Origin of the sequence: Pseudomonas sp. 14P_8.1_Bac3 (genome assembly GCF_025466085.1) — a bacterium.
In the GTDB taxonomy this organism is placed as follows: domain Bacteria; phylum Pseudomonadota; class Gammaproteobacteria; order Pseudomonadales; family Pseudomonadaceae; genus Aquipseudomonas.
Map to the genome: position 1 here is coordinate 230685 of NZ_JANLOD010000078.1, position 55180 is coordinate 285864.

Here is a 55180-nt window from a genome sequence, read left to right on the forward strand (position 1 = left end):
GGCGCGCGCCTTGTACGGTGATCAGGAAGAACACCGATTGCAGCAACAGGCTACGAATGAAGATGTCGCGGTTGACGGCCAGCAACGGTCGCCAGCTCTGCCACAACGCGAGCGCCGCCCAGGCGATGTGGCCGGGGTAGGCGCGCAGGGCTTTGCGGGTCATCAGCAGGCCGATCAGCGCGCCGGTCCATTCGGCGATCACCGAGGCCCGGGCGGCGCCGACCACACCCCATTCCAGGCCGAGGACAAACCATAGGTTCAGCGCGATGTTGACCAGGTTGGTGCTCAGCAAAATCGCCAGCGGCGCCCGTGCATTCTGCGTACCGAGAAACCAGCCGACCAAGGCATAACTGGCCAGCGCGGCGGGCAGGCCGAACAGACGCGTGTGGAAAAATTCGCGGGTCAGTTGATCCAGCTCGGCCGACGGTTGCATGAAGTGCAGGGCGACCCCGCTCAACGGGATGCCTAGCGCACCCAGGGCGATGGCCAGCCCCATGGCCAGCAACAGCCCCTGCAACAGAATTTGCCGCAGCGCCGCCCCATCGCCGCGGCCGGCGGCCTGGGCGGCGAACCCGGTGGAGCCCATGCGCAGAAAGCCCATGGCCCAGGCGAGAAAGGTATACAGGCTGGCCCCGACCGCCACGGCGCCCAGTTGATGGGCATGGGGCAAGTGGCCGATGACCGTGCTGTCGACCAGCGCCACCAGCGGCACGGAGATGTTCGAGAGAATCATGGGCGCGGCGAGCGCCCAGACCCGGCGATGGGTCGGGCGGTCGCGCCAGTCGGCAATCAGGTTGGACATGCGGGCTCCTTGAGGAGCGAGCATTGTAACGACACCGGTTGATTGTGGGAGCGGGCTGGCTCGCGAAGACGGTGTGCCTGACACATTGATGTTGGACGTGCCGGCGCTTTCGCGAGCGAGCCCGCTCCCACAGGTGTCAGTGGATGATCCAGCTCAGCAGCCACAACCCCAGCAGCAACCAGATGATCCCCATGATGATCGACGCATTCATGAACGCGCGGATCGCCGACCACAGCAGCATCAGTCCGAGAATCAAGGCGATGATGCTGATGATCGAAGTGTCCATGCCCAGCGCCCGGGACAACCCGTCGACAAAGTTGCCACCCGCGTGGCTCAACAGATTGAACAGGCCGCTGAGGGCGTCAACGATAAAACGGATGACCGAACCGAGTGCCTGCCCGAGCCATTCGAAAAAGCTTTCTACCTGCATGTCGTTAACGTCCTGATGTAAGTGGTTGAGCCTTGGGCCATGAATCGCGGTGGCGAGTTCCTTGCAGGCGTCGAGCTTGCTCGCGAAAGCGGTGGGACAGCCACCCCTAATATCGCATTTTTTACCCCTTCCACTCGAGCCAGCCCAGCCTATGCGGTCAACGCCACTTGCCATACCCGGCCATCCCCCCGAAGCTATACGCCTTCAGGAGAGCCCGATGAACCTTGTTGAACTGACCGAACGCCTGCACGCCATCCGTGACCGCAATGACTGGCGGCCATTTCACAGCCCGAAAAACCTGGCCATGGCCGCGAGCGTGGAAATGTCCGAACTGGTGGAAATTTTCCAGTGGCTGACCGAAGACCAGTCCCGCCAGCTGCCGGCCGACAAACTGGCCCACGCCGGGCAGGAGGTCGGCGACATCGTCCTGTACCTGCTGTTGCTGTGCAGCGAGTTGGGGCTGGACATGAACGAAGTGGTGCGCAGCAAGCTCGCGGACAGTGAACGGAGGTTCAGCTGATGAGCGACCGGCATTTCGATCAACTGGCGACCCGTTTCGCCGAAAAGATCTACGGCGGCGCCAAAGGCGCGATCCGCCTGGCGGTGCTGCAAGCTGACCTGGCAGAAACCCTGCCGGACCGACCGTTGCGCGTGCTCGATATCGGCGCCGGCCTGGGCCACATGTCGTTATGGCTGGCCCAGCGTGGTCATGACGTCACCCTGGCGGAACCGGCCGAGCCGATGCTCGAAGGCGCCCGCCAGCGTTTCGCCGAGGCCGGACAGCGCGCAACGTTCATTCAGGCACCGTGGCAGGAACTGCTTGGCCAACTGACCGAACCCTACGACCTGGTGCTGTGCCACGCGGTGCTGGAATGGCTGGCCGAACCCCATGCGATTCTTCCTGTCCTGCATCAGCTGACCCAGCCGGGCGGCTGGTTGTCCCTGGCTTTCTACAACCGTGATGCGTTGATCTACCGCAACCTGCTCAAAGGCCACTTCCGCAAGATGCGCAAGAACGACATGGCCGGTGAAAAGCAGAGCCTGACCCCGCAAAAGCCCCTCGACCCACGTGAATTGTCGGCGCAACTTGAAGGCTTGTGGCAGGTCGAAACCCAGAGCGGGGTGCGTGTTTTTCACGACTACATGCCGGTGGAATTCCAGGCCCGCGCCGAACTGGTGGACTTGCTCGAAATGGAACTGGCCCACCGGCGTCACCCAAGCTTTGCCGGACTTGGGCGCTACTTGCACTGGATCTGTCGGCCGGTCTGATCGGAGCGCGAAATGAAAAGTCGTTCAGGGTTACTGGTGATCTGTCTGGGATTGGCGGCCTGCCAGGGCAGCAATCCCTACGTGGCAAGCTCCAAGCCCTTGCCACCGGCGCCGCCGCAAGCGGCCAGCACCTTCGACCGCAGCGCCTACCCGGCGCCCCCTCGCGACTACGGTCGCTACCGCAGCTGGGCCTGGCTCGACGGGCGCCTGCCGCCAGGCACGGCGTGGGCGGACTCGGCGCAAGTCGCCGAAGCGGTGAGCAATGCCCTGGACCAGCGCGGCCTGCGTCCGCTGCATGACAATCGCCCGGCGGACCTGTTCGTCAGCGCCAACCTGCATCTGGAAACCCGTTTGCGTCAGGTCCAGGACGACTACGGTTACTACGGCGGGGGTTATGGCGGTTACAACCGCTACGGCAGCGGCTACGGCATGTACAACACGGTGCCGATCGTCCGCACCTATTCGGAACAGGTCGTGGTGGTGCGGGTGGACATGTTTGACGCGCAAAGCGGTCAGCCGGTCTGGAGTGCGAGCGCCGAAACCGCCAACAAGGGCAGCCAGAGCGCGCGCGCCGATGCGATTCGGGAGGCTGTGGAAAAGGCCATGTCGGCGTATCCTCCCAGTTAGCTTCTGTGGATAAGAAGCATTCCGCAGGTTCATGTCTTCAATCGGAGAATCATCATGTTCCGCCGTCTCGCTTTACTGGCCATTGCCGTGCTGCTCAGTGCCTGTGCGGGCAACCAGGTCAATCATGATTTCGACGCCAGCCGCGACTTCGCCGCCTACCGCAGCTGGAGCTGGAAAGAACCCGCGCTGCAATATCGCCCCGATGACCCACGGATCAAAAGTGACCTGACCGAGCAGCGCATCCGCCAGTCGGTGTCGGATCAGCTGGATCAACGCGGTCTGCGCCCGGCTGCGGCGGGCAGCAAGGGCAATCTGTTTGTACAAACCTACCTGATCGTCGAAGACCGCCAGCAACAAGTCACCACCAACTACGGCGGTGGTTGGGGTGGCCCATGGAATGGCTACTGGGGTGGGCCGATGTACAACGAAACCCGCAACATCACTTACAAAGTGGCAATCATCCAGATCGACCTGCTCGACGGCAAGGACGGCAAGCTGGTGTGGCGCGGCAGCGACGAACAGATCCTCAGCCGCTCACCGAACCCGTCGGATCGCAGCAATGCGATACGCGAAACGGTCGGGCGCATCCTCGCCAATTACCCACCCAGATAAAAACTCGGCACGACCCTGTGGGAGCGGGCTTGCTCGCGAAAGCGGAGTGTCAGCTGACACAGGTGTCGCCTGGCACTCCGCATTCGCGAGCAAGCCCGCTCCCACAGGGTTTTTTCTGGTTTGGGCTGGCGTGTTGCCAGCAGGCTTGCCCTGGGTTGTCTACACTGGTTTCCACCAAAGGAGGTAGCGCTCGGCAGTGCGCCGGCAAAGGAGTGCGCGATGTTTCCCCACTGGCAGTTTCGCGGCCCGTCCCGGCAACGGGGGGCGATCGGTTTGATGGCGGCGCTGACCCTGGCCCTGGCGCTGGGTTTCACCGTGCTGGTGATCGACAGTGGCCGGCTGTACCTGGAACAACGCAAATTGCAGCGGGTGGCCGACACTGCGGCACTCGAGGCCGTGACCCGCAACGGTAACTGCCTGCCCGGTCTCAGCGCCTCCACCTATGCAACGCAAAGTGCGGTGCGTAACGGTTTTACCGTCAACGCCGACGGCACGCTGGCGATCAGTTGCGGCACTTTGCAGACCGGCGCGGACAATCGCCGAGCGTTCACCGCCGACGCCACCAAATCCTCCGCCATACGCGTCATCGCTTCGCACACCGTCCCCACCAGTGTGGCGGCCGGCATCGGCGCATTGCTGTCCGGCGCGCCGGCCAGCCTGACCACCCGGCTCAGTGCTACCGCCGTGGCGGCAAGCCCGCTGCCGCCGCTGGCGCAATTGAGCATTCGCAGTACGCTGGCCGATGTCAATTTGCTGAACCCACTGTTCAGCTCGCTATTGGGCAGCTCGGTGAACCTGACCCTGGCGAGCTGGAATGCGCTGGCCGGGGCGAACATCAACCTGCTCAGCTACATGGATCAGCTGGCGATCGACCTGGGCGTCACGGCGGGCGACTACAACGCACTGCTGCAGGCTGATGCGACGGTCGGAAAGCTGATCAAGGCTGCCGCCAAGGTGGCTCAACTCAACGGTTCAACGGCCGACGTGGTGACAGGTCTCAATTCGTTGGTCACCGCCGCCGTCAGTCCGGTGACGTTGCATCTGGGCGATCTGCTAAAGCTGCAGACGGGCGGGTCGTCAGCCGGTCTGGAGGCTGATCTGAATGCGCTGCAACTGGTTCAAGCATTCGTTCAGCTCGGTAACAGCAAGAATGCGTTGGCGGCGACGTTGCCGGTCAATCTACTTGGCCTGGGCCTCGGGGCGACCGCCTCGATCAAGGTGATCGAACCGCCGCAGTTTTCAGTGGTGGGTAACCCCGCGTTGGCGAAACTCGACCCTCTGGGCGCCAACCGCATCTACGTGCGCACGGCGCAGGTCCGCGTGTTGGTCACCCTGGACTTATCGCTGGTCACCAATGTGATTGGTCTCGTGACCGGCACGTTGTCGGTGGTCACCGGGTTGTTGGGCCTCGACCTGCAGGTCTTGCCGAGCCCGAACCTGGACGTCAGCCTCGAAGCGGGCGGTGGCAACAGTTACGTCACTGACTATTCCTGTGTCAGCGACACCAACACCAGCCTGGTTGCCAGTGCGACAACCTCGCTCGCCACCTTGCGTGTCGGCAAGCTCAATTCCAACTGGGCCTCGTCGAGCGCGCCGCTGACCGTCACCCCGATCACCTTGCTCGACATCGGGCAAAAACCGTGTGGCAGTTGCGCGCGCATTCCGTTCGCTGGAGGCGGCGCGGACCTGATGATCAACAGCCCGGCCTTGCAAACCACCGCCAGTCACACGTTTATCAACCCGGCAAAAGTCGGGATGCCGCCGGTTTCGCCGTACACCCTGACGGCGAGCAATGCGATTGCCGGGCTGTCCCAGGCGGTCAACGGCATTCAACTGACGGTCCACGCACCGACATTCAATCCGGGCGCCTTGCTGCAGGTTGTTTTCAATACGCTGGTGGGACTGGTGAACGGGGTGCTGACGCTGCTGGTCAACACGTTGAGTGGCATTCTCAGTCCTTTGCTGGACAACCTGCTCAACAACGTTCTGCTCACCTTGGGGATCGATGTCGGGAAAATCCAGGTCGATGCGAACCTCACCTGCGGCCAAAAAGGCAAGGCCTACCTGGTGATCTAAGTCTCCAGGTAAATCGGCAGCTCAACACAAAACCGCGCACCCTCCACCGAGTTGTTCACGCTGAGGGTTCCGCCCATGTTTTCGATGATGCCGTAGCTCACCGACAACCCCAGCCCGGTGCCTACGCCCACCGGTTTGGTGGTGAAGAACGGTTCGAAAATCCGCTCCAGCAACCGCGGGTCGATGCCGCCGCCATTGTCCTCGACCCACAGGCGTACCGAGCGTTCATCCCGTTCGACATGCACTGAAATCCATGGGTTGAAATCGCGATTGGCTTCGCGTTTGCTGAGCAGCGCGTCCCGGGCGTTGACCATCAGGTTGATCAGTACCTGTTCCAGCTGATCGACATAACCGCGCACCTGCACCGTACACCCCGTCTCGCTGACCCGCAGTTCGACGCCTTTGCCGCGCATGCCTTCGGCCAGCAGCGACAGCGTGCCCTCGATGGCGTCGGCCGGGTTGAACGGATGCTGCTCGATCTCCGAGCGGCGGCCGAACACCCGCATGTGATCCACCACCCGCGCCGCCCGCTGAACCTGGGCATCGATACGGTTCAACTTGTCGGTGAGGTAATCGATCTGCACATCGCCGTTGCTCAAACGCTTGAGCACATTGACGATGGCCATGCGCATCACGTTCAGCGGCTGATTGATCTCGTGGGCCAGGCCCGTGGCCATTTCGCCGAGGGTGGCCATTTTCGCGCTCTGGGCCAGCTGCAACTGGGAGCGCCGAACCTCGGTGTTGTCGCGACCGACAGCCTGGATTTCCAGCAAACGACCCTGCTCATCGAACACCCCGCGATCCGACCAGACCCACCAGGCGTGCTCCCGTCCCGGCAGTTGCAGGTTGATTTCCGCCGTGCTGACCGGAAGCTCCGGGCTCAGTCGGCTCAGGCGCTCGAGGAACGTTTCGCGCTGTTCCTGCGACATCCACTCCCCCAGATTGACCCCCGGCAATTGTTCGGGCTGGCACTCCAGGTAGGTCGCCAGTGGCCGGTTACCGAAGGTCAGGATCAGGTCCGGACGGTAGCGGCAGATCATCGCTGGCGAATCCTCGACCAGAATCCGATAGCGTTCTTCGCTCTGTTTGACCTGCTCGGCGGCCAGGGTCGCCTCGGTGACGTCGAGCCACAGGCCGACCGCTTCGACCGGCAGGCCAAGGTCATCACGCAGCAGTTTGGCTTCGTCGAGCAGCCAGTGGTAATCGCCGCGATGGTCACGCAGCCGATAACGCGCGCTCACCGAGCCTTCGCGCAGCAGTTGCCGGGTTCGCTCGAAATAGCGGTCACGGTCCTCGGGATGAACCCGTTCCACCAGCGCGACCGCGGCGCAATCGGCGAGTGACCAACCCAACAGCGGCAACAGGCTGTCACTGAAAAAAGTCGGTTGCAGGCTGCCTTCGACATAGCGCTGCACGTAAATCACTGCCGGTGAACTGGCGATCAGATTGTCCAGGCGCGCATGGGCCGCTGCGGCGCTTTGCTCCTGGTTCTTGATGTCGCTGATATCGAGCATGAAACCCACCAGCCGGCGGTTTCTGCCGATGCCCAGGGCCTGGCCCTGGACGCGATACCAGACCGGCGCGTCGCCGTGATGCCGGCGCACGCAGAGCAACAAAGGCGTGCCGTCATCCTGCAAGTCGCGCAGGCGACTGCGCAGCTCTTCGCGGTCGGCGGGGTGGATCTGTTCGAGCCAGTCGTGCACCGGCAGGCGCGTGTCGGCCAGGTTCAGAGTGCTGGCCAGTGAAGGCGCGATTTGCACCTCGGCCGTGTCGCCGAAGAACTCCCACCAGCCGGTGCCGAGCAAGGCCTGCAGCGATTCCAGGCGTTCAAGTTGCAGATGATGCCGATGCTCGCGCAGGCGCTCCAGCAGCGGCCCGGCCAGCGCGGCGGCGAGCTGCAGCCAGTCGCGTTCGCCGACATCGGGTGCCCGTTGTTGCACGGGGTAAAAACCGCAGAGCAACCACGCGACAACGCCTTGGGCGTCTTGATACGGGACTGCAAAACCTTCGGCATTGCCGAAGAAACCGTGCAGGCGCGGGTGCTCGCCGACAATCAGTGGCTGCGGGGCGGAGCCATTCAGGCTGTCGAGCCCGGTGCCCAGACGCTGACCGTTTCGCCACAACTGCGGCGCATCGAAGGCTGCGTAATGCTGATGAATCTGCCAGCCATCTTCCTGTTCATCCAGCAACGCCACAGCGACACAAGGAATCTGGAAACGCTGCGCCAGCTGTTGCAGTTGCTCCGCCAGAACGTCGGGCAGGCGGGCCAGGCTGCACAGGCGCAACTGCTCGCCAATCTGCGTCGCGAGCACCTGGCACTGTTCGCGAGTGCGCGCTTGCCGGCGTTCGTGCAGCAAGTCACCGATGTCCAGCAGCTGCAACAGCCAAGTGTCGGCCAACGGCTGCACCCAGCCGCGCAAGTGCAGCGGTTGCCCGCTCAGGCTGTAGAAATCCAGGTCCAGGCTTTGCCCTTGCCAGTCGCCCGGCGCGCCTTCGACGGCGAGACTGCTATGGGGGACGAGGAAGTCGAGCAAATGCGGTGCTTGCGCGGTGGGCAGCTGCTGGGCCAGGGCATGGCGCAGTGGACCGGTCAGGTGAAGGACTCGGCCTTCGGCATCCAGGTGCATTTGCAGACCGACACCGGGTACGGTGAGCGGACTGGTCGTTTCCTGCGGAGTGGGCGGGTGTCGGTTGAGCAGACGCCCGAAGAGCTTGTCCCCGGAACTCAAAATTGCAGGCTCGAACGGGCGGTGAGGGTCGCTGGCAAATTGGGCACCTGGCCTATCCCGGGCAGATTCAGAAACGGGATGACCTGCCGCAGTTTGCTGGTGGGGTAGTTGATCTCGACCTTTAACAAGCCGCCCGCGTAAGTGGCGGTGGCGTCGGTGGCGACATTGAAATTCAGCGCGGTGGGAATCCAGGCCAGTTGCCGACTCAGCTCGGTGGTGGCCAGGGTCTTTATCGCGGTGTCGTAACCGGGCGTGTTCGGATCCAGTGCCACGCTGCGGCGCACCGCCTCGGCGGTCGACTGGTTGAACGATTGCATCAGCAACAGCGGCAGGCTGTACGTGACGATGCCGTAGAACACGGCGAAAAAGATGACGAACACCAAGGCAAATTCTATGGCGGCGGCGCCTTTTTGCTTGCGGGGGAGGTGAGTTTTCATGAGTGCGTCTACCCTGACCATCACTACGTAATGTCAGCATAGAATCATTCAGCCAAAACGGACGTTTTTTACCGGATGCAGAGCTTTGTCCTACTGATCTGGCTGACGCTATGCGCAGCGCAGGATATTCGAGAGCGGCACATCGCCAATGGCCTGACCCTCGGCGCGGGGGCGTCGGCGCTGGCGTATCTCAGCTGGACCGGCTCCACCTGGCTCGGTGCCGAAGGCGCGCAAGGGGGCTGGGCTTTTCTGCTGGCGCTGGCGTTCACTTTACCCGGCTATGCCTTGCGCCGTTTGGGTGCGGGCGATGTGAAATTAATGACAGCTTTGGCCCTTGCGACGGACGGTGCTCATTTGCTTGGTACGTTTATCGGTGCCGGATTGGCCAGCGTGCTTTGGCAACTTCTCGCGCCAAAACTCTGGCTTTATATGAGTCAAGGACTTAGAGGCTACCTTCGGCATTTATCGCCAGGAACGTCAAACAAGCGGCCATTTGCGCCCTTTGTGTGGGTGGGATTTGTCCTTGCGCTGGTTTGGATCCATTAGTCGCGCGTTCATGTACAGATTTGGAAAGTACGTCTATTTTCAAGCCATGCAGTTGTACAGCCAGTCGCTGTCGGTACAGGAATGGTCAGTCTTTGACCTGGCAAGGAGTGGGGTGTGAACAAAGCTACGTCGGTAAAAATCTTGGTGGTCGATGATCAACCGTTGATCGTTGAGGAGCTTTGCGAATTTCTCGAGAGCAGCGGTTACCGCTGCGTCCCTTGTGAATCCAGCCAACAGGCGATCGAGCGTTTCAGCGAAGACACGGAGATCGGTCTGGTGCTCTGTGATTTGCACATGCCTGGCCTGGACGGGATTCAGCTGGTGCAGGAACTGCAGAGGTTGTCCGGCAAGCATCGCGCTTTCGAGGCGATCATGCTCACCGGCCGCGCTGACAAGCAGGATGTGATCAAGGCGTTGCGTGCCGGAATTGCCGACTACTACCAGAAGCCGATTGATCTGGATGAAATGCTCGAAGGGGTTCAGCGCCAGGAAGTGGCGTTGCAGGAACGGCAGAAAAGCTTGCAGCTGGGGCATTTGAATCAGAAGCTGCAATTTCTCTCGGCGTCGATCGATGACCTGTATCAGGATCTGGACAAGGTTCGGCGCAGTCCGCAGGTGTCGGATGTTTCTGATAGCGATGTCAGTGATCTGGATCGGGTGGAGATTCCGGCAATTTTCAATCAGCTGTCGCCGCGGCAGCTGGATGTGGCGCGGTTGGTGGGCAAAGGGCAGACCAATTATCAGATTGCCTGTGAATTGGGGATTACCGAGAACACGGTGAAGTTGTATGTGTCGCAGGTGTTGCGGTTGACGCACATGCATAACCGGACGCAGTTGGCGCTGGCGTTGTCGCCGAGTAACTCGGGGTTGCGCCAGCGGGTGACGGCTCACTAGGGTTCTCGGTTGCACCGCGATCCAACTGCAAGCCGGCTTGCTGGCGATGGCAGCCTCACACTCCTGCTCTCATGAACGTAGCTAACCCCTTGTGGGAGCGGGCTTGCTCGCGAAGGCGGCCTGTTTGCCGACCTATTTGTCTTGATCGAGTACATATCCATTTCTCCGGTAACGGCCACTGACGGTTTCGCCCTCCGGTATTTATCCGGGGACACTGCGATGACGTGGGCTGTCTGGATGCACGCGTTGGCTGGGCGTTCATCGCGAGCAAGCTCGCTCCTACCGGGGGATCGGGGGTGGATGGGATCTGATTTCACAGATGAACTTCGATCGCTGTGGGAGCGGCCTGCCAGCGATGGCGGTGTCATGGGTGATGTCGTTTATTGACTGGCAGAAACACCGGAACCTTCCCACAGGGTTTTCAGGTTGCCGGTCGGAAGTGGTGGCTCTAGCCTTTGTCCGTCACTGCAAATTCAGTGATCGGGTTTGGTCGCCCGGGTTTAGAATGGCGCACAGTGCCGCGACAGCGGCTTTTTTGTGCTTGCTTATGGCGAGCTGTGCGTGGGAGGGCCTAGGCCCTGCCGGGTTTCCATTCCCTGGTCGACCAACCTGCGTACAGTTCGCCACCCTTCTGCTTGGTCGCAGTCATGGCGAACTCCAAACCTAGAATGGAGCTTCACAATGATCAAACCAACCCCCAATCCCCCAACACCCGAAAACGATTCTCCCCCCGAATCTCGCAGCAACATCCCACCTCACACATCCATCGAAATGTTCACCGTCAACCCCGCTATCGACACCGAATCCTTACTGGCCTACGCCTGCGAATCCCTGGCGTCAGCGAGCGTCCTGGCCTCTGATTTCGCGGTGTTTCTGGACGAGTCGCGACGCCCTATGTTGTTGGGTATCCAGCAGGTCATCATGCTGGCCGAGCTGACCGTGAATCGGGCGCTGGATAACATCGAGCCACCGCCGAGAGCGTAACCGGCAGTCCGCGTCAGGGTTTCGCGAGCGGGCTCGCTCCCACAGTTCTAACGCTTGGGAGCGAGCGCGAAAGCATCCTGGCCGTCGCCCAAAGTCCGGGGCTACCCGCCCGACCCACTGTCCACCTTGCCCCCTTCATCCTGATCGAAAAACTGCGGGATCTCATGCTGATAACTTTTCAGCCAGCGTTGCATGCTCAACTCGCGCTCGGTCGCGGTGGATGTCTGGAGTTTGGTGGACGCCGCCGTATTGCGACTTTGCAATTGCAGCCAACCCTCGGTTTCCTGTTGTTGGGGGGACGACGGCCCGCCGTCGATAGCGTGCGCCGTGACAGGCAGGGTCAGCAGGGCGAGGTAGCAGAGAAGGCTCGGTTTCATCTAAGACGTCCCTTATGGAATGGTCGGTGCGGCGACGGCGGCGACCTGGTCGACGGCAGTCGCGACCGGTTTGCCCGATGCCTTGAGTTTCTCCGCCCGGGCCTGGGCTTCGGTGACCTGAGCGGGGCTGAGGCCGAGGCGGCTGACGAGTTCGGCGGCGCGGCTCCAGTCGTCCTGGTAGATCAGCAACGTGACCAGATTCAACGCGGCCAATTGATCGCTTTGCTTGAGTTCCATGGCGGTCAGGAACTCGAAGCGGGCGTCTTCCACACGATGTTGATTGAGGTACACCACGCCAAGGTCGTTGCGAATTTTTTCGTCGGTGGGCGCCAGTCGTGCGGCTCGCTGCAAGTGGGCTTGTGCCTGGCCGTTGTCGCCCTTCGCTGCAGCGAGCTGGCCCAGCCCGTGTTCGGCTTCGGCGGCGAGGCAACTGCCGAGCAGGCTGCGGTACAACGGTTCGGCTTCGCTGCGGCCCAGCAAGCGATAGACCTTGGCCTTGCGCAGACGCACGTCGGCCAGGTTGTCGGGCAGGCTTTGCAGGTTGGCCAGGCTGGCGTGCAGTTTGCCGTCGTTGGCCATGTCGTCGGCCAGGTTCAGCGACAGCTGTTCATCGGAGCTCAATTTGCCGCAACTGGCGGTGCCGCTCAGGGCGCTCCACGGCGTTTGGCCGTTGCTTGCACAACCGCTCAACAGCAGCAGACTCAAACCGGCAATCATCGCTTTCATCAGCTTCCCTCTAAGAAACAAAGGCACGGGCCAGGGCGGTGAAGCCGGGGCCGGCCAGCACGATCAATAACGCCGGGAAGAGAAACAGCATCATCACGACGGACATTTTCGCGGACATTTTCGAGATGTATTCCTGCAGGCGCGTCAGGCGCCTGTCGTCCAGCAACTGCTTGAGGGCGAGCAAGGATTTCATCGCGCCGCCGCCCTGGTGGAGCAGCTGCTGGAGGATCACGCAGGTGTCGGTGAACTCTTCAACGGCCAGCAAGCGACTGGCCTTGTTCAGCTCCTCGCCCAGTTCCAGACCGGAATCGACACGGGCCAGCACCAGACGCAGTTCGTGAGTCAGCGCCGGCAATATCTGCTGGCCTTCGTGGCTCAGGACACGCAGCGATTGCTCCACGGCCATCCCCGATTCGAACAGGATGCGCAGCAGCGGGATGAAGGTGGAAATCTCGATCGACAGCTGTTTTTGCCGACGCTGGGCGGCGGCGGCGAGCAGGCGTTTGGGCAGCAGGTAACCGATACCGGTGGCGAACGCCGGGCCGATCCAGTGGTTTTCCACATGGGGGAAGAACAGGCCCTGGATCAGCAAGCTCAGCGCCAGCGCGAGCACCGGCGCACCCACCTGGAATGCCGCGAACAGCGAACGCCGCCGCGCGCTGCGCCAGCCCAGGCGGTTGAGCAGGGTCTGCGTTTCATTGTCGAGGTTGACCGAACGCTGACCGATCCGGCTGCTGCCCAGTGCTTGCAGCCAATGACCTACGCGATTGTCACTCAGCGGTTTGCCGTCCAGCCGTTGCGCCACTTGCCGAACCCGCCGCCGCTGTTCCAGCAAAGCGCTAAGCAGCAGAAGCCCGGCCCCCAGGAAGAGCAATGCGCTGATCAGCAGTGGAATTTTCATACGCTGCGCAACATGCGCCAGAGCGCCAGGCTGCCCACCACCTGCAGGCCGAACGCGGTAGCGAGCATCGTTCGCCCCGACGAGTCCTGCCACATGGCGAGCAAGTAGTGCGGGTTGGCCAGCAGAAAGTAGCCGGCCAGGCCAATCGGCAAACAACCCAGCACCCACGCCGTCACCCGGGTTTCACCGGTCATGGCGCTAAGTTGCCGCGCCCCCTGTTCCCGTTCGCGAATCAGCTTGATCAGGTTCTCCAGCAGCTCGCTGGCGTTGCCGCCGTAGCGGTGATTGACCTTCAAACCGAGGGCGAACAGACGCAGCTCGTCTTTCTCGTACAGCTCGGCGAGGTCGGACGCGGCATCCGGCAGGCTGACCCCCAATTGCACGTTGCGCTGCACCCGGCCCATGGCGTCTTTCAGCGGGTCTTCGGCGCTCTCGATCGCACCCAGGACCGCATCGGCCAGGGTCCGCCCGGACTTCAGGCTGCGCACGGTGTGATCAAGCAGCAGCGGCAGTTGTTCGATCATGCGCTTGAGCCGACGTTGGTAGCGCCAACTGACGTAAAGCCTCACGAGCAACGGTGGCATCAGCAGCAACAGCAGCGCGCCGATCCAGCTGCCGATGGCGAACCCGAGCACGATGCCGAACAGCCAGAGTGTCAGCCACAGACCGATGCGCTCGGTGGGCCGCCCGAGACCCGCGCGTAAGAAGGCCCGTTCGAGGCCCGCCCACGACGACTTTTCGACCGTCAGTTGCGGTTGCCCCTGCGTCAGGCGCCCCAGCACCCGATCGTTCCCGGACTGGCGCAGCCCGCGATAGAACAGGCGCACCGACAACCCCAGCAACGCGAGGCAAACAAGGATCAGCAGCACCGGTTTAAGCATGCCCGTGGCCTTCAGTACGCGGAAGGAGAAAGCGCCGAACCTCGGCGCAACTTGTCGCCGGCGGGGTTGACCGCCTCGCGCATAAAACCGAAACCGCTGCGCCGGTCGAGCCGGAACAGCGTGCTGGTGACATAGGTGTCATCGCGGATGCCGACCACCTCTACCACCTCGCTGACGCAACGGCGGCCGTCAGGCATGCGGGTCAACTGGATCACCACGTCCAGCGCCGCGCAGATCATTTGCCGCAGGGTCCGCTCGGCGATGGTGCGACCGGTCAGGCCGACCAGCGTCTCCAGGCGCAACAGCGCATCCTGGGCGTTGTTGGCGTGCACCGTGCTCATCGAACCGTCGTGACCGGTGTTCATCGCGGTGAGCACGTCGAGCACTTCGACGCCACGAATCTCGCCGAGGATGATCCGGTCGGGGCGCATCCGCAGGGCGTTGCGGATCAGATCGCTGGCCTTCACTTCGCCATGGCCTTCGGCGTTTGGTGGACGGGTTTCCAGACGCACGACGTGAGGATGACCGAGTTGCAATTCGGCCACGTCCTCGATGGTGACCAGTCGTTCATGCGGGTTGATCAACTGGCTCAAAATGTTCAGCAGCGTGGTCTTGCCAGTGCCGGTGCCGCCGCTGATCAGGATGTTGCAGCGCTTGCTCACGGCTTCCTGGATGAAATCGAAGATCGCCTGATCGATGGTTTGCATCGCCATCAGGTCGGTGCTCTTGAGCATGTCCTTGCGGAATTTACGGATCGACAGGCACGGGCCGTCGAGGGCTATCGGCGGGATGATCGCGTTGACCCGGCTGCCATCCGGCAGGCGCGCATCGACCATCGGCGATGACTCATCAAGGCGCCGGCCCAGCGGCGCGAGGATCCGCTGCATCACGCGTTCGACGTGATGGGCGTCGATAAACCGCAGGTCACTCTGATGCAGCACGCCGTCACGCTCGATGAACACCCGGTGCGGGCCGTTGACCAGAATCTCGGTCACCGCCGGGTCGCGCAGCAGCACTTCCAGTGGACCGAAACCGGTGAGCTCGTCGACGATTTCTTCGGCCAGGCGCTCCATCTCGTAACGGGAAATCGCCAGGTGCAAACGGGCGATGTATTCAGCGACCTTGTCGATCACGAACTGCGACAGCACTTGCCGCGACCCTTCCAGCAGGTTTTTCCCGGACTCTTCGATGGCGTCGATGATGTAGCGGTGCAGCACCAGTTTCAGGCCTTCGTGGTCCGAGTTGCCAGAGGTGGTACGCACCGGCGCGCCGAACAGTTTTTCACCGTTCATTGCGCGCCCCTCAATCGGTCAAACCAGCCGGTCCTGGGTTTGGCCAGGCCTTCGGAGCGTTTGGCCAGGCGTTCACCGAGGCTGCGCAAGCTTTGGGTGAGGCCTTCCCGGGGGGCCAGTTCGAACAGGGTGATGCCTTGGTTTTTCGCATTGAGGCGCACTTCCGGGCTGTAGGCGAGGGTGGCGATGACCTCCATGCCGAAGGTTTTGCCCAGGGTTTCCGAGTCCGGCGCGACATTGCGCAGGTAGCGGTCCACGAGCAGTTTGGCGTGATCGAGTTTCATGGCTTTTTCGCGCCAGAAGTTGAGCACTGCCAGGTTGCGTCGGCAGTCGAGCACGTTCTGATCGGTGTACCAGAGCAACTTGTCGCAATGGCTGACGAAGGTGCGCAAGGCCTCGCTGTCGGGCTGACCGGTGAGGTTCACGACGATGTGCTGGAAGTGCTGGCGCAGCGCGCTGAGCAGCATGTACAGCTCGGCGGCGCTGGTCTGTTCCAGCGGTTCATCGTTGCTGGCGTAAGCGAGAATGCGCAGCCCGGCCGCGCACACGGTAAACGCGCTATCGATCAGCGTCGCATCGAGGCGCCGCAAGTGGCGCAAGGCATCGCCGAAGTGAAACGAACTTTCCAGCCCGAGCAAGGCCAGGCTGTCGCCGCGGGGCAGGCCCAGGTCGAGCAGCAAGGTCTGCTGCCCGCTCTTCTGCACCACTTGCGCCATGTGCGTGGCCAGCAGCGCGCCGTCGGCATTGCTCTGCACGCCGTAAAGCACGGTCAGACCGCCGAGCTGCGTATTCGGCGCCACCGGCGGCAGGCGTTTGCTCAACCGGCGCACCAGGCCGGCGACTTCGCTGGAGCGCGAGCCATAGGCGACGAAATCCCGGGCGCCGGCGCGCATGGCGTTGAGCACTAACTGGTTGTCCATGCCGTCGCCCAGCGCGACGATGGCGAGCATCGGTTTGGCTTCGAGGGCGCCTTCGATCAATGCGCTTTGACTCACCACGTGTTCACGGTCGAGGCCGACGAACACCAGGCTGGCGAAGGTGACGTCCACCAGCGCCAGCAATTCATCAAGGCTGCCGCCACCGGCGCTGACCACCTGGCCCAACGGCGCGAGGGCGCCTTGCAGCCACTCCAGGTCAGTGTTGTTGCGCGTGATCGCGAGGAAGGTCTGACTCAGGTTCTGACTCTGGCTCATTGCGATAACCCGCTGCGTTTATCGAAATCGCCGTTTTCAAGGAAGTACAGGCGATACCAGTTCGGGTCGTAGTTGCGCAGTTTTTCACCGGGCAACGACGGCAGTTGCGCGTTGGCGGCCAGCGGCTGGACCAGATGCGGCGTGACGATCATCAGCAGCTCGCGCTCTTCGCGGTTGACGGACGAGTTGCGGAAGAACGCGCCGAGAATCGGGATGTCGCCCAGCCCTGGAAACTTGCTGACTTGCGAGGCGTTCTGGGTGCTGATCAAACCGCTGATGACGAAGCTTTCGCCATCGGCCAGGGAGATGCTGGTGTCGGTGCGGCGGATGGTGAACGCCGGCACGGTGGTGCCGCCGATGGTCACGCCATTGTTGTAATCCAGCTCGCTGACTTCCGGTGCCACTTTGAGAGCGATGCGGTCGTGGCTGACCACGGTCGGCGTCAGAGTCAGGCGGATGCCGAATTCCTTGTATTCGATGGAGTAGCTGTTGCTGTTGGCGCTGGGCACCGGGATCGGGATTTCACCGCCCGCGAGGAAACTTGCGCTCTGCCCGCTGAGGGCCACCAGGCTCGGCCGCGCCAGGGTGTAGGCGAAGCCGCTGCCTTCCAGCGCATTGACGATGCCGAGGAAATTGCCGCCGCCAAAGACGATGTTGAAGCTGTCGTTGAGCAGGGGGATGCTCGGCACGGCGATGCGCGGGTCGATGTTGAACAGCGGCAACACGCCCGGCGTGACCGCCGTGTTGGGCACCGTGCCGGGAGAGCCAAACAGGAAGTTGTTCGAACCCTTGCCGTAGATCGAGGTGCTGGCTTCCTTGAGTTTGGTCCGGCTGACTTCGACGAAGCGGATGTCGGTCTGCACTTGCGACGGCAGTAGCGAATCGTCCGACGGCAGGCGCGTGGAACTGGTCATCGCCGCCGTCGCCCGGCCCTGCACGAACACCATGCTCTGGCGCGGTGCGCTGGCGCAGGCGGTCCAGACCATCAGGCTGGTAGCCCCGGGCGCCATGCCGGTGAGCAGCAGCGCCTGATTGCCGTTGACCCGCACGTCAGCGACTTTCGGATCGCCCACGGCCACCCGGGTGATCGCCACGGGTGACTGCAGTTCCTGCTGCAGTCCTTCACCGACCTCCAGCGTCGCCGGTAACGGCCCGAGTGCGCTGCAATTGCCGACGGCGGCGACCGTCGCCGTGAGTGGCAGCCCGCTCAACAATGAGACCCAGAACAGGCCTTGGAACAGGGGCATGGAACGTCTGCGCATTGAATGCGTCCTTGCTCGACTCAGGGAGTTTGTTGTGTGATTTCGTTGCCGCGGATGATTTCCACATTCGACTTGCGCGGCGCCGCGCCTCCACCGGTGCCGACCGGTTTGGGTGGCGCCGTCATGGCCAACTGGTTGAACTGGATCAATTCGCGATTGGCACTGGCGAGGTTGGCCGATGAATCGGCTTCACCAGCCCAGTAGCGAGCCAAGCGTTTCTCGTCGGCGCTGCGCACGGCCAGGCGCAACACCCCGGCCTGGGTCGCGAGCATCAGGCGACTCAAGAGCGCTTCGGGTACTGCGAGCAATACGGTCCGGGCGCTGGCGCGGGATTGGTCCTGCTTGAGTTTTTCATCGTTGCTGTGCGCCGGGCTGGCGGGCTGACCGTCGTTGGTCAGGCCCAACTGTTCGCCCACGCCGAGTACCCGCAAGGCCGGGACCACCAACTGCGCCGACGACTGCGGGGTGTTGGCATCCATGCGCAGAAACAACAGCACATCGACATAGTCGCCCGGCGTCAGTTGCCCTCCGGCGTTGATCACTTCATCCACCGCCACGGCGAGGGCGCGTTCGTCGGGGCGGATCATCCGCGCGAGTTTGCTGCCGGCCTCGAAGCTTTCATCGTTGAGCCAACTGCCGGCGGAAAGCGCGCGCCAGGGCGTGCGTCCCACGGCCTGATCGACACGGGTGAGGCTGCCGGCCGGGACGATGGCGAGTTTTTCCAGGGTGACGTCGGCGGCCGTGATCTGTTCAAACGGCGCGATGTCCCGCCGCAACACCACCACCGGATGACGGGTGGGGTCCTCGACCGGCGCAGCTGTGGGGGCGGTCGTTACGGAGGTGACGCTGACTGGCGCGACAGGTTCGGCCACCGGCTGGCGGCTCAAGGTGAGGCCCCAGTAACCGGCAATGAGGGCGCCTACCAGAAACAGACCGGCAAGGCCCAGGGTGACACGACTGTTCATGACGGCTCTCCCTTTCCCGCTGCGTAAACAACCCCGTCGTACCGACGAGACAACTCATCCATCAGGCAGCTATGAACATCGAACTATTTCGCTATTTGACGGTAGCGCAGCTAGAGCGAAACGCCATTACTGCCACCGAAAATAACTGGCTCAACCCGCAGTAGAGCGCAGTTTTTTGGCGTCAACGAAAGGCCTAATACTTTAGTGATAATTCTTTTTTACAGTTGTTGGCATGAGGAATGACGGCAATGCTGGTGCTGGCATAGAGGAATCATGTTGCGGTCGTGCAACACCCGTCGTCGCCAAGGAGAAATGCCATGTCCTTTACCGAGGTTGTTCAGAAGATCAAATCCGAAGTCGTTTTTTATATCGATCTGGCGAAAGACACCGAAGGTGCGTCGGGTATCGAGTACGCGATTATCGCGGGGATGGCAGCGGTTGCCCTGGCAGCGTTCATGACGCCAATTTCGGGGGCGATCACCACGATTTTCACTACGATCAAAGGTGCACTGGTTCCCACTTCTTGATCGATGCCGTTTGCCAACTTGCCTGAGTGGTTCTAACGTCAGCGCTTAGTCCATTGCAGGAAATCCCTATGAACGCTCCCGCACTCCCACGCCAACAGCTGCTTCTGGTCGACGACGAAGAGGACGCATTGCTTGAGTTGGCGGAGTTGCTGGAGGGCGAGGGTTTTCATTGCCTGACCGCCACCTCGGTGAAAGCCGCCCTGCAGCACCTGACCCGCCACCCCGATATCGCCCTGGTGATCACTGATCTGCGCATGCCGGAGGAAAGCGGCATGTCGCTGATCAAACGCCTGCGTGAACACACGTCCCGGCAACATTTGCCGGTGATCGTGACCTCGGGGCATGCGGACATGGAGGACGTCAGCGACATGCTGCGTCTGCAGGTACTGGATCTTTTTCGCAAACCGATCTATCACGTCCGGTTGCTGGAAACGCTGAACAACCTGTTCCCGCAGCCGCGGCTGAATAGGGTGGGCGGATAAGGGTACGCGCCCGAGTGCAGGAGTGATGATGCTCCGGGAGGCGTGCCGACGATGGTCGTCAACGATAACGCTGGCGGTCTGAATGTCCGTGCTGCCCAGCCATTCATCGCGAGCGTGCTCGCTCCTACAAGGACCCCGCCAGCCACTGTCGACCTCTCTACAACTGGTAGCTGAAACTGATGCTGTACCTCGGTTTGCGGTTGAACGTGTCCAGTGCTTCATCCGACATCGGCTTGGCCGCTTCCAGCGCGATGTTGTAGTACTTCGCATCGCCAAAGCGCAGCCCGACCGCCGCCGAGGACAGGTTGTTGCCCTTCACCGGCAACTCGTTGAACCAGGTCCTGGAGCGGTCCAGCACCACGTACGGTTGCAGGATCCTGACCCAGTTCCCGGCACGGTTGAAGCTGTAGTTCAGCTCATACGCCACGCCCCAGCCCTTGTCGCCCGACGCCTGATCGTCGGGGTAGCCGCGGCCGAAGTTCTGCCCGCCGAACACCGCGCGTTCGCTGTCGGGCAAGGTGTCGTCACTCCAGTACAACGCGGCGGAAATCACCCCCTGCCAATTGTCGAAAAACTTGTCGCTCTGCACCCCTGACAAACGCAGGCGGAAGAAATCCAGGTCGACATCGGTGTTGTTGGTTTTCGCCCCCATGCCGTCGATGCCCTGGTACAGACCGCCACTGAGAATGCGCAGTTGCCGTGCATCGGCCTTGCGCCAGTCGCTTTCGAAGGCGAGTGCGCGCAGGTCGGTGCGTTCCTCGAGGCTCAGCGGGAAACCGACGACCTGATAGCGGGTCTTGTCATTGACCGCATACACCCTTGCACCGGCGCTGAGCAGCTCGTTCGGCGCGGCAATCAGTGGATGGCTGAAGCCGATGGAATAGCGATCGTTTTCCCGGTGCGGTTTGAGCTGGAGGCCGTTGTCCAGTTGCACGTTGGTGCCAGGGTCGGCGCGATACCGCGAGGCAGACAATGCCAGTTGCGTCCCCTCGGCATTGAGGAACTGGTTGTAGTCGAGACGGTAGTAATGCTCGTCGTCATCACCTGGCGGAAACAGGCCGCTGAGGCTCAATTGCTCGCCCATGGAGGTCTGCGCATTGCTGCTGAAACCGAGCAAGGCCTGGGTGCCGTTGCGGTTGTCCTCGGTGGCGCTGAGGCTGCTGGTGAAAGGCTTGCGGCTGGCCTGGGCGATGAGGATCGACGCGCCGTCGGTGGTACCCGGTGGCGGCACTTGCGCCTGCAATGTCACGCCGGGGATGCGGCTCATCAGCGTGGTGTAGCGTTCGAAAGTCTTGCGCGTCAACGGGCGTTCGGCCTGGAGCTTGGCCACCAGTTTATCGAGCAGGCCTTTGACCCGTCCGACGTCGCCTTGCAACTGGTAATCCTTGATGTAGCCCTCGACCAGCACCACGCGCACCGCGCCCTTGTCGAAAGTCTGTTGCGGCAGGAAGGCGTAAGACAGCAGGTAGCCATCCTGCTGATAGCGACGGGTGATGCTGCGGGTGGCTTCGATCAGTTCGGCGAGGTTGCTTTCGCGACCCAGCAGCGGTTGGTAGAGCGCGGCCAATTCGTTCAGCGGGTAAATTGTCCCGCCTTCGATCTGCACGGTTTTGACGGTGACCTTGGTGCCCATCATGAGTGGCTGGGCCTCGGCGGCACCCGGTTCGGGCACCTGCAACGGTGCGGCGGTCGGGCGGTAAGCGTCGGCGGGCAGGTTGGGCACGGGCAGGTTGCGGATCGTGTCGTTACTGTTGAGGAAGCTGGGAAGGGTGTCTGCCAGGGTGCAGGAACTGACGGTAAGCAACAGCAGGGACGCCATGACGCGCATAGGACACTCCATGTTCAATTCGCTACTTCGCGTGGACTTACATGTCCAAAGAAAAAGACGGAAGACTCGTGGGAATCTTCCGTCTCCAACCAAGCGTAGGCGCTGTAGGTGAGGCCGTCGAATCGGCCGGGTGCAATATCAGCGTTTGTTGCCGGTCAAGCCACCGAGGAGGCCGCCGATTCCGCCACCCGTGCCGCCGTTGACCAGCCCGCCAGCCGCGGTGACGGTGTTGCCCAATGAGGTCACGGTATTGCCGAGCGCCGCGGTGACCGGGTTGCCGTTGCTGGCGGCAATCGCGCCGCCGAGGTTGGCGACTGCGCCGCCGGCCTGGCCGGTCAGGCTGGCAACCGGAGCACCGAGACCGGTGGCGGCGCCAACGTTTTGGGTGATGCCGCTGACGGCAGTGACTGCAGGAGTGAGCGCAGTGTTGAGGTTGGTGCCGACGTTGGCCAGTGCCGCAGTCGGGCCGAGATTGGCGACCCCGCTGCCGCCGAGCGCACCACCGACGGTGGCGACCAGATTGCCGCCGGCCACCGCATTATTGCCCGCGGCATTGACCACGGCGTTGCCACCGCCCAGACCCTGGCCGAGATTGACCACGGCGCCGCCGACGGTCTCCAGCAAACCGTTGCTGCCCAGCCCGCCGCCCGTTCCGGAGCCCGTGCCATTGGACACCAGGCCGCCTGCTTTGCCGACGGCGGAGCCAGTGTTGCTCAGTGCATTGCCGAGGGTGTCGGTTACCGGATTGCCGTTACCGGCATCGGTGACTTTGTCGCCCACACCGTCAACGGTGTCGCCGACTTTCTTGATCACGCCTTTGAGCGGATCACCCAGGCCGGTGGCGTCGCCCACCTTGTCGGTGGTGCTTTCCACCATGGCGATTACCGGCACCAGTCTGTCACCAACTTCCTTGGTCACCGAGCCCAGCGGGCCGGTTGTCGTGGCGGTGCTCAGGGTGTCGCCGAGCATGGTGACTTTTTCACCGACGCCATCCAGCACCGGCGCGACTTTCGTCACTACGCCGCCGACCAGGGGAATGCTGTTGGTGGCGGTGGCGAGTTTGCCGCTGACGTCGGAAACGCCGTTGCCGACATCCTGCACCACGCCACCGACTGCCGACGCGGTGACGCCGAGACCGTTCGGGTCGGTGGCGAGTTTGCCCACGCCGTTGCCCAGGCCATCACCCAATGTAGTCACCACGTTGCCGGCGGTGTGGGCCACGCTTTGCACCACGCCGCCGACGACCGGAACCGAGTTCAGTGAGTTGCCGATCTGACCGACGCCATCGCCGAGACCGCTGACGGTGGTGCCGAGATCCTGGACCAGGGTGGTGGTCACCAACGGGTTCACGGTTGGCGTCGTGGTGCCACCGCCGCCGTTTCCACCGGTTCCCCCGCCAGCTCCCCCCGTACCGCCTGTTCCGCCGCCCGTTCCGCCAGTGCCGCCGTCTGTACCACCCGCGCCACCGGTACCGCCACCGCCCGCCCCCCCGGCACCTGCCGTGGTCGTGCTGTCAGGGGAGGAGCTGTCGGAGCTGCTGTGATGACCGCCACCACCGCTGCTGCAACCGGCCAGGCCGAGAGACAGGATGAGCGCCAGGGCTGTTGCCGATTTGCACCACATTTGATTTTGATTTTTCATGATGAGATTCCTTGCACCTGTAACAACGTCGCTGTTTTCGATAGCTCGCCGATTCTGTCGTCGGCGATGCCTTCGTCCGTTGTCTACATAACAATCGCAAGGGCTCTGGGGCGCCATTCTCAAGTTGGTATTAACCCGATATATACGGGTGCGCGGCTGCTGCCTAAGCACTAATACCTAAGGTGTGATTTTTGGTGGGGGTTGGAAATAAATTCGTTGTAAATCAACGGTGGGAGTTTTTGTCGGGGGCGGGGAGCAAGGCGGTAAAACTTAAGTTATATACACACAATTAACCATGTATCACGCCCGATTTTCCTGATCGCAGATGAACGTTGCAGGGGCTGGCTTGCTGGCGATGGCGTCATCAGGAACAGCGTCCCGTCCGAAATTTCTCGCCAGCAGGCTGCTCCTGCAGGTGTTCTCAAGCGACTGGTCGCCAATGTCCGACCATGTGCTCAAGATCCCCAGCCCCCACCAGTTGAAAATCGCCACTGGAGCCCGCCGCGCTGGCGAGCAGCGTCACTTCGCTGGGCAGGCGTACCGGTTTGCGGAACTGGACGGCGATCTCGACATTCGCCGTCGGCAGATAATCGGCCAGGGCCGCGAGCGTGCGCGCCTTGTTCCACAGCCCATGGGCTATCGCGGTGGGGAAGCCGAACAGCTTGGCGCTCGCGGCGCTGAGGTGGATCGGGTTGTAGTCGCCGGACACTTTGGCGTACTGCCGGCCAATGTCCGCCGGGGCCTTCCAGCGCGTGACTTCGGTCAGCGCCAGGGTCGATGCCAGCACTTCCTCGACCGGCTCACCCTCAAGTTTCACGCCACGACAGAGCATCTGGCTTTCCGCTTCCCACAGCGGTCCCAATTGATCATCGAGCGTCGTCACCAGATCAAACGTCGCACCCTTGGCGTGCGGTTGCAGATTCTGCACCTGCACGCTGACCCGCGCGCGATTCACACCGCCCAGGGGCCGCAAGACGCGAATCCGGTTGCTCAGGTGAATCAGCCCCAACAGCGGAAACGGAAAATCCTTCGCCGTGAGCAATTGCATCTGTAATGCAAACGCCAAGACGTGCGGGTATGTCGGCGGCAACAGACCATTGTCGGCAAAGCCGCAGACAGTTCGGTAGGCCGCCAGGCGTTTCGGATCGACATCGACCCAGCAACGCAACCCGGTGTCGGGCAGGGTGGTGCCGGTGATCTTGCGCCGCGTCGCGGCCTGCAGATACAACCCGGGCAAGCTCGGTTCGCGGTTGAGTACGTGCCAGTCGGTGATCATCACTAAGCCCCCAAAACACTTTGCCCACACACCCGCAACGCTTGCCCGGTAAACGCGCCGCTGCCCGGTTGTGCCAGCCAGGCCACCGCTTCGGCGACGTCTTGTGGCAGGCCGCCCTGGCCCAGCGAACTCATGCGCCGGCCGGCTTCGCGCAAAGCGAAGGGGATGTGCGCGGTCATCTGCGTTTCGATAAACCCGGGCGCGACGGCGTTGATGCTGATCCCGCGCGCATTCAGCAACGGTGCCCAGGCTTCGGCCAGGCCGATCAACCCGGCCTTGCTCGCGGCGTAATTGGTTTGCCCGCGATTGCCGGCGATGCCGCTTATGGACGCCAGCAGAATCACCCGACTGTTGTCGCGCAAGGTGCCGCTGTCGAGCAGTGCCTTGGTCAACACTTGCGGGGCATTGAGATTGACCGCAAGCACCGCGTCCCAGAATTCCGGGGTCATGTTGGCCAGGGTTTTATCCCGGGTGATGCCGGCGTTGTGCACCACGATGTCGACCCCGTCCGGCAACTGTTCGATCAACTGCGCGGCGGCGTCTGCAGCGCAGATGTCGAGGGTGATGCTGCGTCCCCCGAGGCGGGCGGCCAGGGCTTCAAGATCGGTTTTGGCCGGTGGCACGTCGAGCAGAATCACCTCGGCGCCGTCCCGGGCCAGGGTTTCGGCAATCGAGGCACCGATGCCGCGCGCCGCGCCGGTCACCAGCGCCTTGCGACCCGCCAGCGGCCGTGTCCAGTCGGTGACCGGGGTGTCGCAGGCGTTCAGGCGAATCACTTGCCCGGAGACGAAGGCACTTTTTGGCGAGAGGAAAAACCGCAACGGACCTTCCAGTTGATCCTCGGCACCTTCGCCGATATGGATCAGCTGCAACGTGCCGCCGCTGCGCAGTTCCTTGGCCAGCGAGCGACTGAAGCCTTCGATGGCCCGTTGTGCACTGGCGGCGAAGGGGTCACTCAGGGTCTGCGGTGCACGACCGAGAATCACCAGGTGTGCGCTGTGATCGAGGTTTTTCATCAATGGCTGAAAAAACTCGCGCAGCTGTTTGAGTTGATCGGTGTGCACCAGGTCGCTGGCGTCGAACACCACGGCTTTCAGTTGGGGACCGTGGCCGGGAATCCATGCTGTGGCCATGGAGGGCTCGGTGCCGTAGCTGTAGATCGCGTCGGTCAGGCGATTGGCGAAGGCGCTGACTTTTTCCACCAGCGGCCCGCCGCCGATCAGCAGCGCCCCTTCGACCGGACGCAGCCGGCCTGCTTGCCAGCGCTCCAGGCGCACCGGCGAAGGCAGACCCAGGGCCCCGACCAGACGATGGCCGACGGATGAATTGGCGAAGTCGATATAGCGGTCAGACATGGAACGCGCTCCAGCAGCTGGGGTTCCAAGTGTGGACCACGAATGGCAATCAGTCGTTCGATTCGCGAGATAAGGCCTACGCTTGAGCCATTGTGGAGCGGTTTTGGAATGCAATCCCGTGTGGGAGCGGGCTTGCTCGCGAAAGCGGTGTATCAGCCAATACAGATGTTGAAGGTGCCGGCCTCTTCGCGAGCAAGCCCGCTCCCACAGGGAATTGGTTTGATTTTCAGACATTTTATCAGGAGCTTTTCATGACTCAGCTGCGCCGCGTCGCGATCATCGGTGGTAACCGTATTCCTTTCGCTCGCTCCAACGGGCCATACGCCACCGCGAGCAATCAGGCGATGCTCACGGCAGCGCTCGAAGGCCTGATCGAGCGTTTCAACCTGCACGGCCTGCGCATGGGCGAGGTCGCGGCCGGGGCAGTGCTCAAGCATTCCCGGGATTTCAACCTGACCCGCGAATGCGTGCTCGGCTCGCGGCTGTCGCCGACCACCCCGGCCTATGACATTCAGCAAGCGTGCGGCACCGGGCTGGAAGCGGCGTTGCTGGTGGCCAATAAAATCGCCCTCGGTCAGATCGAGTGCGGCATTGCCGGTGGCGTCGACACCACGTCCGACGCACCGATCGGTATCAACGAAGGCCTGCGCAGAATCCTCCTGCAAGCCAATCGCGCCAAGACCACGGGCGACAAACTGAAAACCTTCCTGCAACTGCGCCCCGGCCATCTCATCCCGGAATTTCCCCGCAATGGCGAGCCGCGTACCGGCCTGTCGATGGGCGAGCACTGCGAATTAATGGCGCAGACCTGGCACATTCCCCGCGCCGAGCAGGATCAGCTGGCGCTGGAGAGTCACCAGAAACTGGCGGCGTCGTACACCGAGGGCTGGCACAGCGACCTGATGACGCCGTTCCTCGGCTTGACCCGCGACAACAACCTGCGTCCGGACCTGACCCTGGAAAAGCTGGCCTCGCTCAAACCCGCCTTCGAAAAAAGCGCCAAAGGCACATTGACCGCCGGCAACTCGACCCCGCTCACTGATGGCGCGTCGCTGGTGCTGCTGGGCAGTGAAGAATGGGCGAGGGCGCGCGGTTTGCCAGTCCTCGCCTATTTGCGCGATGGCGAGGCGGCGGCAGTGGATTTCGTCAACGGTGCCGAAGGGCTATTGATGGCGCCGGTGTACGCGGTGCCCCGTTTGCTGGCGCGCAACGGCCTGACCTTGCAGGATTTCGATTACTACGAAATCCACGAAGCCTTCGCGGCGCAGGTGCTGTGTACGTTGAAGGCCTGGGAAGATCCGGAGTACTGCAAAACCCGCCTCGGCCTTGATGCACCGCTGGGCGCCATCGATCGCGCCCGGCTTAACGTCAAAGGCAGTTCGCTGGCGGCGGGGCATCCGTTTGCCGCCACGGGGGGAAGGATTGTGGCGAATCTGGCCAAGCTGCTTGATGCGGCGGGCAAGGGCCGGGGGCTGATCTCGATTTGTGCGGCGGGTGGGCAGGGCGTCACGGCCATCATCGAGCGCTGATGTCTGACATCTTCGAGAAACCTGTGGGAGCGGGCTTGCTCGCGAAGGCGGTGCGTCAGTCGACATTTTCCCTGACTGACACCCCGCCTTCGCGAGCAAGCCCGCTCCCACAGGGGATCTGCGTCGTTGTTGAATATGTGGGCGACTTGGCCTAACGTCGGCCAACCGCCATCCTGCGACATAAGACCAGTCAATGCCGAACAACGGACAACAATCCCTCGAACGCGCAATTCCTGCATTAACCGTGCTGCCGCGCCCGCTTTATGCGCGCGCCGAAAGCCTGAATGCCGGTTCATGGACCCCGTCCCACCGACACGACTGGGTGCAGTTTTCCTACGCCATCAGCGGCGTTCTCGGTGTACACACCGCCGAGGGCAGTTTCTTCGCACCGCCGCAGTGGGGCATCTGGATTCCGGCGGATTTCGAGCATCAGGTGGTGACCTCGATGCGCGCCGAGATGCGCAGCCTGTACGTGCGCCGCGAGGACTGCCCATGGGCCGACGATCGCTGTCGGGTGCTGGAGGTGACGCCGCTGGCTCGGGAGTTGATCAAGAGTTTTTGCCTGCTGCCCGTGGAGTATCCACAGGGCGACACGCCGCAAGCCCGGCTGGTGAGTGTATTGCTGGATCAGTTGGCGAACCTGCCCGAAGTCGGTTTTTCGCTGCCTTTGCCGCGGAATGAGCGGCTGCTGGGGTTGTGCAATGAGCTGATCGAAAACCCGGAGCAGAACGTGACGTTGCAGGCCTGGGCGCAGCGCTTGGGGACGTCGGAGAAAACCCTGATGCGTCTGTTCCAGCGTGAAACCGGGTTGAGTTTTCGCGGCTGGCGACAGCGGATGCGGCTGCTGTCGTCGTTGAGTCTGCTGGAGGAGGGGAACAGCGTGACCAATGCCGCGCTGGCGTGTGGGTATGACTCGACGTCGGCGTTTATCGCTGCGTTCAGAGGGTTGTTCGGGTTCACGCCAGGGGAATTGTTCAAGCAGTAACACCGCAGGTCCAATGTGGGAGCGGGCTTGCTCGCGAAACGGTGTGTCAGTCAATAAAGATATCGGCTGTCATACCGCTTTCGCGAGCAAGCCTGCTCCCACATTGGGCCTGCGGCGTTTCGGGAATCAGGTCCTGAACCGACGAACCAACCCGTCCAGCTCATTCGACAGCCCCGCCAGGCTCTGGGAATCCAGGCGCGCCGAGTTCGCCAGTTCCGCCACCAACTGCGCATCGCCATGGATCTGGCTGATGTGCCGATTGATGTCTTCCGCCACCTGGTGCTGTTGTTCCGCCGCGGTGGCGATCTGGGTGTTCATGTCGCGGATCACGTCCACCGACTCACGAATCTGTCCGAAGCTGCTGCGCGCTTCGCCGATGCGGCTCACCGACTGCTGGGACACTTCCAGGCTGGCGTGCATTTGTTGCGTGACCTGGCTGGTGCGCTTGGCGAGGTTGCCGAGCAAGCCGTCGATTTCCGCCGTCGAATCGGCGGTGCGTTTGGCCAATGCCCGCACTTCGTCCGCCACCACCGCAAAGCCGCGACCCTGTTCACCGGCGCGAGCCGCTTCAATCGCGGCGTTCAGCGCCAGCAGGTTGGTCTGTTCAGCGATCGAACGGATGGTCCCGAGAATCGACTGAATGTCGTTGCTGTCACGCTCGAGTTGTTGCATCGACTGCGCCGACTGCTCGATCTCCTGGCTCAGGCGATCGACGCTGGTCACCGCTGCATCAATCTGCTGCTGACCTTCACGGGCCTGGCGCTGGCCGCTGTCGGCCGATTCGGCGGCCTGACTGCAGGAGCGCGCCACTTCGTTGGCGGTGGCGACCATTTCGTGGAACGCAGTGGAGACCATGTCCACGGCTTCCCGCTGACGACCTGCCGCTTCGGCCATGTCGCTGGAGACCTGGGTCGAGCTCTTGGACGTCGCGAGAATGCTGGTCGCGGCGCCGCCGATGCTTTGAATCAAGTTGCGAATCGCCGCCAGGAACTGGTTGAACCAGTTGGCCAGTTGCGCGGTTTCGTCGCTGCCACGAATTTGCAGGTTCTGGGTCAGGTCGCCTTCGCCCTGGGCGATGCCTTCCAGGCCGCTGGCCACACTGCGGATCGGCCGCACGATGACACTGGCGAAACTGGCGCCGACCACGGCGAAGAGCACGGCCAGCACGGCGGCGATGATCGCGATCAGCCAGGTCAGCTGGGTGGCCGAGCTCATCACGTCGTTCTGTTTGATCAGGCCGATAAAGGTCCAGCCCAGTTGCTCCGACGGCCAGACGTTGGCCATGTAGCGCTCGCCGTTGAGCTCGACTTCGACCAGGCCTTTACCGGCCTTGGCCAGTTGCGCATAACCTTCGCCGAGGCTGCTCAAGGCCTTGAAGTTGTGTTCCGGTTGCTTCGGATCGACCAGCACGGTGCCGGTGTTTTCCAGCAGCATCAGGTAGCCGGTTTCCCCGAGCTTGATCTGTTTGACGATTTCGGTGAGCTGCTTGAGCGTCACGTCGATGCTGACCACGCCGCCGTTGGTGCCGAGCTTGTTATCGATGGTGCGCACCGTGCTGACGTAGGTCGCGTCGTCCTGGGCCCAGTAATAAGCCTCGGTGCGGAAAGGCTTGCCCGGTTTGGCCTGGGCCGCCTTGTACCAAGGGCGCTGGCGCGGGTCGTAGTTGTTCAGCTTGGCATCGTCGGGCCAGGAGACGTAGCCGCCAGCGGCGGTGCCGAGGATGGCGTAGGCGTAGGACGGGTGACTGTTGCCCAGGCTCTGCAGGAGCGCGAAGACCTTTTTATCCGCCTCGCCCTGCGGGATGGTTTCCGCGTTGGCGCTCATGTAAGTCTTGAGGCCGGCGTCGGATTCCTTGATCAGTGGCTGGTTCGCCAGGTAATCGACGTTCTGGCTGATGCCGTCGAAGAACAGCTGCATGGCGTTGCTGACCTGACGGATCTCGCGGCCACTGCCGTCGATGAAATTATCCTTGGCATCACTGCGCAAGTTCAGCACAACGAGGGTGGCGACCAGCACCACGGGCACGCAGGCGATGATTGCAAACGCCCACGTCAACTTCTGTTTGATGTTCATCCGCGCTCCAGATTTTCTTGTAGGCCCACGCAGTGCAGATGACTCGCGGAATTATTGGCAGCCGTAAATGGTTTTTTGATCCCGATTCCTTGGGCGCGCCATCGTCTTCTGTAGGAACGATCGTCGGACAAATCACTTTGTTAATGATGACTTCGGCTGCCGGAGGAGGAAATTGAGGGCAATCGTGAAAAATCCTACGAAGGGTATGTGCCGGTATGTCGGATTCTGTCGCAAATCCCCTCTTATCCCTTCTCCGACAAGTCCTGCCGGCTCGGCTATGATCCTTGTCGGTCGATGAACCTGGCGGGATTTGCCGGTTTTTTTCGGCACATTGTGTGCATCCACACGGTTCATAGGTCGGCAACCCCTCCCCCGAATGAGTGGATTGCCGTATAACGAATGACTTTCGCGTGTTTGGTAATAAAGGACCCACAATAAAAGCTGATGAAGACTCCAAAACGCATTGAACCCCTGATCGAGGACGGTCTGGTCGACGAGGTGCTGCGCCCACTCATGAGTGGTAAAGAAGCAGCTGTTTATGTGGTGCGCTGCGGCAACGAGTTACGTTGCGCGAAGGTCTACAAGGAGGCGAATAAACGCAGTTTCCGCCAGGCGGCCGAGTATCAGGAAGGCCGCAAGGTGCGCAACAGTCGGCAGGCCCGAGCCATGGCCAAGGGCTCCAAGTTCGGCAAGAAAGAAACCGAGGACGCCTGGCAGAACGCCGAAGTGGCGGCACTGTTTCGTCTGGCTGGCGCGGGTGTGCGGGTTCCTCAGCCCTATGACTTCCTCGAAGGCGTGCTGCTGATGGAACTGGTGGCGGACGAATACGGCGATGCCGCGCCACGCCTCAACGACGTGGTGCTCGAGCCGGACCAGGCGCGCGAGTATCACGCGTTCCTGATTTCGCAGATCGTGCTGATGCTGTGTACCGGTCTGGTGCACGGTGACCTGTCGGAGTTCAATGTGCTGTTGACGCCGACCGGCCCGGTCATCATCGACCTGCCGCAAGCGGTCGACGCGGCGGGCAACAACCACGCGTTCAGCATGCTGGAGCGGGACGTGGGCAACATGGCCTCGTACTTCGGGCGGTTTGCGCCGGAGTTGAAGAAGACCAAGTACGCCAAGGAAATGTGGGCCTTGTACGAGGCCGGTACCTTGCACCCGTCCAGTGCCCTGACCGGTGAGTTCGACGAACCGGAGGAATTGGCCGACGTTGGCGGGATCATGCGCGAAATCGAGGCGGCTCGCCTGGACGAAGAGCGCAAGCAAGCGGTCCGCGCGGCAGATGACGCGCCACCGAACAAGACCGAAGAGCCGCCACCCCCGTGGATGCAGTGATCGGTCAATAAAAAACCCGGCTTCGGCCGGGTTTTTTGTCGGTCTCTCAGGCACGAACCGATTCAGCGCAGCCACCCGACTCAAGATTCTTCAGAATCGGGCAGTCCGGGCGGTGATCGCCGTGGCAGTGCTCGACCAGGTCTTGCAGCGTGTCGCGCAACTCGCCGAGTTCGCGAATCTTCTGGTTGAGCTCGTCGATGTGTTGACGCGCCAAGGCCTTCACATCGGCGCTGGCCCGCTGGCGGTCCTGCCAGAGGGTCAGCAGTTTGCCGACCTCTTCCAGGGAAAAGCCCAGGTCCCGCGAGCGCTTGATAAACGCCAGCGTGTGCAAGTCGGCGTCGCTATAGAGCCGATAGCCGCTGTCCGTACGATGGGCCGCCTTGAGCAAACCAATGGACTCGTAATAACGGATCATCTTCGCGCTCAGGCCACTGCGCCGGGCTGCTTGGCCGATGTTCATCGGTTGTCCTCCAGATCCTTGGGTTGCCAGGTTTTCAACAGTAGCGCATTGCTCACCACGCTGACGCTCGACAACGCCATCGCCGCACCGGCCAGCACCGGGTTGAGGAAGCCGAACGCCGCCAGCGGAATACCGATCAGGTTATAGACAAAGGCCCAGAACAGGTTCTGCCGGATCTTCGCGTAGGTCTTGCGACTGATCTCCAGCGCTGCGGGAACCAGTCGTGGATCGCCGCGCATCAGGGTGATCCCGGCCGCCTGCATGGCGACGTCGGTGCCACCGCCCATGGCGATGCCGATGTCAGCGGCGGCCAGGGCCGGGGCGTCGTTGATACCGTCGCCGACCATCGCCACCACGCCGGTTTTTTTCAATTGCGCCACAGTGGCCGCCTTGTCGGCCGGCAGCACCTCGGCATGGACATCACTGATGCCGAGCGCCTCGGCGACCACTTTGGCGCTGCCGCGATTGTCACCGGTCAGCAGGTGGCTGCTGATGTGGCGCGCGTTGAGCTGTTGCACGGCTTGCAGTGCACCGGGCTTGAGGGTGTCGCCGAACGCGAACAGGCCCAGCACGCCCGGCTGCGGACCTTGCGCGATCAGCCAGGACAGGGTCCGGCCTTCGGTTTCCCACGCGGCGGCGGAGTCAGCCAATGGGCCTGCGCTCAAACCGCTCTCTTCCAGCAAGCGCCGATTGCCCAGCGCCAACCGCCGGCCGTCGAGGGTGCCAGCGATACCGCGGCCGGTCAGCGACTGACTGTCGCTGACATCCGCCACGCTCAAGCCGCGTTCGGCACACGCCTGCAGAACCGCTTTCGCCAGGGGGTGCTCACTGCCGCGTTGCAGGGCGCCGGCCATTTGCAGCAGGGCCGCTTCGTTGCCGTCGATGGCGCTCAAATGGGCGATGCGCGGCGCGCCAGAGGTCAGGGTGCCGGTCTTGTCGAATACGACAGCGCTGACTTGATGGGCTCGTTCCAGGGCTTCGGCGTCCTTGATCAGAATCCCATGGCGCGCCGCCACACCGGTGCCGGCCATGATGGCGGTGGGCGTCGCCAGGCCTAGGGCGCAAGGGCAGGCAATCACCAGCACGGCGACGGCGTTGATCAATGCGGTTTCCAGCGGCGCGCCGTACAGCCACCAACCGATCAGGGTCGCCAGGGCAATCAGCAACACCGTCGGCACGAACACTTGGCTGACTTTATCCACCAGTTTCTGGATCGGCGCCTTCGCAGCTTGGGCGTCTTCCACCAGGCGGATGATTCGCGCCAGCACGGTTTCCGCGCCCAAGGCCTGGGTGCGCACCAGCAGCCGGCCTTCACCATTGATGGCGCCGCCGGTGACCTTGTCGCCGGGTTGTTTCGGCACCGGCAGGCTTTCGCCGCTGATCAGCGCTTCATCGGCATGGCTCTGGCCTTCGACCACTTCGCCGTCCACCGGGAAGCGTTCGCCGGGTTTGATCAGCACCAGGTCATTCAGGCGCAAGGCGCTGATGGCGACGTCCTGTTCGCGGCCGTCGATCACTTGAATCGCCCGTTCCGGACGCAGTGCTTCGAGGGCGCGGATGGCGCTGGTCGTCTGGCGTTTGGCGCGGCTTTCGAGGTATTTGCCCAGCAGCACCAGCGCGATCACCACCGCCGACGCTTCGAAATACAGGTGCGGCATGCGCCCGGTGGCGGTGGCCCATTCATAGAGGCTCAAGCCGTAACCGGCGCTGGTGCCGAGGGCGACCAGCAGGTCCATGTTACCGGCCCCGGCGCGCACGGCTTTCCACGCGGCAACATAAAAGCGTGCGCCGAAAATGAATTGCACCGGGGTGGCCAAGGCGAATTGCACCCACGCCGGGAGCATCCAGTGCACGCCGAATGGTTGCAGCAGCATCGGTAATACCAACGGCAAGGCGAGGGCGATGGCCAGGATCAAGGCCCAGCGCTCACGGTGCAGGCGCTGTTGTTGAGTATCGGTTTGTGGGTGCTCGACCTCCCAGACGCTGGCGTTGTAGCCGGCCTTGGTCACGGCGGCGATCAGGGTTTGCGGATCGATCTGCCCCAGCAGTTCAAGATGGGCACGTTCGTTGGCCAGGTTGACGCTGACGCTTTTGACCCCAGGCACGTTGCCCAGCGCCCGTTCGACCCGGCCGACGCAGGACGCGCAGGTCATGCCGTCGATGCTCAGTTCCAGGCTCTGCTGCGGCACGCTATAACCGGCCTGCTGTACGGCCTCCATCAACGCCGGCAAGCTGTCGCTGGGCGCCTGGACCCGCGCCTGCTCGGTGGCCAGGTTGACGCTGACGGCTGAGGCGCCGATGACTTTGCTCAAGGCACGCTCGACACGCCCGGCGCAACTGGCGCAGGTCATGCCGGCAATCGGCAGATCAAACGTGGTGGATTCGGACATCGGTCGCGCTCCCTGTAGTAGATGACTACAGGATCAACCTTGCCATGCTGGCAAGGTCAAGCGCCAATATTCAATCCGTCAACGACCACTGTGGGAGCGAGTCTCAATATTCCAAGGCTGCCGGCTTCAGATACATCCCTTCCTGCGTCATCGCAATCCGGAACTTCAATACATCCCCGGCCTTGAGCGTGATGATCTGCGAGCCCGGTGCCAGCATCCCCGGATTGCAGCCCTGCGCCTGGCCCGGCAGCAGTTTCAGGCGCAGCGAAACATTGCCCGGCGGCAGGTTGAACGACGTGCTTTGCTCCTGAAACAGCCGCGCTGACAGCTGATCCTGGATGTACACACCGATTTCGCAGTTGGTCGACACTTCCAGGCGCTCGCGGGAAATGATCAGGACGCCATAATCCTCCCCCGCAGCATGGACCGAGGGCACGGCGGCGATAAGGCTGAGTAAGCCAAACAGGCTGAAAGCTGACCAGCGCATGGCTGAATCTCCTGAGATCGAGTCATTGATGCACGCAGCTTGGCCGAGCGCGGCGCCGATTGCCAGCCCGGCAGATTATTCAGGAACTTGACCTTGCCATCATGGCAAGCTTGAGACTGCTCGCCACCTCAATCAAGGAGTCATCCCATGCAAGTATTCAACGTTCAGGGCATGTCCTGTGGTCACTGCGTCAGAGCCATCACCCAGGCGGTGCAAGCCCAGGATCCGGCAGCCAGCGTGCGGGTCGATCTGGCCGCCAGGGAAGTGGGCGTCGAGAGTACGTTGACGGCGGAGCAAGTGATCGCAGCAATCCGCGAGGAAGGTTACGAAGTGCACGTCGCCTGAGGCCCCTTGTGGGAGCGAGCCTGCTCGCGATAGCTGCGTCTCAGTCAGATGTGATGTGGCTGAAACACCGCTATCGCGAGCAGGCTCGCTCCCACAGGGTATTGCGTTTATCCAGCAGGTTTCTGTTAGTTAGCGAGCTATCAGAATGTTCATCGGGTTCATGCGCGGCTAAACTGTGGGGCTGCCGCCCTCAGTCCCACATGGATGCCTGATGAATTTCCGTACCGTTTTGATACTTGGCGCCCTGAGTGCTTTTGGGCCGCTTGCAATCGACTTCTATCTGCCGGCATTCCCCGCCATCGCGCTGACGTTCGGCACCGATGAGCAACATGTCCAACTCACACTGGCGGCCTATTTTCTCGGATTATCCATTGGCCAACTGATGTACGGCCCGGTGGCGGATCGGTTTGGCCGGCGGGTGCCGTTGCTGACGGGCGTCGGTTTGTTCACCGTCGCATCGCTGGCGTGCGCCTATGCGCCGAATCTGGAATGGCTGCTCGGTGCGCGTTTCGTCCAGGCGTTGGGTGGCTGCGCGGGGATGGTGATTTCCCGGGCGATCGTCAGTGACAAGTGCGATGCGGTAGGGTCGGCCAAGGTCTTTTCGCAACTGATGCTGGTCATGGGGCTGGCGCCGATTCTCGCGCCAATGCTCGGCGGCCTGTTGGTCAACACCACGGGCTGGCAGTCGATTTTCCTGGCACTGACCGGTTTCAGTGCCCTGGCCGCGCTGGCCGTGGCGCTCGGCTTGCCGGAAAGCATGCCTGCGCATGTGCCACGTCAACCGCTGTCCGGGGCGCTGCGCCAATACGGTCGGCTGTTGTCGAACCCGATCTACCTCGGCCACGCCCTGACCGGCGGCATCGCCATCGCCGGGATGTTTGCCTACATCGCCGGTTCGCCGTTTGTCTTCATCAAGCTCTACGGCGTGCCGGCCGAGCACTTCGGCTGGTTGTTCGGCACCAACGCGGCGGGCTTCATCCTGGTCGCGCAGGTCAACGCGCGGTTGCTGGCCAAGCGTGGCCCGGCTTTCCTGCTGGCGCGTGCGGTGTGGGTTTACGTGGCGGCGGGGCTGACATTGCTGGCCGTGAGCTCGCTACACACCGAGCAACTGTGGCCGCTGCTGATCCCGCTGTTCATCTGCATCGCCAGCCTCGGTTGTATCCTGCCCAACGCCTCGGCCTGTGCCATGAACGGCCAGGGCGCCCGTGCCGGCAGTGCGTCGGCAATGCTCGGTTGCCTGCAATTCAGTGTCGCCGCCGGGGCGGCTTCGCTGGTGGGAATCTTGTACGACGGCAGCGCAATGCCGATGGCCATGGTCATCAGTCTGTGCGGAATTCTGGTGGTGAGCGTGGCGATGCTCACCCGGCGTTTGCAAAATGCCCGGGCGCTGGCGCAAGCCCAGGTGTGAGGATGGCCTCAGCCGACAGCGCGTTGCTGTTGGACGGGAATCTGATGAGGGGCGTGCAATCGTGCTTCGAGGGTTTGGGTGAAGGCACGAGCTTCGGCTTCGCTACGGAACGTCACCGCGTGTTGGTCCAGGCGGACTTGCCACTGGGATTTTGCCAATTCTTTTATCAGGATCTTCATTGCTGACCTCCTCGGTTAAAAGATTGCGTCGCAGAGAGCACGATTGTAGACCCGAATACGATCGCAATTATGACAATGGTCAACGTTCGGACTGACGGTGTCGTCCTTTCGGACGACACTTGTATCAACGTGTTTCAGAAGCCTTCGAGGACAATCTTGCCCTTGGATTTGCCGCTTTCCAGCAGCTCATGGGCGCGACGCAGATTCGCCGCGTTGATCGTTCCGAAGTGCTCGCCCACCGTGGTTTTCAAAGTTCCGGCGTCGATTAGCGCGGCGACCCGGTTGAGCAGTTTGTGCTGCTCGATCATGTCCGGCGTTTCGAACAGTGAGCGGGTGTACATGAACTCCCAATGCAGAGACAGGCTCTTGCGCTTGAGCTTGGTCACGTCCAGCGCCTTCGGATCATCGATCAACGCGAGCTTGCCTTGCGGCGCCAATGCCTCGACCAGTTGATCCAGGTGATGATCGGTCTGGGTCAGGCTGGCGACGTGGGTCACCTGCGCGACGCCCGCGCGTTTCAGCGCTTCGCTCAACGGCTGGCTGTGGTCGATCACCCGATCGGCGCCCAGGTCACGCACCCAGGTCTGGGTCTGCTCGCGGGACGCGGTGCCGATGACTTGCAGGCCGGTGAGCTGACTCGCCAGTTGCGTCAGGATCGAACCGACACCGCCGGCCGCGCCGACGATCAGCAGGCTCTGGCCTTCATCGGTTTTACCTTCGCGCACTTGCAGGCGTTCGAAGAGCAATTCCCAGGCCGTGATGGCCGTCAGCGGCAAGGCGGCGGCTTCGGCGAAACCGATGGTTTTCGGCATATGGCCGACAATGCGCTCGTCCACCACGTGCAACTCGCTGTTGCCGCCGGCGCGGGCGATAGAGCCGGCGTAGAACACATTGTCGCCAGCCTTGAACAATGTCACTTCACTGCCGACCGCCCTGACCACACCGGCGACGTCCCAACCCAGCACTTTGGCCGCGCCGTTTTCCGGCTGGACGTTCTGCCGGATCTTGGTGTCCACCGGGTTGACCGAAATGGCTTTGACTTCCACCAGCAGGTCGCGCGGCCCGGCGACCGGTTCTGGCAGCTCGATGTCTTGCAGGGATTTGGCGTCGCTGATCGGCAACGAGTGGTAATAGGCGATGGCTTTCATAACGGATTCCTGAACGGTAATAGAAGAAGGGCTCAAGCCACGGCACGCAGGCGCTTGAGGTCGAAGTGTTCGATCAGCTCCCCGGCCTTGGCGCGAAAGTTCTGGATGTGTGCGCTGGCGTCATGGGCCTGCAGCGCTTCATCGCTGCTCCACTGTTCGATCATGTAGAAGGCCTGCGGATTGGCGAGGTCCTGGTGCAGATCGTATTGGCCGCAACCGGCCTCCGCGCGTGTTGGTTCGAGCAGCGCACGCAGGTGCTGCTCAAGGGCATCTTGCTGCCCAGGTTTGGCGATCAGCGTGGCAATGGCAGTGAAAGGCTGGGACATGGTCGACTCCGGGAGCGGGATGATTTCGATGGGACAAATGATTGGCTATTTCTTCGCAAGATAAAACCCGCTAAAAGAGCAGTCTCTTTCAATATTATTTTGATAATCGAGGCTTTGATGCTGCGTTTCGATGACTTGCAGTTGTTTGTCCGGGCGGCCGACCTGGGCAGTCTGTCGGCGGCAGCCCGGGGCATGGACATGTCGGCGGCGGTGGCCAGTGCGGCGTTGAAGCGCATCGAACAACAACTCGGCGCCCGGCTGCTTGCCCGCTCCACCCGCAGCTTGCGCCTGACGGCCGAGGGTGAAGGGTTCCTCGAATACGCCCGGGCCGCACTGAGCAATCTCGACGAGGGCCGCCGGTTATTGGCCAGCGGTCAGGACCAGGTCAGTGGTGTCCTGCAGCTGTCGGCGCCCTCGGACTTTGGCCGCAACCTGTTATTGCCGTGGCTGGACGAGTTCCAGCGTGAACACCCGAAACTCACGGTACGCCTGCTGTTGGGCGACCGCATCGCCGACCTGTTCCGCCAACCGGTGGATATCGCCCTGCGCTACGGGGAACCGGAAGACTCGAGCCTGGTGGCGCTGCCCATCGCGCCGGACAACCGACGCGTGCTGTGTGCGGCGCCGAGCTACCTGGCCCGGCATGGCGAACCACGGCAACTGGAACAGCTGGCGCAACACAATTGCCTGCTGTTCATGCTCGGCAGCCGGGTTCACGACCACTGGAGTTTTCACGATGGCAAACGCGACGTCAGCCTGACCGTCAGCGGTGACCGCTTCAGCGACGATGCCGACGTGGTTCGCCTGTGGGCGGTGGCGGGCGCCGGTATCGCCTACAAATCCTGGCTCGATGTGGCCGCTGACGTGTTGGCCGGTCGCTTGAAGGTGTTGATGCCGGAACTGCTCTGTGAGCGCGCACCGCTGAATCTGCTGTGCGCACATCGCGCACAATTGAGTAAGCCGGTGAACCTTTTGCGGGAAATGCTTGCCAGCCGATGTACTCATTTAGGCAGCCAATTTCCCGCGTTGCCGGGGACCGATCATTAGTCGCAGGCAAATAGCGAAATTTCCCTCAGGATCAATCACCACCAATGGTTTCCGGGGGGCAGGAACCGGCGATCAACCCGCTTATACTAGCGCCCGCCTCATGTGCGCACCGTCGGGCTCGCCCATGGCGAGTCCGCGTTCGAGCCGGCCAGGCTCCTCGGTCAATTCCCGACCTTTGCGGGTCTTCGAAGCATCGGTTGGGGGCGTGGAAGGCCTGGCCCGGTTCATGGCGGTTTCCACGTCTTGGCCGACGACACATTACTGGTCAAGATGTCTCTGAGCAGTAGACGAAACGATTCAACAGGGAGTGAATACATGGAACATGCACCTTGCATCAGCCAGATCGCCACGTTGCTGGCTGACCCAAAGCGCAGCGCAATGATGTGGGCCTTGATGGACGGCGCGGCACGACAGACCGAAGAGCTGGCATTGCTGGCCCGGCTGTCGCCGTCATCGGCCAGTGCACACTTGGGGCGGTTGTCCGCCGGAGGTCTGTTGAAAGTCGAAACCCGCGGCCGCAAGCGCTTCTTCCGCCTCGCCGCACCCGAAGTCGGGGCCGCGATAGAGGCGCTGGCCAGTGCGACGATTGCCAGCACGCCTCGGGACATCCCCGAGATTTTCAAACGCACCACCCCTGTCCCGAAACGTCAGGCCGCGCCTTCGTCCTTGTTGCGCGCCCGGCTGTGCGACGATCATCTGGGCGGTACGCTGGCAGCCGATCTGTATCAGCGCTTGCTGGAGGCGGGATGGATCGAGCAGTTCGATCATCGCGTGTCGATCACGCATAAGGGCGCCACGGAACTGGCATCGCGCGGGGTGTTCGTCCAGGCGTTGGCGAACAGCACCAGCAGAGCCGCCTGTGCCTGTCCCGACTGGAGTGAAAGACGCCCGCACATGGGTGGTTCACTGGGGGCGGCATTGTTGCAGCTGTTCATGCAGTCTGGCTGGCTGAGCCTGCCGAACGATTCGCGCGCGTTGCACGTCACGGCGCTGGGGCAGCGTGAAATCCATCGATTCGCCAAGGAGGCCGAGTTGGAAATGGCGCTGTAAATACCCATCGATGGGAGCGGGCAGGCCCGCTCCCACAGGACTTACGGTTTGACTAACCGCGCATCCAGGCTGTTTTGCGCCAGGCGTTTGGCCTGATCCTGGGTCATGCCCAGATCGGTGTACAACGCGTGGAAGTTCTCGGTCACGTAACCGCCGAAGTAGGCCGGGTCATCCGAGTTCACGGTGACTTTCAAGCCGCGTTCCAGCATGTCGAGGATGTTGTGCTGGGACATGTGATCGAACACGCAAAGCTTGGTGTTGGACAACGGGCAGACGGTCAGCGGGATTTGCTCGTCGATGATCCGCTGCATCAATCGCTCGTCCTCGATAGCCCGCACGCCATGGTCGATCCGCTGGATTTTCAGCAGGTCGAGTGCTTCCCAGATGTATTCGGGCGGGCCTTCCTCGCCGGCGTGGGCGACGGTCAGGAAGCCTTCGTGACGGGCGCGATCAAACACCCGCTGGAACTTGCTCGGTGGGTGGCCCATCTCCGAACTGTCCAGGCCGACGGCAACAAACGCATCACGGAACGGCAGCGCCCGGTCGAGGGTTTTCTCGGCTTGTTCTTCGCTCAAGTGGCGCAGGAAACTCAGGATCAAGCCGCTGGTGATGCCCAGTTGCTGCTCGCCATCTTTCAACGCGGCGGCGATGCCGTTGAGCACCACTTCAAACGGCACGCCACGATCGGTGTGGGTCTGTGGGTCGAAGAACGGTTCGGTGTGAATGACATTCTGCGCCTTGCAGCGCAGGAGGTAGGCCCAGGTCAGGTCGTAAAAATCCTGGGAGGTGCGCAGCACGTCGGCACCCTGGTAGTACAGGTCGAGGAATTCTTGCAGGTTGTTGAAGGCGTACGCCTTGCGCAGGGTTTCGACGTCGCTCCACGGCAGGGCGATCTTGTTGCGTTCGGCCAGGGCGAACAGCAGCTCGGGCTCCAGCGAGCCCTCAAGGTGCAGGTGCAGTTCTGCCTTGGGCAGGGCGTTCAGCCAATCGTACATTGTCGACATCTCATCAGGTGCAATGGCGGCATTCTACAGATGCTCGCTGCAACAATTGGTAAAAACTGACCCAGCGGTTCATTCAGCCGCTTCCTGCTCCCGCCGATAAGCGTAGGTGTCGGCGAAGCGCGAGAGCAGGAACTCGGCGCAGGTGGTGGCCGGGTATTTCGCCGGGTGTCGGGCATCCTGACAACCGGGCAGGCATTCGATGCGCGTGTCCGGATGCGGCTCGGCGAAGAACGGCATCGAGTAACGATCCACCCCCAGCGGGCTGATCACCCGGTGCGGCGTCGACAAATAACGGTCGTTGCTCCAGCGCGCCATCATGTCGCCGAGGTTGACCACGAACGTGCCTTCGATGGGCGGCGCATCGATCCATTTGCCGTTGACGTTGCGCACTTGCAGGCCGCCCGCGCCATCCTGATACAGCAAGGTGATGCAGCCGTAATCGGTGTGCGCGCCTGCGCCCTGCTGCTCGGCGGAACTGGCGGTGTGACGCGGCGGGTAGTGGATCATCCGCAGCACGCTGACCGGATCTTTGAAGCGCTGGTCAAAGAAGTCGCGCTCGATGTTCAGCGACAGCGTCATCGCGCGCAGCAGGGTTTGCGCGAGGGCCTGCATGTCGAGGTAATGCTGCTCCATCAGCGCCTCCCAACCGGGCATCGCCGGGTGGCGGTTGGGGCCACGCAACGGTTTTTCCGCGAGCACGTCCGGGTGACTGGCCGGCAGGTGCAGGCCCATGTCGAAAGTTTCTTTCAGGTCGCTGGGTTTGGACGGGTCGAGTTGTTCGGTGGCGATGGCGCCGTAGCCACGGTGATGGCGGGTCTGGGTGATGTCGATCTTGAGCTTTTCGGCGACGGGCCGGGCGAAGAAACGCCGGGCGTGATCGAGCACCGACTCGATGCGCGAAGTGCCGATCGGGTGACCCTTGATGTAGAAAAAGCCCCACTCGCGGCAGGCGCGGTCGATCTGCGTGGCGACCGATTGCCAGGCGATTGGGTCGTCGCTGTAGAGCGCAGTGATGTCGATGATGGGAAGGCTGTTCATGCGCAGTCCTTGAAGACGCTGAAGATCCATTGTAGGAGCGAGCCTGCTCGCGATCACGACGTGTGTCGGCATCAGTGCTGTCTGACGCACCGCAATCGCCAGCAGGCTGGCTCCTACAGGGCTTGGTGTTGGGTTGGGGAGTTACTTCGGAATGTCGGCCTTCATGCCTTCCACGTAGTAATTCATCGAAGCCAGTTCCGCATTGCTCGCCGTCACACCCGCCGCAATTTTCTCGACGCCCGCCTGATCCTTGATCGGCCCGGTAAACGGATGCAGCGCGCCGCTCTTGATGTCGGCGATGATCTGCTCGGCCTCGGCTTTCACCGGCGCCGGCACCAGGTCACTGATCGGCAACTCCACGGTGCCTTCCTTCAAACCGCCCCAGTAATCCTGGGATTTCCACGCGTGATCGATGACGCTCTGGGTGGCCTCGATGTAGTGCGGCGCCCAGTCGTTGACGATCGAGGTCAGCACCGCTTTCGGCCCGAAGTGCGCCATGTCCGACGCGTAGCCCACCGCGTAGACGCCGCGACGCTCGGCGGCCTGAATCGGCGCCGGGCTGTCGGTGTGCTGGAATACCACGTCCACGCCCTGGTCGATCAGCGCGTTGGCGGCATCGGCTTCCTTGCCCGGATCGAACCAGGAATTGACCCACACCACCTTAATCTCGGTGCCCGGGTTGTATTTGTTCAGGGCCAGTTGGATGGCGTTGATGTCGCGGATCACTTCCGGAATGGGGAACGAGGCGACGTAGCCGACCTTCTTGGTTTTGGTCATTTTCGCCGCGAGGAAACCGCCGACGTAGCGACCTTCATAGGTGCGCGCCAGGTAGGTGCCGAGGTTCTTGTCCTGCTTGTAGCCGGTGGCGTGTTCGAAGGTCACTTTGGGGAATTGTCTGGCGACTTTGAGGGTCGGGTTCATGTAGCCAAACGAGGTGGTGAAGATCAGGTCGTAGTTGTCCTTGGCCATGTTGCGGATCACCCGTTCGGCGTCGGCGCCTTCGGCGACATTCTCCACGTAATTGGTGGTGATCTGCGTGCCGAATTTTTCCGCCAGCGCCTTGCGTCCCTGTTCATGCTGATACGTCCAGCCGTGGTCGCCGATCGGGCCGATGTAGACGAAGCCGACTTTCAGCGGGTCGGCGGCACTGGCGCTCAGGACAGTGCTGAGGCCGATGGCCGCGGCGATGGCACACAGCAGTTGCTTCAACGGACGTTTATGCATGAATCCCACTCCCTATTGTTTTGAGGTTGGAAGGGGTAATGCAAATTGCTGACCAACAGGACAACAAATATCCGAAACCGTGTGATGGCCTTCGCGAGCAGGCTTGCTCCCACAGGAGAACGCATTCCAATGTGGGAGCGAGCCTGCTCCCCAGGCGGCAGCTAAGGCCAATAAAGTGCACGGGCTGGCACGGCTGCATGCCACTGGTGCGCTAAGGTGTAACGAAACGTTAGCGCCGCTCCGCAGTCAGTAGCTCATCGCACTGATTTCGCTCCACTCGGCAAATAGGCCCGCAATGCTCACATTCCTCAGGCAAGAAACGTTTCTGCTGCTGGCCCTCATCGCCGCGTTCATCGCTTATCCGCTGGAACACTGGATGCTGCACAGCGGCCAGGTCCTCGCGCTGATCTCCGGTCTGGTCCTGATCGCCTTCATCGTCGCCGCGTCCATGCGCGTCGCTCATCACGCCGAACTGCTGGCGGAAAAAGTCGGCGACCCCTACGGCACGATGATCCTGACGCTGGCGGCGGTGCTGGTGGAGGTGGTGATCCTGGCGATCATGATGAGCAACGAAGCGTCGCCGACGCTGGTGCGCGACACCATCTATTCAGCGGTGATGCTCGACATCAACGGCATCCTTGGCCTCGCGGCGTTGATGGGTGGGATCAAGCATGGTGAACAGTCCTACAACGACGATTCGGCGCGCAGCTACAGCGTGATGATCCTCACGGCCATGGGTGTTTCCATGGTGGTGCCGGAGTTTATTCCGCAGGCGGACTGGAAGATTTATTCGGCGTTCACGATTGGTGCGATGGTCGTGCTCTACACCTTGTTCCTGCGCATGCAGGTCGGGCCACACAGTTATTTTTTCAGCTACAGCTACCCGGAAAAACGCCGCAAGAAAGTCCCGGACGAGGAGCCTGAACCGATCAACCTGGGGCTGAGCATCGGCACGCTGGTGTTTGGCGTGGTGGTGATTGGCGCGTTGGCCGAGGTCATGTCCAAGACCCTCGATCTGGGCCTGAAAGGCACGGGCGCACCGCCGGTGATCACGGCGATTCTGGTGGCGGCGATTTCCGCGGCGCCGGAGATCCTCACCGCGTTGCGCGCGGCGCTGGCCAACCGCATGCAGTCGGTGGTCAACATCGCCATGGGCGCATCGCTGTCGACGGTGATCCTGACGGTGCCGGTGATGGAGGCGATGGCGCTGTATACCGGCCAGCCGTTTCAGATGGCGATGACGCCAGTGCAGACAGTGATGATTTTCCTGACGCTGATCGTCAGCGCGATCAACCTCAACGACGGGGAAACCAATGCCATCGAAGGCATGACGCACTTTGTGCTGTTTGCGACGTTCATCATGTTGTCGGTGCTCGGCCTTTAAGCCACCGAAAAATCAATGTGGGAGCGGGCTTGCTCGCGAAAGCGGTGTATCAGCCAGATCCTTTTCGACTGACATTCCGTCTTCGCGAGCAAGCCCGCTCCCACACTGGTGTGGTGTCAGACGCCCGCGATCAGTTGCCGGGCTGCCTGGCTGTGATCGGCGATCAAGCCTTGCAGATCCAACCCTTCAACCTGCCCGTCAATCACCCGCCACTTCCCGCCGATCATCACCCGATCCGCCCGGTCCGCGCCGCACAGCAGCAATGCCGACACCGGATCATGGCTGCCGGAGAACCGCAGTTCATCCAGCTTGAACAACGCCAGATCCGCCTGCTTGCCGACCGCCAGTTCACCGATATCGCTGCGCCCCAACAAGCTCGCCGAGCCTTTGGTCGCCCAGCCCAGCACCCGTTCCGGGGTAATTTTCTCCGCGCCATAGCGCAAGCGCTGGATGTAAAGCGCCTGACGGGTTTCCAGCATCATGTTCGACGCATCGTTGGACGCCGAGCCGTCCACACCCAGGCCCAACAATGCGCCCGCGGCGGTCAGGTCGAGTGTCGGGCAGATGCCGGAGGCCAGGCGCATGTTCGAACTCGGGCAATGGCAAATGCCGGTGCGGGCGGCGCCGAGGCGGGCGATTTCATCCGGGTTGAAATGGATGCCGTGGGCCAGCCAGGTGCGCGGCCCGAGCCAACCGACGCTGTCCAGGTAATCCACGGTGCGCAGGCCGAAGCGCTGCAGGCAGAAGTCTTCTTCGTCGAGGGTTTCCGCGAGGTGGGTGTGCAAGCGCACGTCGAGTTTGTTGGCCAGTTCGGCGCTGGCCGTCATGATTTCCGGAGTCACCGAGAACGGCGAGCAGGGCGCGAGGGCGATCTGGATTTGCGCGCCGTCACCGCGCTCGTGGTAGGCGGCGATCAGGCGCTGACTGTCGTCGAGAATCACTTCACCTTCCTGCACGGTCTGCTGCGGTGGCAGGCCGCCGTCCTTCTCGCCGAGGCTCATGGAGCCGCGGGTCAGCATGGCGCGCATGCCCAGTTCGCGGACGCTCTCGACTTGCACGTCGATCGCATTTTCCAGGCCTTCAGGAAACAGATAGTGGTGATCGGCGGCGGTGGTGCAACCGGACAGCAGCAGTTCGGCCAGCGCAACTTTGCTGGCGAGGGCGAGTTTTTCCGGAGTCAGTCGCGCCCAGACCGGGTACAGGGTTTTCAGCCACGGAAACAGCGGCTGATTGACCACCGGCGCCCAGGCGCGGGTCAGGGTTTGATAGAAGTGGTGATGGGTGTTGATCAGGCCCGGCAGGATGACATGCTCGCGAGCGTCAAACACGTGTCCACAGGGCGCGGACGGTTGCTGGCCGACGCCGAGCACTTCGACGATCACACCGTCTTGCACAACCAGGCCGCCACGGGCATCGAGGTCATTGGCAGTGAAGATCGCGAGGGGATTTTTTAACCAGGTACGGGTCGCAGGCATGTTGGCCGGCTCCTCTGAAAGTGGGTTCAGGTTAGCCAGCTCAGTGATTACCCTGTCTGCTGATCCAGGGTCGCCGCGGGGCGAGGTGCGGAGTTTCAAACAAAATCGCTTGGCGGGCAAGCCTCGCCCGACCAGGCGACACAAAACCATCGGTGGAATAGGACCTTTGTGGGAGCGGGCTTGCTCGCGAAGGCGGTGTGTCATGCAACGCTTTGTCAACTGACACTTCGCCTTCGCGAGCATGCCCGCTCCCACCAGTCGTTACCAGGGAATGGTTTCACCCTTGTAGTTCACGAAGTGATGGCCACCCTTGCCGGTGTAGGCATTCACCTGATCCACCAATCCACGGGTACTGGTTTCCACATCGATGTCCGCGTCTTCGCCGCCCATGTCGGTTTTCACCCAACCCGGATGCAGCGACAGCACGGTCAGTTGCTGATCGCCCAACTGCGTCACGAAGCTGTTGGTCATCGAGTTCAGGGCCGCCTTGCTCGCCTTGTACAGTGCCAATTCCGGCGCGTCCGGCATGGTCACGCTGCCGAGCACCGAACTCATGAACGCCAGCACGCCGGTCTGTGGACGAATCTGCCCGACGAAGCGCTGCGCCAGATTGATCGGCGCCACCGCGTTGGTGAAAAACAACTGGCCGACTTCCGCCAGCGTCGCGCCGCCCGGTGTCTGGACGTCAGGCCCCTTGACCCCGGCATTCACGAACAGCAGATCGAACACTTCGCCCCTGAGCTGCTGGCTCAACGCGATGACGGCTTGCTGATCGTCCATGTCGAGTTTTTCGATCCGTACCTTGCCCAGCGCCTGCAAAGCGTCGGCCTTTTGCGGATTACGCACGGTGGCGGTCACTTGCCAGCCGTCGGCCAGCAGGGTTTTCACCAGCCCGAGGCCCAGGCCGCGGGAGGCGCCGATGATGAGTGCGGTTTTTGCCGTAGACATGAGTGGCTTCCTTGATAAGTGAGGATCACGGATTCAATGGACAACGCTGACCCAGCCGTTGCTGCAACTCGCTGCGCAAAGCCCCGAGTTCGTCCATTCGCGTTTCTATCAGTTTGAGTTTGTCTTGCAGCAATTGCGTGACGGCGCTGTCCGGATCGGGCGACTGCCATAACGCAGCGACGCTGTTGCCGATCTCGCCGAGGGTGAACCCGAGCCGTTGAGCGGTCTTGATGTACAGCACCAGTTGCACCATCTCCGCCGGGTAGTCGCGATAGCCGTTGGCGCTGCGTTGCGCGGCGATCAATCCGCGCTGCTCGTAGAAGCGCAGCGTGTCACGGCTGACGGCGCTGGCCTGGGCTAATTCACCGATGCGCATCCTGACGTCTCGAGAGGGGCTTGACCCTGGAGCATACTCCAGGCTTTAGCCTTGTTGCTCCCTGAATTGATGGAGCGCGACGGATGTGGACTTCAACGCAATATCGCCGGTTGGTGCGCGGCAGCGCCTGGTACGACTTGATCGTGACGGTGGCGTTTGCCACGCCGTGGAGTTTTGCTTTGCTGCATGGCGCGCTGTCGGGCTTGAGCCAGGCGCTGGATCTGCCCGGCGAGCTGCCGGCGTTTGAGCCCATGCACCTGTTGATGGCGAATCTGTTGGGATCAATTGTGTGCGTGTGGGCGGTGCTGCGGATTCGTGATCCGCAGCAGGTATTCGGGCGGTATGACGCGGTGGGGCGGTTTCTGTTTGCGGCTTGGCAACTCTATGCCTTGGTCCACGGCGCCAGTTCGTTGCTGGTGATTTTCCTGTTCTTTGAATTGGCGTGGGGGGTGGTTCAGGTGTTGCCTGTCACGTTGTCTTCGCGAGCAAGCCCGCTGCCACATTAGATTCATGTCGGGCACAGAAACACGCGTCAATCGATCAACTGTGGGAGCGGGCTTGCCCGCGAAGGGGCCAATGCCGACAACCACTAATGCCCCGCCCGCCACGGCTGCCCCAACGACACCGGCGCATATAACCGCGTGCGCAACCCGTCCCGTGACAACAGCACCAACACCACAATCGTCGCGACATACGGCAGCATCGCCAGCAGGCTCGACGGAATCGCCAAGCCCAACCCCTGCGCCACCAGGTGCAGGATGCTGGCCAGTCCAAACAGGTACGCCCCGAGCAGCAAACGCCAGACCCGCCAACTGGCAAACACCACCAGCGCCAGGGCAATCCAGCCACGGCCGGCGCTCATGTTTTCCGCCCACATCGGCGTGTAGGCCAGTGACAGATAGGCCCCGGCCAAGCCCGCCATCGCGCCGCCGAACAACACCGCCAGCGTGCGCACGCCCAGCACTGGCAACCCCATCGCGCTGGCCGCGTCCGGGTTTTCGCCGACGGCCTGAATGATCAAGCCGACACGGCTTTTCACAATCACCCACGCCACCAGCGCAAACAGCGCGAACGACAGATACACCAGCAGATCCTGGGCAAACAGCATCCGTCCAATCAGCGGAATCTCGCTCAAGTACGGAATCGCCACCGGCTCAAAACCCGCCAGCGGTTTCCCGACCCATGCGGCGCCGACAAACGTCGACAGGCCGACGCCGAAGATCGTCAACGCCAGGCCGGTGGCCACCTGATTGGCGTTGAACACCAGCGCCACCCATGCAAACAGCGACGACAGCAGCATCCCGGCGAACATCGCCAGCAACACGCCGAGCCACAGGTTGCCGCTGTTCAGCGCGACGATAAAACCGATCACCGCGCCAAACAGCATCATGCCTTCCTGGCCCAGATTGAGGACGCCGCTTTTCTCGCAGATCAATTCACCCAGCGCCACCAACAGCAGCGGCGTGCCGCAACGGACCATGGCATAGAAAATATTGCTCAGCAGATCGATATCCATCACAGCGCTCCTGCGTGTACGGCGGTGGCGGGCGCGCGGCGGGTCCAGCGCAGGTTCAGACGTGGTCGATAAAGAATCAGCACGTCACTGGCCAGCAGGAAAAACAGCATCATCCCCTGGAACAATTGCGTGATCGCTTGCGGCAGATTGAGGCTCATTTGCGCGTTCTCGCCGCCGATGTACAACAGCGCCATCAACAGGCTGGAAAACAGAATGCCAATCGGATTGAGCCGCCCGAGGAACGCCACCGTGATCGCGGCATAGCCATACCCCGGCGAAACTTGCGGCACCAACTGGCCGATCGGCCCGGTGACTTCACACACGCCGGCCAGCCCTGCCAATCCACCGCTGATCAGCAACGCCAGCCAGATCAACCGCTTCTCGCGAAAGCCGACGAAGCCCGCCGCACGCTTGTCCAGCCCGAGCACTTTGATCTGGAAGCCGACAAAACTTTTCTGCAGCAACACCCACACCGCCACCAGGGCGAGCAGGGCGAAATACACCCCGGCGTGAACCCGACCGTCCTCCATCAGCAGCGGCAAACGGCTGGCCTCGCCGAACATCGCCGACTCTGGAAAATTGAACCCGGCCGGGTCTTTCAGCGGTCCGTGCACGCAGAACAGCAGCAGGTTCAGGGCGATGTAATTCAGCATGATGCTGGTGAGGATTTCGTTGGCATTGAAGCGCGTGCGCAGCCACGCGGTCAGCCCGGCCCACGCCGCGCCGGCCAAGGTGCCGACGACCAGGATCAACGCCAGGGCCCAGCGACTTTGCAGGTCGATGATATTTACCGCCAACGCACTGCCGGCCAGCGCGCCGAGCAGCAGTTGACCTTCGGCGCCGATGTTCCAGATCCGTGCCTGATACGCCACGGCCAGCCCCAACGCGCACAGCAGGATCGGCAATGCTTTGACCAACAGTTCCGAGACACCATAGAGATCGCTGACCGGTGCGATCAGTAGTGTGTGTAAAGTCAGCAACGGGTCATGACCCAGCGCGATGAACAACAGCGAGCCGCAGCCCAGGGTCAGGACTGCCGCCAGCAACGGCGAGCACCACAACATCAAACGCGATTGCTGGCCACGGGGTTCGAGAGAAAGCAGCATGTGAAACTCCGTTAAACCGGTACGGTGGCTGGTAATTGAGGGGCGTCGAACTGGCCGGCCATCCAGCCGCCAACATCGCTCAGGCGGGTGTCGGCGGTGGCTTTGAGCGGTGACAATCGACCGCTGCACAAGGCGCCGAGCCGGTCGCTGATCTGGAACAGTTCGTCGAGGTCTTCGGAGATCACCAGGATCGCTGCGCCGGCGTCGCGCAAGGCAATCAGCGCGCGGTGAATGGTTGCGGCGGCGCCGACGTCCACGCCCCATGTCGGGTGCGCGGCCACCAGTAATTTCGGCTGCTGGAGGATCTCCCGACCGAGAATGAATTTCTGCAAATTACCGCCGGACAGGGCGCGAGCCGGCGTTTGCGCATCGGGTGCCTTGACGCCGAAGCGGCGGATGATCTCATCGGCCAGTGCAGCAACTTTGCCGCGCTGAATCAGCCGGTTACTCACCAACCCTTGATGAAAGGCCGTCAGCAGCGCGTTGTCCGCCAAGCTCAACTCCGGCACCGCGCCATGACCCAAGCGTTCGGCGGGCACGAACGCCAGGCCGAGTTTGCGTCGCGCATCCGGCCGTAAATGAGCGACCGCTTGCCCGTCGAAAAGGACGGTTGGGCCGTCGTTGCGAGGCAGGCATTCTTCGCCGCTGAGCAACGCCAGCAACTCGTCCTGGCCATTGCCCGCCACCCCGGCGATGCCGACGATTTCGCCACGACGCACCTCGAGATCGATGTCTTTCAGCGAGCAACCGAACGGGTCAGGGTTGTGCCACGACAATCTGCTCACGCTCAAAAAGGCCTCCCCGCCCGTGACCTTCGGATAGTCAGTGATCAACGTGGCGGCTTCGCCGACCATCAGCTTCGCCAGTTGCTGGTCCGAGCATTCGGCCGGCACGCAATGCCCGGCCACCCGTCCGCTGCGCAGCACGGTGGCGCTGTGACACAGGGCGCGCACTTCACCGAGCTTGTGGCTGATGAACAGGATGCTGCAGCCTTCGGCCGCGAGTCGGCGCAGGGTAACGAAGAGTTCGTCGGCCTCCTGCGGTGTCAGCACCGAGGTCGGTTCATCGAGAATCAACAGACGAATGTCCTGCATCAGGCAGCGAATGATTTCCACCCGTTGCCGCTCGCCAATCGACAGGCTGTGGACAAGTCGCTCCGGCTCCAGCGTCATGCCGTAGCGCCGCGACACTTCACGGATTTTCGGTTCAAGCTGTTTCGGCGTCCCGGCTGCCGCCCCCATGGCCAAAGCAATGTTCTGCGCCACGCTGAGTGTTTCAAACAGTGAGAAGTGCTGGAACACCATGCCGATCCCAAGGCTGCGAGCCTGAGCCGGGTTGCGCAGGCTGACGCGCTGGCCTTGCCAGATCATCTCCCCGGCATCGGCGTGGGTGACGCCGTAGATGATTTTCATCAGCGTGCTTTTGCCCGCACCGTTTTCGCCGAGCAGTGCATGGATTTCCCCAGGGGCAATGCTCAGGTCAATGGCATCGTTGGCCAGGCAGCCGGGGTAGCGCTTGCTGATTCCGCGCAGTTGCAAGCGGGGTGTTTGATCGGCGATCGGCACGGGGTTGGGCATGACAGGCTCGGGTCGATTGAAGTGATGCCTGTGGATAAAGCAATTTCCTGGCCATTGAGTCAGGAAAATTTCAAAACCTTGCCGACCCAGGCGTTAAGCACGGAGCCTCGGCAGGCAGCCAGCCAATATTGGGCACCACTACAGGGCGAAGCCGTTGATCTGGCTCTATTTTTGCCCATTGGATTTTGGTCAAAAAACGAGCAGCACCACGCAAGCCATGCCGGATATGGGGCGGCGGCAGACATGAACGGGTTATCCACAGATTGCTCCACAGTATTTGTGCGCAAGCGCAAAGCGCGGGCATAAGCATTGCGCGGCTATCTCCTAAAGGTGATAAACCAACCTAACTGATTGTTTTTAATTGAATTTGATCTTTTTTACATCGAGTTGGACGAAAAATGAGCAATGCCCGCAAACCCGCATGACAGAAGGGTTACAGCGGTATGTGCTCAGGTTATCCACAGCCGGGTGCACAGCAGATGTGGGCAAGTGGGCCGGTGCGATGAAAGGGCTGTGAACAAGGTTGGTGCGATCAGCGTTGCAGCAGAATTCGCCCCCGGCTCAAATCAGCCAGCTGCGTTTGCAACGTAGCGATCTGCGCCTCACCCATCGCCAACTGTAACTCCACGCCGTTGGCGGTAAACGTTTCCTCCAGCACCAATCCGCCCAGTTCCGCCACCCGGAGTTTCACCAGCGTCAACTCAGCAAAGCCGCACGCGCAACTCACCGGTACGCGGCTGATCAGCTCGATCTTCGGTGCCGCTTGCAGGCACTTGTTGGCACCACCGCCGTACGCTCGGGCGAGGCCGCCGGTGCCGAGTTGAATACCGCCGTACCAACGGATCACCAGCACCGCAACCTGATCGCAATCCTGCGCGTCGATGGCTGCCAGAATCGGTCGCCCGGCAGTGCCGCCCGGTTCCCCGTCATCGGTGCTGCGGTATTGATCGCCGAGCTTCCAGGCCCAGCAATTGTGCGTGGCATTCAGATCGCTGTGCTGTTCGATGAACGCCTGGGCTTCAGCCGGACTGCCGATTGGCGCGGCAAAGGTGATGAAACGGCTTTTGCGAATCTCTTCGCGGTATTCGCAAAGGCCGCTGAGGGTAAAAGGCATAAGTGTCTTAAATCGCTGGAGTCAGGCCGCAGCCCTTGAGAATGATGCGGATCAGGTTGTCGCCGGCCTCTTCCATGTCTTGCTTGGTCAACTTGCTGCGACCGCTGACCCGGCAGATCTGCGTGGCGAAATCCGCGTAATGCTGGGTGCTGCCCCACAGCAGGAAGATCAGGTTTACCGGATCCACCGGGTCCATTTTGCCGGCATCGATCCACGCCTGAAACACCGCCGCCCGACCCTGGAACCAGGTGCGGTAATCCTGGTTGAAATACTCGGTCAAACACTCGCCGCCGCTGATGACTTCCATGGCGAAGATGCGCGAGGCTTGAGGCTGGCGTCGGGAGAACTCCATTTTCGCGCGGATGTAGCGTGTCAGCGCCTCGGCCGGATCATCCTCGGCGGTGAGGGTGTTGAACGTGCTGTCCCACAATTGCAGGATGTTGCTCAGCACCGCCACGTACAACCCCAGTTTATTGGTGAAGTAATAATGCAGGTTGGCTTTGGGCAACCCGGCATTCAGGGCGATGGTGTTCATGCTGGTGCCTTTGAAACCGTGACGGGCGAACTCGTCCTCGGCGGCTTTGATGATGGTCTCTTCGTTCTTTTGACGAATGCGGCTGGCGGGTCTGCCGCCGTGAGCGGGGACTTCAAAGGTCATAGGCACTTCCAGACAGGTGGGTGGGTGCAACCAGTGCGTTGATAGCGCACCCATACAGATCCGACAAGTCCTGACGCAATAAAACCCGAACGCCCGTTTTTCCCCGTAGGAGCGAGCTTGGTCGCGAAAAACGTCAGGATCACGCGTTAATTCAGAAAGCCTGCGTCATCGTTGACGTCCATCGCGAGCGAGCGAGCGCCTACAGGAAGGCATCGATTCAGCGCGTCGCGGCCAGGCTTTCGAGGAAGCTTTCCAGCACCAGATGCGGACGACGGCCCTTGCGCGTCACCGAGGCCAGGCTCAGGTCGTAGAAACGCGCTTTCGGTTTCAATGCGCGCAAGCGACCTTGCTGGACCCAAAGGCCGGCGTAATGGTCTGGCAGGTAACCGATGTAGCGTCCGGTCAGAATCAGGAAGGCCATGCCTTCGCGGTCGGAGGCGCTGGCCGTGCAATTGAGTGCCTGGTAATGCGCCTGGATGTCTGCCGGCAGACGGAAGGTCGGAGCGATGGCGTCCTGACTGTTGAGGCGGTCGTCGTCCAGTTGTTTGTCATCGACGTAGAACAACGGATGACCGACCGCGCAATACAGCAGCGAACGTTCACTGTAGAGCGGCTGGTATTCCAGCCCCGACAGCGCGCTGGCCTGCGGTACGACGCCGACATGCAGGCGCCCGTCGAGCACGCCTTGTTCGACCTCGTTGGGCGCGATCATGCGGATCTGGATCTGCACGTCCGGACCGCGTTCCTTCAATTGCGCCAAGGCGTGGGTGATGCGCATGTGGGGGAGGGTGACGAGGTTGTCGGTCAGGCCGATGGTCAATTCGCCGCGCAAGTGCTGATGCAGACCGTTGACCTCGGTACGGAAACTTTCCAGCGCACTCAG

General features: G+C 62.0%; 55 protein-coding genes and 1 pseudogene (2 of these 56 only partly in view). 20 read left to right on the forward strand and 36 right to left on the reverse strand.

Annotated elements, in window-relative coordinates:
* Positions 1 to 802 carry the 5' portion of an MATE family efflux transporter gene (locus NTD84_RS29580; RefSeq protein ID WP_262172594.1) on the reverse strand. The gene continues 548 nt to the left of window position 1, outside the view, so only the first 802 of its 1350 coding nucleotides appear in the window; it begins with the start codon at positions 800 to 802; its stop codon lies off the left edge, out of view.
* A 136-nt stretch (positions 803 to 938) separates the two neighbouring features.
* Positions 939 to 1232 carry a hypothetical protein gene (locus NTD84_RS29585; protein WP_262172595.1) on the reverse strand — a complete coding sequence of 98 codons (294 nt, stop codon included), beginning with the start codon at positions 1230 to 1232 and terminating at the stop codon, positions 939 to 941.
* Between the two features lie 217 nt (positions 1233 to 1449).
* Here NTD84_RS29585 and NTD84_RS29590 point away from each other — a divergent pair, with 217 nt between their 5' ends.
* The 5 genes from NTD84_RS29590 to NTD84_RS29610 all read left to right on the forward strand — a co-directional run bounded on the left by NTD84_RS29590 (position 1450) and on the right by NTD84_RS29610 (position 5816).
* Positions 1450 to 1752: a MazG-like family protein gene (locus NTD84_RS29590; protein ID WP_130206432.1), complete on the forward strand. Its 303-nt coding sequence runs from the start codon at positions 1450 to 1452 to the stop codon at positions 1750 to 1752.
* A complete protein-coding gene (locus NTD84_RS29595; protein WP_262172596.1) occupies positions 1752 to 2501 on the forward strand; it encodes a methyltransferase domain-containing protein in 750 nt (249 codons plus the stop codon). The genes NTD84_RS29590 and NTD84_RS29595 overlap by 1 nt, the downstream gene beginning before the upstream one ends.
* 12 nt (positions 2502 to 2513) lie before the next feature.
* Positions 2514 to 3128 carry a DUF4136 domain-containing protein gene (locus tag NTD84_RS29600; RefSeq protein ID WP_262172597.1) on the forward strand — a complete coding sequence of 205 codons (615 nt, stop codon included), beginning with the start codon at positions 2514 to 2516 and terminating at the stop codon, positions 3126 to 3128.
* A gap of 54 nt (positions 3129 to 3182) precedes the next feature.
* On the forward strand, positions 3183 to 3740 hold the full coding sequence (locus NTD84_RS29605) for a DUF4136 domain-containing protein (protein ID WP_262172598.1): 558 nt from the start codon (positions 3183 to 3185) through the stop codon (positions 3738 to 3740).
* A 219-nt stretch (positions 3741 to 3959) separates the two neighbouring features.
* On the forward strand, positions 3960 to 5816 hold the full coding sequence (locus NTD84_RS29610; RefSeq protein WP_262172599.1) for a pilus assembly protein TadG-related protein: 1857 nt from the start codon (positions 3960 to 3962) through the stop codon (positions 5814 to 5816).
* Here the strand turns inward: NTD84_RS29610 and NTD84_RS29615 are convergent.
* Both NTD84_RS29615 and NTD84_RS29620 read right to left on the reverse strand, forming a co-directional pair.
* Positions 5813 to 8545 carry an ATP-binding protein gene (locus NTD84_RS29615; RefSeq protein WP_262172600.1) on the reverse strand — a complete coding sequence of 911 codons (2733 nt, stop codon included), beginning with the start codon at positions 8543 to 8545 and terminating at the stop codon, positions 5813 to 5815. The genes NTD84_RS29610 and NTD84_RS29615 overlap by 4 nt on opposite strands.
* A complete protein-coding gene (locus NTD84_RS29620; protein ID WP_262172601.1) occupies positions 8542 to 8982 on the reverse strand; it encodes a TadE/TadG family type IV pilus assembly protein in 441 nt (146 codons plus the stop codon). The genes NTD84_RS29615 and NTD84_RS29620 overlap by 4 nt, the downstream gene beginning before the upstream one ends.
* Positions 8983 to 9057: 75 nt before the next feature.
* On the opposite strand from NTD84_RS29620, the gene NTD84_RS29625 reads away from it, so the two are divergent.
* The 3 genes from NTD84_RS29625 to NTD84_RS29635 all read left to right on the forward strand — a co-directional run bounded on the left by NTD84_RS29625 (position 9058) and on the right by NTD84_RS29635 (position 11406).
* Entirely contained in the window at positions 9058 to 9528 is a 471-nt protein-coding gene (locus tag NTD84_RS29625) for a prepilin peptidase (RefSeq protein ID WP_262172602.1), read from the forward strand.
* Positions 9529 to 9642: 114 nt separating this feature from the next.
* Positions 9643 to 10422: a response regulator transcription factor gene (locus NTD84_RS29630; protein WP_262172603.1), complete on the forward strand. Its 780-nt coding sequence runs from the start codon at positions 9643 to 9645 to the stop codon at positions 10420 to 10422.
* Positions 10423 to 11103: 681 nt separating this feature from the next.
* Positions 11104 to 11406: a DUF6124 family protein gene (locus NTD84_RS29635; protein ID WP_262172604.1), complete on the forward strand. Its 303-nt coding sequence runs from the start codon at positions 11104 to 11106 to the stop codon at positions 11404 to 11406.
* Between the two features lie 101 nt (positions 11407 to 11507).
* Here NTD84_RS29635 and NTD84_RS29640 read toward each other — a convergent pair whose 3' ends face one another.
* From NTD84_RS29640 to cpaB, 8 genes are read right to left on the reverse strand one after another with little or no spacing between them, the layout of a single operon-like run.
* A complete protein-coding gene (locus tag NTD84_RS29640) occupies positions 11508 to 11783 on the reverse strand; it encodes a DUF3613 domain-containing protein (RefSeq protein ID WP_262172605.1) in 276 nt (91 codons plus the stop codon).
* Between the two features lie 12 nt (positions 11784 to 11795).
* Complete coding sequence (locus NTD84_RS29645) at positions 11796 to 12509, reverse strand: tetratricopeptide repeat protein (RefSeq protein ID WP_262172606.1); 714 nt, start codon at positions 12507 to 12509, stop codon at positions 11796 to 11798.
* Between the two features lie 10 nt (positions 12510 to 12519).
* Positions 12520 to 13410 (reverse strand): type II secretion system F family protein, encoded by an 891-nt coding sequence (locus NTD84_RS29650; RefSeq protein WP_262172607.1) that lies wholly within the window; start codon positions 13408 to 13410, stop codon positions 12520 to 12522.
* Positions 13407 to 14291 (reverse strand): type II secretion system F family protein, encoded by an 885-nt coding sequence (locus NTD84_RS29655; protein WP_262172608.1) that lies wholly within the window; start codon positions 14289 to 14291, stop codon positions 13407 to 13409. The genes NTD84_RS29650 and NTD84_RS29655 overlap by 4 nt, the downstream gene beginning before the upstream one ends.
* 11 nt (positions 14292 to 14302) lie before the next feature.
* Positions 14303 to 15583: a CpaF family protein gene (locus NTD84_RS29660; protein ID WP_262172609.1), complete on the reverse strand. Its 1281-nt coding sequence runs from the start codon at positions 15581 to 15583 to the stop codon at positions 14303 to 14305.
* Complete coding sequence (locus NTD84_RS29665) at positions 15580 to 16776, reverse strand: CpaE family protein (RefSeq protein WP_262172610.1); 1197 nt, start codon at positions 16774 to 16776, stop codon at positions 15580 to 15582. Before NTD84_RS29665 ends, NTD84_RS29660 begins: the two co-directional genes overlap by 4 nt.
* Positions 16773 to 18038, reverse strand: a complete 1266-nt coding sequence (locus NTD84_RS29670; RefSeq protein ID WP_262172613.1) for a type II and III secretion system protein family protein — start codon at positions 18036 to 18038, stop codon at positions 16773 to 16775. Before NTD84_RS29670 ends, NTD84_RS29665 begins: the two co-directional genes overlap by 4 nt.
* A 20-nt stretch (positions 18039 to 18058) precedes the next feature.
* Entirely contained in the window at positions 18059 to 19003 is a 945-nt protein-coding gene (cpaB, locus tag NTD84_RS29675; protein WP_262172615.1) for a Flp pilus assembly protein CpaB, read from the reverse strand.
* Positions 19004 to 19320: 317 nt separating this feature from the next.
* Here cpaB and NTD84_RS29680 point away from each other — a divergent pair, with 317 nt between their 5' ends.
* On the forward strand, positions 19321 to 19530 hold the full coding sequence (locus tag NTD84_RS29680) for a Flp family type IVb pilin (protein ID WP_262172618.1): 210 nt from the start codon (positions 19321 to 19323) through the stop codon (positions 19528 to 19530).
* Positions 19531 to 19598: 68 nt separating this feature from the next.
* Complete coding sequence (locus NTD84_RS29685; RefSeq protein ID WP_262172619.1) at positions 19599 to 20012, forward strand: response regulator; 414 nt, start codon at positions 19599 to 19601, stop codon at positions 20010 to 20012.
* Between the two features lie 157 nt (positions 20013 to 20169).
* On the opposite strand, the gene NTD84_RS29690 is transcribed toward NTD84_RS29685, so the two are convergent.
* The 4 genes from NTD84_RS29690 to NTD84_RS29705 form a co-directional block, all read right to left on the reverse strand.
* Positions 20170 to 21840, reverse strand: coding sequence for a ShlB/FhaC/HecB family hemolysin secretion/activation protein (locus NTD84_RS29690; RefSeq protein ID WP_262172620.1), 1671 nt, complete (start codon positions 21838 to 21840; stop codon positions 20170 to 20172).
* A gap of 138 nt (positions 21841 to 21978) precedes the next feature.
* A complete protein-coding gene (locus tag NTD84_RS29695; RefSeq protein WP_262172621.1) occupies positions 21979 to 23481 on the reverse strand; it encodes a collagen-like triple helix repeat-containing protein in 1503 nt (500 codons plus the stop codon).
* Positions 23482 to 23902: 421 nt separating this feature from the next.
* On the reverse strand, positions 23903 to 24757 hold the full coding sequence (locus NTD84_RS29700) for a MaoC family dehydratase (RefSeq protein ID WP_262172622.1): 855 nt from the start codon (positions 24755 to 24757) through the stop codon (positions 23903 to 23905).
* A 2-nt stretch (positions 24758 to 24759) separates the two neighbouring features.
* Entirely contained in the window at positions 24760 to 26112 is a 1353-nt protein-coding gene (locus tag NTD84_RS29705; RefSeq protein ID WP_262172624.1) for a 3-oxoacyl-ACP reductase, read from the reverse strand.
* Positions 26113 to 26363: 251 nt separating this feature from the next.
* On the opposite strand from NTD84_RS29705, the gene NTD84_RS29710 reads away from it, so the two are divergent.
* Together NTD84_RS29710 and NTD84_RS29715 are read left to right on the forward strand one after the other, a co-directional pair.
* Positions 26364 to 27641, forward strand: a complete 1278-nt coding sequence (locus NTD84_RS29710; protein ID WP_262172625.1) for an acetyl-CoA C-acetyltransferase — start codon at positions 26364 to 26366, stop codon at positions 27639 to 27641.
* A 193-nt stretch (positions 27642 to 27834) separates the two neighbouring features.
* Positions 27835 to 28626, forward strand: coding sequence for an AraC family transcriptional regulator (locus NTD84_RS29715; protein ID WP_262172626.1), 792 nt, complete (start codon positions 27835 to 27837; stop codon positions 28624 to 28626).
* A 126-nt stretch (positions 28627 to 28752) separates the two neighbouring features.
* Here NTD84_RS29715 and NTD84_RS30200 read toward each other — a convergent pair whose 3' ends face one another.
* A complete protein-coding gene (locus tag NTD84_RS30200; protein WP_410017389.1) occupies positions 28753 to 29520 on the reverse strand; it encodes a methyl-accepting chemotaxis protein in 768 nt (255 codons plus the stop codon).
* 90 nt (positions 29521 to 29610) lie between these two features.
* Positions 29611 to 30699, reverse strand: a pseudogene (locus NTD84_RS30205) (cache domain-containing protein); the annotation flags it as partial.
* 444 nt (positions 30700 to 31143) lie between these two features.
* Here NTD84_RS30205 and NTD84_RS29725 point away from each other — a divergent pair.
* Positions 31144 to 32037 (forward strand): PA4780 family RIO1-like protein kinase, encoded by an 894-nt coding sequence (locus tag NTD84_RS29725; RefSeq protein WP_262172628.1) that lies wholly within the window; start codon positions 31144 to 31146, stop codon positions 32035 to 32037.
* A 46-nt stretch (positions 32038 to 32083) separates the two neighbouring features.
* Here the strand turns inward: NTD84_RS29725 and cueR are convergent, their stop codons facing one another.
* From cueR to NTD84_RS29740, 3 genes are all read right to left on the reverse strand, one after another.
* Complete coding sequence (gene cueR, locus NTD84_RS29730; protein ID WP_262172629.1) at positions 32084 to 32497, reverse strand: Cu(I)-responsive transcriptional regulator; 414 nt, start codon at positions 32495 to 32497, stop codon at positions 32084 to 32086.
* Positions 32494 to 34887 (reverse strand): heavy metal translocating P-type ATPase, encoded by a 2394-nt coding sequence (locus tag NTD84_RS29735; protein WP_262172630.1) that lies wholly within the window; start codon positions 34885 to 34887, stop codon positions 32494 to 32496. Before NTD84_RS29735 ends, cueR begins: the two co-directional genes overlap by 4 nt.
* A gap of 103 nt (positions 34888 to 34990) precedes the next feature.
* The gene (locus NTD84_RS29740) at positions 34991 to 35374 is read right to left on the reverse strand and encodes a hypothetical protein (RefSeq protein WP_262172631.1); all 384 of its coding nucleotides are present in this window, start codon (positions 35372 to 35374) and stop codon (positions 34991 to 34993) included.
* A gap of 147 nt (positions 35375 to 35521) precedes the next feature.
* Here NTD84_RS29740 and NTD84_RS29745 point away from each other — a divergent pair, with 147 nt between their 5' ends.
* Both NTD84_RS29745 and NTD84_RS29750 read left to right on the forward strand, forming a co-directional pair.
* Complete coding sequence (locus NTD84_RS29745) at positions 35522 to 35719, forward strand: heavy-metal-associated domain-containing protein (RefSeq protein WP_262172632.1); 198 nt, start codon at positions 35522 to 35524, stop codon at positions 35717 to 35719.
* A gap of 211 nt (positions 35720 to 35930) precedes the next feature.
* Positions 35931 to 37127 (forward strand): multidrug effflux MFS transporter, encoded by a 1197-nt coding sequence (locus tag NTD84_RS29750; protein ID WP_262172633.1) that lies wholly within the window; start codon positions 35931 to 35933, stop codon positions 37125 to 37127.
* 8 nt (positions 37128 to 37135) lie between these two features.
* Here NTD84_RS29750 and NTD84_RS29755 read toward each other — a convergent pair whose 3' ends face one another.
* The 3 genes from NTD84_RS29755 to NTD84_RS29765 all read right to left on the reverse strand — a co-directional run bounded on the left by NTD84_RS29755 (position 37136) and on the right by NTD84_RS29765 (position 38780).
* Positions 37136 to 37306 carry a hypothetical protein gene (locus tag NTD84_RS29755; RefSeq protein ID WP_262172634.1) on the reverse strand — a complete coding sequence of 57 codons (171 nt, stop codon included), beginning with the start codon at positions 37304 to 37306 and terminating at the stop codon, positions 37136 to 37138.
* Between the two features lie 134 nt (positions 37307 to 37440).
* Positions 37441 to 38454 carry a zinc-binding alcohol dehydrogenase family protein gene (locus NTD84_RS29760; RefSeq protein WP_262172635.1) on the reverse strand — a complete coding sequence of 338 codons (1014 nt, stop codon included), beginning with the start codon at positions 38452 to 38454 and terminating at the stop codon, positions 37441 to 37443.
* Between the two features lie 32 nt (positions 38455 to 38486).
* Positions 38487 to 38780 (reverse strand): putative quinol monooxygenase, encoded by a 294-nt coding sequence (locus NTD84_RS29765; RefSeq protein WP_262172636.1) that lies wholly within the window; start codon positions 38778 to 38780, stop codon positions 38487 to 38489.
* Positions 38781 to 38897: 117 nt separating this feature from the next.
* Here NTD84_RS29765 and NTD84_RS29770 point away from each other — a divergent pair, with 117 nt between their 5' ends.
* Positions 38898 to 39827, forward strand: coding sequence for a LysR family transcriptional regulator (locus NTD84_RS29770; RefSeq protein WP_262172637.1), 930 nt, complete (start codon positions 38898 to 38900; stop codon positions 39825 to 39827).
* 315 nt (positions 39828 to 40142) lie between these two features.
* Positions 40143 to 40877 carry an ArsR/SmtB family transcription factor gene (locus NTD84_RS29775; protein WP_262172638.1) on the forward strand — a complete coding sequence of 245 codons (735 nt, stop codon included), beginning with the start codon at positions 40143 to 40145 and terminating at the stop codon, positions 40875 to 40877.
* Positions 40878 to 40918: 41 nt separating this feature from the next.
* Here the strand turns inward: NTD84_RS29775 and NTD84_RS29780 are convergent, their stop codons facing one another.
* From NTD84_RS29780 to NTD84_RS29790, 3 genes are all read right to left on the reverse strand, one after another.
* Positions 40919 to 41872, reverse strand: a complete 954-nt coding sequence (locus tag NTD84_RS29780) for an adenosine deaminase (RefSeq protein ID WP_262172639.1) — start codon at positions 41870 to 41872, stop codon at positions 40919 to 40921.
* 78 nt (positions 41873 to 41950) lie between these two features.
* Positions 41951 to 42919 (reverse strand): isopenicillin N synthase family dioxygenase, encoded by a 969-nt coding sequence (locus NTD84_RS29785; RefSeq protein ID WP_262172641.1) that lies wholly within the window; start codon positions 42917 to 42919, stop codon positions 41951 to 41953.
* Between the two features lie 141 nt (positions 42920 to 43060).
* Entirely contained in the window at positions 43061 to 44143 is a 1083-nt protein-coding gene (locus NTD84_RS29790) for a BMP family ABC transporter substrate-binding protein (protein ID WP_262172642.1), read from the reverse strand.
* 295 nt (positions 44144 to 44438) lie between these two features.
* On the opposite strand from NTD84_RS29790, the gene NTD84_RS29795 reads away from it, so the two are divergent.
* Positions 44439 to 45527, forward strand: a complete 1089-nt coding sequence (locus tag NTD84_RS29795; RefSeq protein WP_262172643.1) for a calcium:proton antiporter — start codon at positions 44439 to 44441, stop codon at positions 45525 to 45527.
* A gap of 116 nt (positions 45528 to 45643) precedes the next feature.
* On the opposite strand, the gene NTD84_RS29800 is transcribed toward NTD84_RS29795, so the two are convergent.
* The 3 genes from NTD84_RS29800 to NTD84_RS29810 all read right to left on the reverse strand — a co-directional run bounded on the left by NTD84_RS29800 (position 45644) and on the right by NTD84_RS29810 (position 48326).
* Positions 45644 to 47002 carry an 8-oxoguanine deaminase gene (locus tag NTD84_RS29800; RefSeq protein WP_262172644.1) on the reverse strand — a complete coding sequence of 453 codons (1359 nt, stop codon included), beginning with the start codon at positions 47000 to 47002 and terminating at the stop codon, positions 45644 to 45646.
* A gap of 261 nt (positions 47003 to 47263) precedes the next feature.
* Positions 47264 to 47950, reverse strand: coding sequence for an SDR family oxidoreductase (locus tag NTD84_RS29805; protein WP_262172645.1), 687 nt, complete (start codon positions 47948 to 47950; stop codon positions 47264 to 47266).
* 25 nt (positions 47951 to 47975) lie between these two features.
* A complete protein-coding gene (locus NTD84_RS29810; RefSeq protein ID WP_262172646.1) occupies positions 47976 to 48326 on the reverse strand; it encodes a MerR family transcriptional regulator in 351 nt (116 codons plus the stop codon).
* Between the two features lie 83 nt (positions 48327 to 48409).
* On the opposite strand from NTD84_RS29810, the gene NTD84_RS29815 reads away from it, so the two are divergent.
* Complete coding sequence (locus tag NTD84_RS29815; RefSeq protein WP_262172647.1) at positions 48410 to 48832, forward strand: hypothetical protein; 423 nt, start codon at positions 48410 to 48412, stop codon at positions 48830 to 48832.
* Positions 48833 to 48915: 83 nt separating this feature from the next.
* Here NTD84_RS29815 and NTD84_RS29820 read toward each other — a convergent pair whose 3' ends face one another.
* The 3 genes from NTD84_RS29820 to NTD84_RS29830 are packed head-to-tail and all read right to left on the reverse strand — an operon-like array spanning position 48916 to position 52525.
* Entirely contained in the window at positions 48916 to 49842 is a 927-nt protein-coding gene (locus tag NTD84_RS29820; RefSeq protein ID WP_262172648.1) for an ABC transporter permease, read from the reverse strand.
* Entirely contained in the window at positions 49842 to 50948 is a 1107-nt protein-coding gene (locus tag NTD84_RS29825) for an ABC transporter permease (protein ID WP_262172649.1), read from the reverse strand. The genes NTD84_RS29820 and NTD84_RS29825 overlap by 1 nt, the downstream gene beginning before the upstream one ends.
* An 11-nt stretch (positions 50949 to 50959) precedes the next feature.
* The gene (locus tag NTD84_RS29830; RefSeq protein ID WP_262172650.1) at positions 50960 to 52525 is read right to left on the reverse strand and encodes an ABC transporter ATP-binding protein; all 1566 of its coding nucleotides are present in this window, start codon (positions 52523 to 52525) and stop codon (positions 50960 to 50962) included.
* A 30-nt stretch (positions 52526 to 52555) separates the two neighbouring features.
* On the opposite strand from NTD84_RS29830, the gene NTD84_RS29835 reads away from it, so the two are divergent.
* Positions 52556 to 52831: a hypothetical protein gene (locus NTD84_RS29835; RefSeq protein ID WP_262172651.1), complete on the forward strand. Its 276-nt coding sequence runs from the start codon at positions 52556 to 52558 to the stop codon at positions 52829 to 52831.
* Between the two features lie 226 nt (positions 52832 to 53057).
* Here the strand turns inward: NTD84_RS29835 and NTD84_RS29840 are convergent, their stop codons facing one another.
* From NTD84_RS29840 to NTD84_RS29850, 3 genes are all read right to left on the reverse strand, one after another.
* Positions 53058 to 53639, reverse strand: coding sequence for an IMPACT family protein (locus NTD84_RS29840; RefSeq protein WP_262172652.1), 582 nt, complete (start codon positions 53637 to 53639; stop codon positions 53058 to 53060).
* 7 nt (positions 53640 to 53646) lie between these two features.
* Complete coding sequence (locus NTD84_RS29845; protein WP_262172653.1) at positions 53647 to 54297, reverse strand: TetR/AcrR family transcriptional regulator; 651 nt, start codon at positions 54295 to 54297, stop codon at positions 53647 to 53649.
* 217 nt (positions 54298 to 54514) lie between these two features.
* On the reverse strand, positions 54515 to 55180 hold the 3' portion of the coding sequence (locus NTD84_RS29850) for a LysR family transcriptional regulator (protein ID WP_262172654.1). The gene runs 255 nt beyond the window's last position; the window shows 666 of its 921 coding nt (coding positions 256–921); its start codon lies off the right edge, out of view — the gene reads right to left on this strand; the stop codon is at positions 54515 to 54517.

Bases quoted from the DNA above. Each gene is read 5' to 3' on its own strand.
- NTD84_RS29775 (WP_262172638.1), top strand. From the start codon at position 40,143: ATGGAACATGCACCTTGCATCAGCCAGATCGCCACGTTGCTGGCTGAC.
- NTD84_RS29820 (WP_262172648.1), bottom strand. From the start codon at position 49,842: ATGGATATCGATCTGCTGAGCAATATTTTCTATGCCATGGTCCGTTGC.
- NTD84_RS29785 (WP_262172641.1), bottom strand. From the start codon at position 42,919: ATGAACAGCCTTCCCATCATCGACATCACTGCGCTCTACAGCGACGAC.
- NTD84_RS29635 (WP_262172604.1), top strand. From the start codon at position 11,104: ATGATCAAACCAACCCCCAATCCCCCAACACCCGAAAACGATTCTCCC.
- NTD84_RS29695 (WP_262172621.1), bottom strand. From the start codon at position 23,481: ATGAAAAATCAAAATCAAATGTGGTGCAAATCGGCAACAGCCCTGGCG.
- NTD84_RS29650 (WP_262172607.1), bottom strand. From the start codon at position 13,410: ATGAAAATTCCACTGCTGATCAGCGCATTGCTCTTCCTGGGGGCCGGG.
- NTD84_RS29770 (WP_262172637.1), top strand. From the start codon at position 38,898: ATGCTGCGTTTCGATGACTTGCAGTTGTTTGTCCGGGCGGCCGACCTG.
- NTD84_RS29625 (WP_262172602.1), top strand. From the start codon at position 9,058: ATGCAGAGCTTTGTCCTACTGATCTGGCTGACGCTATGCGCAGCGCAG.
- NTD84_RS29660 (WP_262172609.1), bottom strand. From the start codon at position 15,583: ATGAACGGTGAAAAACTGTTCGGCGCGCCGGTGCGTACCACCTCTGGC.
- NTD84_RS29655 (WP_262172608.1), bottom strand. From the start codon at position 14,291: ATGCTTAAACCGGTGCTGCTGATCCTTGTTTGCCTCGCGTTGCTGGGG.
- cueR (WP_262172629.1), bottom strand. From the start codon at position 32,497: ATGAACATCGGCCAAGCAGCCCGGCGCAGTGGCCTGAGCGCGAAGATG.
- NTD84_RS29670 (WP_262172613.1), bottom strand. From the start codon at position 18,038: ATGCGCAGACGTTCCATGCCCCTGTTCCAAGGCCTGTTCTGGGTCTCA.
- NTD84_RS29725 (WP_262172628.1), top strand. From the start codon at position 31,144: ATGAAGACTCCAAAACGCATTGAACCCCTGATCGAGGACGGTCTGGTC.
- NTD84_RS29790 (WP_262172642.1), bottom strand. From the start codon at position 44,143: ATGCATAAACGTCCGTTGAAGCAACTGCTGTGTGCCATCGCCGCGGCC.
- NTD84_RS29690 (WP_262172620.1), bottom strand. From the start codon at position 21,840: ATGCGCGTCATGGCGTCCCTGCTGTTGCTTACCGTCAGTTCCTGCACC.
- NTD84_RS29640 (WP_262172605.1), bottom strand. From the start codon at position 11,783: ATGAAACCGAGCCTTCTCTGCTACCTCGCCCTGCTGACCCTGCCTGTC.
- NTD84_RS29700 (WP_262172622.1), bottom strand. From the start codon at position 24,757: ATGATCACCGACTGGCACGTACTCAACCGCGAACCGAGCTTGCCCGGG.
- NTD84_RS29765 (WP_262172636.1), bottom strand. From the start codon at position 38,780: ATGTCCCAGCCTTTCACTGCCATTGCCACGCTGATCGCCAAACCTGGG.
- NTD84_RS29705 (WP_262172624.1), bottom strand. From the start codon at position 26,112: ATGTCTGACCGCTATATCGACTTCGCCAATTCATCCGTCGGCCATCGT.
- NTD84_RS29665 (WP_262172610.1), bottom strand. From the start codon at position 16,776: ATGAGCCAGAGTCAGAACCTGAGTCAGACCTTCCTCGCGATCACGCGC.
- NTD84_RS29680 (WP_262172618.1), top strand. From the start codon at position 19,321: ATGTCCTTTACCGAGGTTGTTCAGAAGATCAAATCCGAAGTCGTTTTT.
- NTD84_RS29605 (WP_262172598.1), top strand. From the start codon at position 3,183: ATGTTCCGCCGTCTCGCTTTACTGGCCATTGCCGTGCTGCTCAGTGCC.
- NTD84_RS29760 (WP_262172635.1), bottom strand. From the start codon at position 38,454: ATGAAAGCCATCGCCTATTACCACTCGTTGCCGATCAGCGACGCCAAA.
- NTD84_RS29830 (WP_262172650.1), bottom strand. From the start codon at position 52,525: ATGCCCAACCCCGTGCCGATCGCCGATCAAACACCCCGCTTGCAACTG.
- NTD84_RS29585 (WP_262172595.1), bottom strand. From the start codon at position 1,232: ATGCAGGTAGAAAGCTTTTTCGAATGGCTCGGGCAGGCACTCGGTTCG.
- NTD84_RS29715 (WP_262172626.1), top strand. From the start codon at position 27,835: ATGCCGAACAACGGACAACAATCCCTCGAACGCGCAATTCCTGCATTA.
- NTD84_RS29750 (WP_262172633.1), top strand. From the start codon at position 35,931: ATGAATTTCCGTACCGTTTTGATACTTGGCGCCCTGAGTGCTTTTGGG.
- NTD84_RS29815 (WP_262172647.1), top strand. From the start codon at position 48,410: ATGTGGACTTCAACGCAATATCGCCGGTTGGTGCGCGGCAGCGCCTGG.
- NTD84_RS29740 (WP_262172631.1), bottom strand. From the start codon at position 35,374: ATGCGCTGGTCAGCTTTCAGCCTGTTTGGCTTACTCAGCCTTATCGCC.
- NTD84_RS29710 (WP_262172625.1), top strand. From the start codon at position 26,364: ATGACTCAGCTGCGCCGCGTCGCGATCATCGGTGGTAACCGTATTCCT.
- NTD84_RS29600 (WP_262172597.1), top strand. From the start codon at position 2,514: ATGAAAAGTCGTTCAGGGTTACTGGTGATCTGTCTGGGATTGGCGGCC.
- NTD84_RS29745 (WP_262172632.1), top strand. From the start codon at position 35,522: ATGCAAGTATTCAACGTTCAGGGCATGTCCTGTGGTCACTGCGTCAGA.
- NTD84_RS29840 (WP_262172652.1), bottom strand. From the start codon at position 53,639: ATGCCTTTTACCCTCAGCGGCCTTTGCGAATACCGCGAAGAGATTCGC.
- NTD84_RS29780 (WP_262172639.1), bottom strand. From the start codon at position 41,872: ATGTACGATTGGCTGAACGCCCTGCCCAAGGCAGAACTGCACCTGCAC.
- NTD84_RS29735 (WP_262172630.1), bottom strand. From the start codon at position 34,887: ATGTCCGAATCCACCACGTTTGATCTGCCGATTGCCGGCATGACCTGC.
- cpaB (WP_262172615.1), bottom strand. From the start codon at position 19,003: ATGAACAGTCGTGTCACCCTGGGCCTTGCCGGTCTGTTTCTGGTAGGC.
- NTD84_RS30200 (WP_410017389.1), bottom strand. From the start codon at position 29,520: ATGGCCGAAGCGGCAGGTCGTCAGCGGGAAGCCGTGGACATGGTCTCC.
- NTD84_RS29595 (WP_262172596.1), top strand. From the start codon at position 1,752: ATGAGCGACCGGCATTTCGATCAACTGGCGACCCGTTTCGCCGAAAAG.
- NTD84_RS29590 (WP_130206432.1), top strand. From the start codon at position 1,450: ATGAACCTTGTTGAACTGACCGAACGCCTGCACGCCATCCGTGACCGC.
- NTD84_RS29800 (WP_262172644.1), bottom strand. From the start codon at position 47,002: ATGCCTGCGACCCGTACCTGGTTAAAAAATCCCCTCGCGATCTTCACT.
- NTD84_RS29795 (WP_262172643.1), top strand. From the start codon at position 44,439: ATGCTCACATTCCTCAGGCAAGAAACGTTTCTGCTGCTGGCCCTCATC.
- NTD84_RS29755 (WP_262172634.1), bottom strand. From the start codon at position 37,306: ATGAAGATCCTGATAAAAGAATTGGCAAAATCCCAGTGGCAAGTCCGC.
- NTD84_RS29810 (WP_262172646.1), bottom strand. From the start codon at position 48,326: ATGCGCATCGGTGAATTAGCCCAGGCCAGCGCCGTCAGCCGTGACACG.
- NTD84_RS29645 (WP_262172606.1), bottom strand. From the start codon at position 12,509: ATGAAAGCGATGATTGCCGGTTTGAGTCTGCTGCTGTTGAGCGGTTGT.
- NTD84_RS29685 (WP_262172619.1), top strand. From the start codon at position 19,599: ATGAACGCTCCCGCACTCCCACGCCAACAGCTGCTTCTGGTCGACGAC.
- NTD84_RS29845 (WP_262172653.1), bottom strand. From the start codon at position 54,297: ATGACCTTTGAAGTCCCCGCTCACGGCGGCAGACCCGCCAGCCGCATT.
- NTD84_RS29620 (WP_262172601.1), bottom strand. From the start codon at position 8,982: ATGAAAACTCACCTCCCCCGCAAGCAAAAAGGCGCCGCCGCCATAGAA.
- NTD84_RS29825 (WP_262172649.1), bottom strand. From the start codon at position 50,948: ATGCTGCTTTCTCTCGAACCCCGTGGCCAGCAATCGCGTTTGATGTTG.
- NTD84_RS29805 (WP_262172645.1), bottom strand. From the start codon at position 47,950: ATGTCTACGGCAAAAACCGCACTCATCATCGGCGCCTCCCGCGGCCTG.
- NTD84_RS29610 (WP_262172599.1), top strand. From the start codon at position 3,960: ATGTTTCCCCACTGGCAGTTTCGCGGCCCGTCCCGGCAACGGGGGGCG.